This window comes from Mesorhizobium sp. M1A.F.Ca.ET.072.01.1.1 (genome assembly GCF_004023325.1).
Lineage (GTDB): Bacteria > Pseudomonadota > Alphaproteobacteria > Rhizobiales > Rhizobiaceae > Mesorhizobium.
The window spans coordinates 1-49,779 of record NZ_RZSF01000012.1; the positions used below are offsets into that span (position 1 = coordinate 1).

42 protein-coding genes and 3 pseudogenes are annotated in these 49,779 nt (G+C 60.1%); 20 read left to right on the forward strand and 25 right to left on the reverse strand.

Annotation, left to right across the window (positions count from 1 at the left end; genetic code table 11):
- Window positions 1-831: ABC transporter substrate-binding protein (locus EOA32_RS03390; protein WP_189406882.1), on the reverse strand; the 831-nt coding region annotated here is incomplete at its 3' end.
- Between the two features lie 480 nt (window positions 832-1,311).
- On the opposite strand from EOA32_RS03390, the gene EOA32_RS03395 reads away from it, so the two are divergent.
- Window positions 1,312-2,325 carry a Gfo/Idh/MocA family oxidoreductase gene (locus tag EOA32_RS03395; RefSeq protein ID WP_128370871.1) on the forward strand — a complete coding sequence of 338 codons (1,014 nt, stop codon included), beginning with the start codon at window positions 1,312-1,314 and terminating at the stop codon, window positions 2,323-2,325.
- A 160-nt stretch (window positions 2,326-2,485) separates the two neighbouring features.
- On the opposite strand, the gene alr is transcribed toward EOA32_RS03395, so the two are convergent.
- The 10 genes from alr to EOA32_RS03445 all read right to left on the reverse strand — a co-directional run bounded on the left by alr (window position 2,486) and on the right by EOA32_RS03445 (window position 13,749).
- A complete protein-coding gene (alr, locus tag EOA32_RS03400; RefSeq protein ID WP_128370872.1) occupies window positions 2,486-3,676 on the reverse strand; it encodes an alanine racemase in 1,191 nt (396 codons plus the stop codon).
- A 66-nt stretch (window positions 3,677-3,742) separates the two neighbouring features.
- Window positions 3,743-4,972: an amidohydrolase family protein gene (locus tag EOA32_RS03405; protein WP_189406884.1), complete on the reverse strand. Its 1,230-nt coding sequence runs from the start codon at window positions 4,970-4,972 to the stop codon at window positions 3,743-3,745.
- A gap of 33 nt (window positions 4,973-5,005) precedes the next feature.
- On the reverse strand, window positions 5,006-5,755 hold the full coding sequence (locus EOA32_RS03410) for an SDR family oxidoreductase (RefSeq protein ID WP_128370874.1): 750 nt from the start codon (window positions 5,753-5,755) through the stop codon (window positions 5,006-5,008).
- Window positions 5,752-6,903, reverse strand: coding sequence for a Xaa-Pro peptidase family protein (locus tag EOA32_RS03415; RefSeq protein ID WP_128370875.1), 1,152 nt, complete (start codon window positions 6,901-6,903; stop codon window positions 5,752-5,754). The genes EOA32_RS03410 and EOA32_RS03415 overlap by 4 nt, the downstream gene beginning before the upstream one ends.
- Window positions 6,900-8,159, reverse strand: coding sequence for an acyl-CoA dehydrogenase family protein (locus tag EOA32_RS03420; protein ID WP_128370876.1), 1,260 nt, complete (start codon window positions 8,157-8,159; stop codon window positions 6,900-6,902). The genes EOA32_RS03415 and EOA32_RS03420 overlap by 4 nt, the downstream gene beginning before the upstream one ends.
- Window positions 8,160-8,217: 58 nt before the next feature.
- On the reverse strand, window positions 8,218-8,760 hold the full coding sequence (locus EOA32_RS03425) for a heme-binding protein (protein WP_245499145.1): 543 nt from the start codon (window positions 8,758-8,760) through the stop codon (window positions 8,218-8,220).
- A gap of 115 nt (window positions 8,761-8,875) precedes the next feature.
- Window positions 8,876-10,486, reverse strand: a complete 1,611-nt coding sequence (locus EOA32_RS03430; RefSeq protein ID WP_348632184.1) for a GMC family oxidoreductase N-terminal domain-containing protein — start codon at window positions 10,484-10,486, stop codon at window positions 8,876-8,878.
- 67 nt (window positions 10,487-10,553) lie between these two features.
- Window positions 10,554-11,438, reverse strand: coding sequence for a carbohydrate ABC transporter permease (locus EOA32_RS03435; RefSeq protein WP_128370879.1), 885 nt, complete (start codon window positions 11,436-11,438; stop codon window positions 10,554-10,556).
- Entirely contained in the window at window positions 11,425-12,369 is a 945-nt protein-coding gene (locus tag EOA32_RS03440) for a sugar ABC transporter permease (protein ID WP_245499141.1), read from the reverse strand. Before EOA32_RS03440 ends, EOA32_RS03435 begins: the two co-directional genes overlap by 14 nt.
- A gap of 108 nt (window positions 12,370-12,477) precedes the next feature.
- Window positions 12,478-13,749, reverse strand: a complete 1,272-nt coding sequence (locus EOA32_RS03445; protein ID WP_189406890.1) for an ABC transporter substrate-binding protein — start codon at window positions 13,747-13,749, stop codon at window positions 12,478-12,480.
- 470 nt (window positions 13,750-14,219) lie between these two features.
- On the opposite strand from EOA32_RS03445, the pseudogene EOA32_RS03450 reads away from it, so the two are divergent.
- From EOA32_RS03450 to EOA32_RS03480, 7 genes and pseudogenes are all read left to right on the forward strand, one after another.
- A pseudogene (locus EOA32_RS03450) lies at window positions 14,220-14,621 on the forward strand (flavin reductase family protein); the annotation flags it as partial.
- Window positions 14,622-14,648: 27 nt separating this feature from the next.
- Window positions 14,649-16,136, forward strand: coding sequence for a M81 family metallopeptidase (locus EOA32_RS03455; RefSeq protein WP_189406894.1), 1,488 nt, complete (start codon window positions 14,649-14,651; stop codon window positions 16,134-16,136).
- Complete coding sequence (locus EOA32_RS03460) at window positions 16,133-17,287, forward strand: Xaa-Pro peptidase family protein (RefSeq protein ID WP_128370883.1); 1,155 nt, start codon at window positions 16,133-16,135, stop codon at window positions 17,285-17,287. The genes EOA32_RS03455 and EOA32_RS03460 overlap by 4 nt, the downstream gene beginning before the upstream one ends.
- Complete coding sequence (locus EOA32_RS03465) at window positions 17,287-18,231, forward strand: zinc-binding dehydrogenase (protein ID WP_128370884.1); 945 nt, start codon at window positions 17,287-17,289, stop codon at window positions 18,229-18,231. Before EOA32_RS03460 ends, EOA32_RS03465 begins: the two co-directional genes overlap by 1 nt.
- A gap of 40 nt (window positions 18,232-18,271) precedes the next feature.
- Window positions 18,272-19,180, forward strand: a complete 909-nt coding sequence (kdgD, locus tag EOA32_RS03470) for a 5-dehydro-4-deoxyglucarate dehydratase (RefSeq protein ID WP_128370885.1) — start codon at window positions 18,272-18,274, stop codon at window positions 19,178-19,180.
- Between the two features lie 154 nt (window positions 19,181-19,334).
- On the forward strand, window positions 19,335-20,447 hold the full coding sequence (locus tag EOA32_RS03475) for an ABC transporter ATP-binding protein (protein ID WP_245499142.1): 1,113 nt from the start codon (window positions 19,335-19,337) through the stop codon (window positions 20,445-20,447).
- Window positions 20,448-20,492: 45 nt separating this feature from the next.
- Window positions 20,493-21,551 carry a pyridoxal-phosphate dependent enzyme gene (locus tag EOA32_RS03480; protein WP_128370886.1) on the forward strand — a complete coding sequence of 353 codons (1,059 nt, stop codon included), beginning with the start codon at window positions 20,493-20,495 and terminating at the stop codon, window positions 21,549-21,551.
- A 298-nt stretch (window positions 21,552-21,849) separates the two neighbouring features.
- Here EOA32_RS03480 and EOA32_RS03485 read toward each other — a convergent pair whose 3' ends face one another.
- On the reverse strand, window positions 21,850-22,509 hold the full coding sequence (locus EOA32_RS03485; RefSeq protein WP_127875738.1) for a GntR family transcriptional regulator: 660 nt from the start codon (window positions 22,507-22,509) through the stop codon (window positions 21,850-21,852).
- Between the two features lie 532 nt (window positions 22,510-23,041).
- On the reverse strand, window positions 23,042-23,926 hold the full coding sequence (locus EOA32_RS03490) for a sugar phosphate isomerase/epimerase family protein (protein ID WP_128370887.1): 885 nt from the start codon (window positions 23,924-23,926) through the stop codon (window positions 23,042-23,044).
- Window positions 23,927-24,533: 607 nt separating this feature from the next.
- On the opposite strand from EOA32_RS03490, the gene EOA32_RS03495 reads away from it, so the two are divergent.
- On the forward strand, window positions 24,534-25,670 hold the full coding sequence (locus EOA32_RS03495; protein ID WP_128370888.1) for a Gfo/Idh/MocA family oxidoreductase: 1,137 nt from the start codon (window positions 24,534-24,536) through the stop codon (window positions 25,668-25,670).
- A gap of 193 nt (window positions 25,671-25,863) precedes the next feature.
- Here EOA32_RS03495 and EOA32_RS03500 read toward each other — a convergent pair whose 3' ends face one another.
- From EOA32_RS03500 to EOA32_RS03510, 3 genes are all read right to left on the reverse strand, one after another.
- The gene (locus tag EOA32_RS03500; protein ID WP_128370889.1) at window positions 25,864-26,544 is read right to left on the reverse strand and encodes a GntR family transcriptional regulator; all 681 of its coding nucleotides are present in this window, start codon (window positions 26,542-26,544) and stop codon (window positions 25,864-25,866) included.
- A gap of 123 nt (window positions 26,545-26,667) precedes the next feature.
- Complete coding sequence (locus EOA32_RS03505) at window positions 26,668-27,252, reverse strand: flavin reductase family protein (RefSeq protein WP_189406896.1); 585 nt, start codon at window positions 27,250-27,252, stop codon at window positions 26,668-26,670.
- Window positions 27,253-27,666: 414 nt separating this feature from the next.
- Window positions 27,667-28,662 carry a LysR substrate-binding domain-containing protein gene (locus EOA32_RS03510; RefSeq protein ID WP_128370891.1) on the reverse strand — a complete coding sequence of 332 codons (996 nt, stop codon included), beginning with the start codon at window positions 28,660-28,662 and terminating at the stop codon, window positions 27,667-27,669.
- Window positions 28,663-28,769: 107 nt separating this feature from the next.
- Between EOA32_RS03510 and EOA32_RS03515 the strand changes: the two genes are divergently transcribed.
- The 9 genes and pseudogenes from EOA32_RS03515 to EOA32_RS03550 all read left to right on the forward strand — a co-directional run.
- On the forward strand, window positions 28,770-30,110 hold the full coding sequence (locus tag EOA32_RS03515) for a sugar ABC transporter ATP-binding protein (protein WP_245499143.1): 1,341 nt from the start codon (window positions 28,770-28,772) through the stop codon (window positions 30,108-30,110).
- A 15-nt stretch (window positions 30,111-30,125) separates the two neighbouring features.
- Entirely contained in the window at window positions 30,126-30,296 is a 171-nt protein-coding gene (locus EOA32_RS39610) for a hypothetical protein (protein WP_245499144.1), read from the forward strand.
- Entirely contained in the window at window positions 30,293-31,297 is a 1,005-nt protein-coding gene (locus EOA32_RS03520) for an ABC transporter permease (protein ID WP_128370892.1), read from the forward strand. The genes EOA32_RS39610 and EOA32_RS03520 overlap by 4 nt, the downstream gene beginning before the upstream one ends.
- Window positions 31,298-31,319: 22 nt before the next feature.
- Complete coding sequence (locus EOA32_RS03525) at window positions 31,320-32,282, forward strand: substrate-binding domain-containing protein (protein WP_128370893.1); 963 nt, start codon at window positions 31,320-31,322, stop codon at window positions 32,280-32,282.
- 63 nt (window positions 32,283-32,345) lie between these two features.
- Window positions 32,346-33,239, forward strand: a complete 894-nt coding sequence (locus tag EOA32_RS03530) for an amidohydrolase (protein WP_128370894.1) — start codon at window positions 32,346-32,348, stop codon at window positions 33,237-33,239.
- Window positions 33,240-33,279: 40 nt separating this feature from the next.
- Window positions 33,280-34,032 carry an SDR family NAD(P)-dependent oxidoreductase gene (locus EOA32_RS03535; RefSeq protein WP_128370895.1) on the forward strand — a complete coding sequence of 251 codons (753 nt, stop codon included), beginning with the start codon at window positions 33,280-33,282 and terminating at the stop codon, window positions 34,030-34,032.
- A 19-nt stretch (window positions 34,033-34,051) separates the two neighbouring features.
- Window positions 34,052-34,891 (forward strand): transketolase, encoded by an 840-nt coding sequence (locus EOA32_RS03540; protein WP_128370904.1) that lies wholly within the window; start codon window positions 34,052-34,054, stop codon window positions 34,889-34,891.
- Between the two features lie 62 nt (window positions 34,892-34,953).
- Complete coding sequence (locus EOA32_RS03545) at window positions 34,954-35,913, forward strand: transketolase family protein (RefSeq protein ID WP_128370905.1); 960 nt, start codon at window positions 34,954-34,956, stop codon at window positions 35,911-35,913.
- A 24-nt stretch (window positions 35,914-35,937) separates the two neighbouring features.
- A pseudogene (locus tag EOA32_RS03550) lies at window positions 35,938-36,138 on the forward strand (dehydrogenase); the annotation flags it as partial.
- A 135-nt stretch (window positions 36,139-36,273) separates the two neighbouring features.
- On the opposite strand, the gene EOA32_RS03555 reads toward EOA32_RS03550, so the two are convergent.
- From EOA32_RS03555 to EOA32_RS03590, 8 genes are all read right to left on the reverse strand, one after another.
- The gene (locus tag EOA32_RS03555) at window positions 36,274-37,689 is read right to left on the reverse strand and encodes an aspartate ammonia-lyase (RefSeq protein ID WP_128370896.1); all 1,416 of its coding nucleotides are present in this window, start codon (window positions 37,687-37,689) and stop codon (window positions 36,274-36,276) included.
- A gap of 84 nt (window positions 37,690-37,773) precedes the next feature.
- Complete coding sequence (locus EOA32_RS03560; RefSeq protein WP_128370897.1) at window positions 37,774-39,270, reverse strand: GMC family oxidoreductase; 1,497 nt, start codon at window positions 39,268-39,270, stop codon at window positions 37,774-37,776.
- 9 nt (window positions 39,271-39,279) lie between these two features.
- On the reverse strand, window positions 39,280-40,380 hold the full coding sequence (gene ugpC / locus EOA32_RS03565; RefSeq protein WP_128370898.1) for a sn-glycerol-3-phosphate ABC transporter ATP-binding protein UgpC: 1,101 nt from the start codon (window positions 40,378-40,380) through the stop codon (window positions 39,280-39,282).
- 4 nt (window positions 40,381-40,384) lie between these two features.
- Entirely contained in the window at window positions 40,385-41,263 is an 879-nt protein-coding gene (locus EOA32_RS03570; RefSeq protein WP_067330598.1) for a carbohydrate ABC transporter permease, read from the reverse strand.
- Entirely contained in the window at window positions 41,253-42,137 is an 885-nt protein-coding gene (locus EOA32_RS03575; RefSeq protein WP_095799992.1) for a sugar ABC transporter permease, read from the reverse strand. Before EOA32_RS03575 ends, EOA32_RS03570 begins: the two co-directional genes overlap by 11 nt.
- 87 nt (window positions 42,138-42,224) lie before the next feature.
- Entirely contained in the window at window positions 42,225-43,475 is a 1,251-nt protein-coding gene (locus EOA32_RS03580; protein WP_127213911.1) for an ABC transporter substrate-binding protein, read from the reverse strand.
- A gap of 80 nt (window positions 43,476-43,555) precedes the next feature.
- The gene (gene hisD, locus EOA32_RS03585) at window positions 43,556-44,866 is read right to left on the reverse strand and encodes a histidinol dehydrogenase (protein WP_095832827.1); all 1,311 of its coding nucleotides are present in this window, start codon (window positions 44,864-44,866) and stop codon (window positions 43,556-43,558) included.
- 101 nt (window positions 44,867-44,967) lie between these two features.
- Window positions 44,968-46,770, reverse strand: a complete 1,803-nt coding sequence (locus EOA32_RS03590; protein ID WP_128370899.1) for a thiamine pyrophosphate-binding protein — start codon at window positions 46,768-46,770, stop codon at window positions 44,968-44,970.
- Between the two features lie 487 nt (window positions 46,771-47,257).
- Here EOA32_RS03590 and EOA32_RS03595 point away from each other — a divergent pair, with 487 nt between their 5' ends.
- On the forward strand, window positions 47,258-48,142 hold the full coding sequence (locus tag EOA32_RS03595; protein ID WP_128370900.1) for a sugar phosphate isomerase/epimerase family protein: 885 nt from the start codon (window positions 47,258-47,260) through the stop codon (window positions 48,140-48,142).
- Window positions 48,143-48,206: 64 nt separating this feature from the next.
- Here EOA32_RS03595 and EOA32_RS03600 read toward each other — a convergent pair whose 3' ends face one another.
- Window positions 48,207-48,965, reverse strand: a complete 759-nt coding sequence (locus EOA32_RS03600; RefSeq protein ID WP_128370901.1) for a DeoR/GlpR family DNA-binding transcription regulator — start codon at window positions 48,963-48,965, stop codon at window positions 48,207-48,209.
- 526 nt (window positions 48,966-49,491) lie between these two features.
- Here EOA32_RS03600 and EOA32_RS03605 point away from each other — a divergent pair.
- A pseudogene (locus EOA32_RS03605) lies at window positions 49,492-49,779 on the forward strand (Gfo/Idh/MocA family oxidoreductase); the annotation flags it as partial.

Genomic DNA, 49,779 nt, shown 5'->3' on the forward strand with positions numbered 1-49,779 from the left:
GTAACTTCCCTTGGTCCCCGGGGCGGGCACACAGCCGTAGTCGACGTTGGGCTGCAGGTTGGCAAGCGACAGCTCGCCTTTCGCCCAGTCTCCCATGATCTGCATTCCAGCTTCACCCTTGATCACCATCTGGGTCGCAAGGTTCCAGTCGCGGCCGGGATAATTGGAATCGATATATTTGTTCATCTTACGCAGCTGGTCGAAAACCTTGACCATCGTGTCGCTGCGAAGCGCGGCTTCGTCCTCATCGATGACAGCCTTACGATAGAAGTCGGCGCCGCCGATGCCAAGAACAGCATTCTCGAAGAGATCCAACTCCTGCCAGGGCTGACCTCCCAGGGCCAGCGGCGTCACGCCCTTGGCGAGAAGCTTTTCGGAAACTTCGTTGAATTCGTCCCAGGTTGTCGGCGGCTGCAGGCCGGCGGAATCGAAGACTTTCTTGTTGTACCAGAGCCAGTTCGAACGGTGCACGTTCACCGGAACCGCGACATACGAACCGTCATGAGAAATCAGAGGAACAAGTTCCGGAGCAATCACCTTGGCCCAGTCGTCCTTCTTGGCGAGGTCCGTCAGGTCGGTTAGCACACCCTCGGATGCCCAGGCCTGGACCTGCTGAGCGTGCATCTGCGCTGCGGCCGGCGCGGTATCGGATGCGATGCGGGCGCGCAGCACCTGCACCATGTTCATCCCGGTGCCACCGGCCACCGGCGAGTCGCTCCAGGTGACGCCACGCTCCTCCAGAAGTTTCTTGAGCACATTCAGTCCGGCTGCCTCGCTGCCACTGGTCCAGTAGTGCATAACCTCCACGTTCGGACCGCCCGCCAGCGCCATCGATGTCGAACCGGACAGCAACAAGGCCGTCGCAAGAACCAGATTCCGATCAAGCATTTCTCATTCCCCTTGGTGAAACTACGGTTGCGATACAAGGATGTTGGTTGCGGTTTTTTGGGCGTCTCTTTCGCCTCTTCTTGACAACACGCGCGCCGCCTTTCCCGACGCCGACACTGCCGTCGTGTGTTCAGAGTTGCCGTCTCAGGCCACCGGCTTCAGATGTCTGACTTATCGTTAGCTTTTATTACATATATGTCAATCTGAAATCAGAGAGGCCACCTAAGCCGGAGGTCAGACAGGCATTCAATACACGTAGAGAATGGAGCTAAGCCCGCATCAAATCACAGAAAAATCGGGAAATGATTGCCTTTGCCCGATCTTTTCCATTCGGCGGAACGTTGACAAATAATAATCCGGTCGGACAAATTATCGGGCAAACGAGGGTCCCGCAGCTCTGCGGGAGTGAAGGAGTACATCGCAATGAACGAGAAAGTGGTCTCTTGGGGCCTGATCGGCGCCAGCACCATCGCACGCGAGTGGATGGTCAACTCCATACGCAAGCATCCGCTGGGCAGGGTTAAAGCTATCGTCAGCAGCGAGTTGAGTCGCGCCCAAGCATTCTCGGACCAGATGGGTATTCCTGACGCCTATGACTCGATTGTGCCGATGTTAAGCGATCGAGAAATCGACGCGGTCTACATCAGCACCAAAAACGATCAGCACCTGTCGCAGGCGCTGGCCGCCATCGAAGCCGGCAAGCACGTGCTTTGTGAAAAACCGCTCGCTTTGGAGCCGAAAGACGCGCAATCGATCGTTGAGGCAGCTGAACGCAAAGGCGTCGTACTCGCTACGAACCATCATCTGCGCAACATGGAGAGCCACCGAGCGATAAAGCGGCTTCTGCGCGAGGGAGCTATAGGAAAAATCAACTCCATTCGTATCTTCCACGCAGGAGCGTTACCCCAGAGCCTAAAGACTTGGAGGCTTTTCGACAAAAGCGCGGGCGCGGGGGTTATTTACGACATCACCGTGCACAATGGAGATCTCCTTCGATTCTATCTGGACAGCAATCCCACCAGGATCACCGCGCTGGCGAGTGCATCTGGCGAAGGGGCGAACGGGATCGAGGATAGCGTCATGTCGGTATGGGAATTCCCAGGCGACATCTTGGTGCAATGCCATGACAGCTTTGTCGTCGGTCACGGCTCCCGCGGCGTCGAAGTCCATGGCTCGGCCGGCAGCATTCTTGGCATCGACGTCATGTCACAGGCCCCCGGCGGCAGCGTCGTTTTGCGAACATCCGACGGTGAGCAAGACATACCTCTTGAACTCAAGGTTACTTATGACCGCGGTGTTTCCGATTTCATGGCCGCTGTGCAAGGGAAGGGCCGGCCCTCCTCGACGGGCGAGGACGGTGTTTGGAGTGTGAAGTTGGCAAAGGCGGTGGCGCAATCGGCCGCCACAGGTCAGACCGTGTTGATCGAACAAGTGTGAAAGCCGGTTGCGCGACAATGTCGCAACTGGTCATGCGCCATACCGCCTCTCGAATGAACGAGAGCTACAAGGAAATCGCTTGGGCGGTCCAGCGCTCAATGTCGATGCATCGATCGCAGGATGCCGAGCAACTTCGCAGAGGTTTGGCGCTGCAGGTTCGCTAGGAACAAAGCCGATGTCGCCTGGTGCCGGCAACCTTGTTTGGCGGCACCTTGTGCCCAAGATAAATCCTCGGGCACGATCGGCCAAGCGAGATCAGCGCTTCGTGTTCGTTGGTCGCCATGGCCGCTGCCAGCTCACGGTACGATATGCTCGGCCCGACAATTTCTGCCACATCCCCCGGGGCTATCGTGGTCTCAGATAGTTCGGTGATGTCGACGGCGATCAGGTCCATGGACACCCGGCCCACAATAGGAGCCGACCTGCCGTCGAACGCAACGGAACCTCGATTGGACGCAACCCGACTATAGCCATTCGAATAACCGAACGCGATCACGGCAATGCGCCGATCCGTCGGCGCATGCCAGGTTGATGAATAGCCGACGGGATCGCCTGGCCGGAGGTGCCGGACCTGGACGACGGGGGCCAGGACTGTCGCGGGCTCCGACATTGGATTGTCGCCACGGGCCAGCGGATTGATGCCGAACATCGACTTTCCGGGCCGTGTGATATCGCCATAAAACGAGGGGTCCAGGAAGATACCGCACGAATTGGCGATCGAGAGCGGAGCAGCAGGCAACGGGCCAACTGCTGCCCTCATGGCCGCGACTTGTCGTTCACAAAAAGCGATGTTCATTTCATCGGCGGCCGCGAAGTGCGTCAGGTAGGCACGGACATCCAACAAATTGAGCGAGTTGACGATTTCGGGTATGCGGCCATGCGCAAATCCCAGCCGATTCATGCCGGTATCGATATGGATGAACACGCGCGGAGGCCGCATCGCCTTGTGAGCCACCGACACAGCGGCTGAAAGCTGTTCGTGATTGTTTATCACCGGCACGATCCCGGAAGCGACCGCTTCGGGCATCGTCGAACTGTTTGCACCGTCCAGCACCGAGACGACGCAATCGGGATCGAGGCGATCACGCAGCAAAAACGCGTCATCCAGGCGAGCGGTGAAAAAGATGCGCGCCCCTGCTTCTTGGACCGCAAGGGCGCTTTTCAGCATGCCGTGGCCATAGCCGTCGCCCTTCACTACGGCAGCCGTCGTTCCCCGGGTTTTGGATGCCAGAAGTCGATAATTTGCCCTGATTGCCTCCAGATCGACAATCATCACCGGGCCGCGTTGAAGGCGCAGCTTCGCTTCATCGGGAACAGACAGGGGCGCCGAAGAGGGAGGAGCAGTCTTCATGTCCTTGGGCTGATCCCCATGATGTGGCTGTTCGCCAGATCGACCTCGGGAGGCGTCGATGGCCGCTCAGATTTCACGTTTGTGGAGGCAGCCGTCCTTGATCGTGACGCGGATGCCGCTGCCGTCCTCCTGGAAGACGCCAATGTCTTCGAGCGGATTGCCGTCGACGATCAGGATATCGGCGAAGGCGCCCGGGATAAGTTCCCCAAGCTTGCCCGCGTGCCGCACGATCTCGGCATTGACGATTGTGGCCGAATGCAAGGTCTGGGCGGGCGTTTCGACCGCGGAGCGGATCTTGAACTCATGCAGTTGATAATGATGCATGACGCCTTCCAGGTCGGTACCAAACCCCAGTTTGACACCGGCGTCGCGGCAGATCTTCACCGCTTCGACGCCACGGCGCAGCATCATCTTCACCTGTTCGACGATGTGCGCGGGCGTGCCCAGTTGGTCGGCATAGAAGATGCTGGCTTCGAAGGTCGATAGTGTGGGCACGACGTAGGCGTTTTTCTCAGCCACCAGACGCGCCGTGTCCTCGTCTATCAGGTTCGCGTGCTCGATAGTGCGCACCCCAGCCTCGAGCGCGCGGCGGATAACCTCAACCCCGTAACAGTGCGCCATCACATAGGTGCCGAAATCGGCAGCCTCCTGCACGGCGACCCGTTGTTCTTCTAGTGAGAAATGCGGCGAGTAGATCGAGGATTTGCCGGAGTTGCCTCCTCCGGCCATCAACTTGATCTGATGAGCACCGGCCGCAATCTCCTCGCGCACTGCCCGGCGGACTGCATCCACGCCATCCACGACACGGCTGATGTTGCGCGTGCTGCGACAATGCGGGCAGCCTTGCTCATGTTCGGTCCGCACCCGGAAATCCCCCAGTCCGCCGGTGACCGCCAGCGCCAGCCCCGGCACGAAGAGGCGCGGACCAGGAAACAGATTAAGGCGAGTGGCATCGGCGAGTGCCGCATCCGCGCCGCCGGAATCGCGCACGGTGGTAAAACCCCGTCGCAAGTAGTCGGCAAGGATCTTCGAGGCGTGCGCCGCGACGAGATAAGGTGCTGTGTTGGCCAGCGTTACCTGGTTGTTGACATAGGCCATCGCGTGGACATGTGCATCGATAAGGCCGGGCATCACGACACGACCGCCGGCGTTAATTCTGGTCGCTCCCTGGGGCATGCCGACCGAGCCGGCAACCTCGACAATCTTTTGGCCCTCGATCCGGATCTGCTGGCCTGAACGCAACGTTGCGTCCCGCGGATCAAGCAGGCTGGCATTGGTGATGACGATATCGCTCATGGCTGTCCTATATGCGTAGCCGACCATCACCCATCAGCGGGTCGGGCCCTTTATCAACGACTCCCCGCCGTCGACGACGACCGCCTGGCCGGTCATGAAGCGTGCATCGGCCGAGAGAATGAAGCGAACGATGGCGCCAAATTCCTCGACGGTGCCCATGCGGTGCAGCGGTACAAGCTGCGGCACCTTCTGCAGGAAGGATTCCCGCCCGCCAAACATCTCCCAGGCCGGCGCGTTGAAGGGCGTGTCCACCCAGCCGGGGCAAAGCGCGTTCACCCGAATGTTATCGGGGGCATATTCCAATGCGAGTTGCCGGGTCATCGTCAGCAATGCCGACTTCGAGACGATGTATGGCAACGAACCCTTGGCCACCATGACCGATGCTGCCGATGCCGTGAAAAGCAAGCTGCCGCCTCCAGCCTCACGCAGCAGCGGAAGCGCCGCGCGTGCCAGCACGGCATTGGCGCGAACGTTCAGCGCGAAGCTGAAATCGAATGCATCCAAGTCCATACTCTCGAGCGTGCCGACATGGCAAACGCCGGCATTGTTCCATACAGCGTCGAGACCGCCGAGGATTTCGCCGGCCTCGCTCACGACGGAGGAAATACGCGCGTCGTCGCCAATGTCGATTTCGACAACCCGCTCAGCGCCCAGATCGTCCGGCGCGGCCTTCCTGTCGGCCATGACGACGCGAGCGCCGGAGGCGACAAGTGCGCGAACGCCTGCCTCGCCCATCCCGCTGGAACCGCCGACGACCAGAACGCGCTGTGCAGCTTGGCTCATCTGACGGCAATCTCCCTGGCGGTTTGAGTGAGACGGACCGGCCCGTTTTGCGTGACCAGAACCGTCTCGCTGAAGGGCATGCCTTCGGAATAGTGGATGACGTGGAAAACCATGTTCGGCTCGAGTGTCCAGGTCTCGTTGGGCATGAAGATGCGGGTATGATCGGACGTGCGGGGCACGGCGTGAAAGCCGAGCGTGTAGGCCGAAACCTGTGGGTAGGTCTTCTTCAGGCCTTCGCGAAGCATCGTCTCGCGGGCGACGCGGTCGATCTCACCTGAAATGGCGCCGGGAACCATGGCGGCGATGAATTCGTCCTGGATCTCGACGACACGCTGCGCGATCGCGCGTTGACGATCAGAGACGTATCCAATCGCCATCGGCCGGGCAATGCGCCCCGAATAGCCGCAAACCTGCGGCACAGCCTCAATGAAATAGAGCTCGCCCGCCTGCATGATCCGCTCGCCCAGCCGACCGTGCATATTGGCGACGGTGCTGCCATAGCCGAATACGGCGACACGACCGTTGTCCGCCCCCAGGCTGATTGCCTTGCGGTATGTTGCGATGGCGGGTTCGCGTTCTGATCGGCCCGCGGCGATCGCATCGGTTCCGGCCTGGAGCGCAGCGTCGGCTATCGCGCAGGCGCGGCGCAACGCCTCGATCTCGGCCGTCGACTTGATCAAGCGGTGTTCCCAGATCACCGTCCCGAAATCGATGAATCTTAGTCCGGGATTTCCCGCCTGGATGCGCTCATATCGCTCGATCGTGAGGAAATGGCTGTCCGTCTCGATGGCCAACATTTTCGCGCCGCTGTCGCGGATGAGCCCCACCAAGAGCGCGATTTCGTCCTCGTGGTCGTCATAGGTGACAAACGCGTCCACCGTGGCCTGCCGCTGGGCAACGAACCGATCGGCCGAGCGGATCAGGAGCGTCACCTCCCCCAAGGCTGAGATCAGCGCGCCTTGGTAGCGAGCACCGGAGTGGGAGTAGCCCGTCAGATAGGCCAGGTTGTCGATTTGATCGACAAGCAACAGGTCGGCGCCGCGATCAGCCATCTCCGCAAGGACACGGCCGACCCGTCGCCTAAGTTCCGCCCGGTTGAAGGGCAACACGGCCAGCGAGCTGTCAGCCTTGGCGATGCCGCCCGTCATGCTGCATCCCGGTTGAAATGGAAGCCCAGATCGGCCCAGGTCTTTCGCTCGCTCTCGGGAAGCCGACGGCCATATTTCGCTTTGGGGTGATAGTCGCGCGACAGTTCGGTCTTGGCGACGGTCTTCATGATCATGCTTTCACGCGTATGAAGCGTGGCGACGCGTGCATCGCGCATCAGCCGCGGGATGGAGCTCCACCGGAAGACCGCTCTCGTGCCGACGATTTCGAAGGCCTTGGTCGAAACCAAACCCACCGTCGTCTTGGCCATATGCAGGCCCATGAGAGTGGCGTGCGAGGCCTCCCCCCACATCTTCTGGTCGTAGAGATGTTGCGCGTACCACAGTTGCGAACGTGTCGCAGCGATCGCAGAGGCCATCTCGCCGAGCGAGTACATATTGGTGTCGTCCTGCTGCAGGAACGCTCTTGCCGCGACCGCATTGCGCACTTCCTCATAGATGCCCTGCGCCGAACCGAGCGAATGCGCGGCGTAGGCAAGTTCGAAGGTGTAGGGATGGCTCTGGTTGAAATCACCCGGCTCGCCAAGAACGTTCTTCCACGGAATGAAGACATTGGTGAACTTGGCGCCGCCCGATAGCGATGCGCGAATGCCGATCGCCTCTTCCCAGCCGGACACGAACTCGACGCCCGGATTGGGCAACTCGATCACGAAGACGCTCGCACCGACATCGGGATCATCTGTCCCGGGGGCCAAGGCCCAAAACAGAAGATACTTCGACGCCGCACCGCCGCTGGTGAATCCTTTGAAGCCGTTCGCGAGGAAACCGCCCTCGGTGGGCGTCAAATCCGAGGCGAAGGAGATCTTGCCGTCCTTGTGCGGCACCAACTGCGAGCGGCCCGGCTGGACCTCGCTGCCGACCGAGGCGACGCCCGCTCCGTTTTCGGCCACATCGGCCAGGATGCGACGCTTCTGCTCCTCATTGCCGAGCGCGGCCACCAGCCCAAAGCAGTGATACTGGTTCTGGATGATCCAGCCGGTGCTACCGCAGGCCGAGGCGAAGATCTCGACCACAGCGTGGCACACATTGCTGAAGCCGGCATCATCATTGGCATACCCGCCATATTCCTTCGGCACGCCAAGCTTCAGAAAGCCGCCGTCGATGATGTCTTGCCAGTTCTCCTGCGGCCAGCCACCAGCCTCGTCGACCTGCCTTGCGCGTTGGGCAAAGACCTCCTTGAGGGCTCTCGCCTTTTCGATCCATTGGGCGTCTTCGGGGTTTGACCTGAACGGATACATCCGATCCCTTTCCTTCCTGCCGGCCGCATTTCATATTGCATGCAGTATGCAGTTTCGCTCAGCTTCCGTCAATGGCCTTTCGATATGTTTCGATGGCGCGAATGACAAGCCGGTGGTCATCGATGGAGGCGAGGCCCGCGCAGCCAATTGCACCGACCATGGTGCTTCCCACGCAGATCGGCACCGCGCCCCCGCAAAGCACGTAGCGGCTGGGATCGAGGGCGCGCTCAGTGCCGAAGTCGGGCTCCAGCCTGGCCTGCAGCTCAAGCTGCATCGAAGCCTTGGCAAAGCGCCTTACTGTGGCGAATTTCCTTTCAATCCAATGCTGATAGTCAGCGCTGGTGCCAGGCAGCGCTGCACGGAAGCTCACCTGTTCGCCGAGGTCGACGCCGACAGCGACGCACAGCCCTTCGCCCTCCGCCAGACCGAGCAAGGTCTTACCAACGCGCAGCGCATCGGCCTGGCTGAACGACGAGAATGCATGCCTTTCCGTCTCTCTTTGAATTGCCTCGATCTGGTCTCGAATTTCGTCCATGCGTCCAATCTCCCAAGCTCTGAATTGCATACAGGCGGTTTGTTTGTCCGCGGCGCAAACGAGCATCACGCGCAAGCCTTTAGCGCCGTGATTTTTCTCACTATCCCAACGCTTTGAAGCCGTTTACGGCTTGCTATCTCAAGTTCCGGCACGCAACTGGCACAGTGCGGATCGCATGCAGTTAGGATTCGCCTAAAACCATTGCCGCGGCCTTTTCCCCAATCATGATCGTGGGAGCGTTGGTATTTCCCGAGGTCACCGCAGGCATCACCGAGGCATCGGCCACTCTCAGGCCTGCTATACCGCGCACACGCAACTCGGGGTCGACGACCGCCATATCGTCGGTCCCCATCCTGCAGGTGCCGGATGGATGGTACTCGTTCAACAGGTTGCGGCGGTTATAGGCCTGGATATCGCGGTCGGACTGGACGTGCATGCCCGGGTCGAGCTCTTCCCCGGTGAAGTCACGGAAGGCTTGCTGGGCATTGATTTCACGCGCCAGCCGCAGGCCTTCGGTCAGGACCTGGACGTCGGCCGGATCAGTGAGAAGGTTGTGCTGAATCCTTGGCGCGATGAAAGGGTCGCTTGATCTCAGCTGGAGCCGGCCCCGCGACTTCGGCCGCATAAGGCCAAACTGCAACGTGTAGGCGTTGAATGTTGCGATCTCGCCCTTGGAAGATTTCAGGTCGCGGCTCACGGGATAGAATTGGACCTGCAGGTTCGGTCGCTCCTCGGCAGGGTTGCTGCGCAGGAATGCCTGAACCGACATCGGGAAGACGGCTATCGGTCCTGAACGCCTGAAAGCGTATTCGGCCACCGCCTTGAGACCACGGACAGGATGCTTCAAGGAGTAGTATGTCAGGGGCTTCGTGCAGACGAACTGCGCAAGGCTCCCGCAATGGTCCTGAAGGTTCTCGCCCACGCCTGGAACGTCCAGGATCGGGGCGACGCCGGCAGACCGCAATTGTTCGGCGGGGCCGATTCCCGACAGCATCAGGAGATGGGGAGACATATAGGCACCGGCAGACAGTATCGTCTCAGCGGCGGCAGCCGAGTGCTCGACGCCCTTGATGGTGTAGCGCACGCCAGTGCAGCGCGGTCCTTGCAGAAGGAGGCCGACGACATGGGCATTCGTGACCACCGTCAGGTTCTTGCGGTGGCGGATCGGCCGCAAATAGCCTTGCGCGGCCGAACAGCGAACGCCGCGCTTCTTGTCGATGTTGTACTGGACCCAGTCAAACCCCTCGTGGTTTCCGGTGTTGTAGTCCTCGACCACCGGCATGCCCATCTGCCGCCCGGCCTCGAGGAAGGCTTCGAACAAAGGTGTGCGGTAGTTGCCGTAGCTGACGGTTATCGGCCCAAATGAGCCACGATCCTGGGAGGGCGGCCCTTGCCAGGTCTCCATGCGTTTGAAGTAGGGCAAGACACCGTTCCAGTCCCAGCCCGTGGCGCCTGCCCGCTGCCAGTCGTTGAAGTCCTCGGCATGTCCCCTGACAAAGATCATGCCGTTGATCGCCGACGATCCACCGAGGACCTTGCCGCGTGGAAGCTTGATGCGCCGGTTGTCAACGCCTGGCTCCGGCTCGCTCGTCAGCCGCCAATCCAAATGACCGCCCACGGTATAGTTCACGCCAATCGGTATGCGGATCAGGGGATTCCAGTCCCTCGGCCCGGCTTCCAGCAGCAGCACCTTGACTGCCGGATCGGCGCTCAGTCGGTTTGCCAGCACACAACCGGCCGATCCCGCACCGACGATGATAAAATCAAAAATTCCAGTCACGACATTTCTCACGGCAAGCAGATTTGGTGTCCGGCGGCTTCAAGTTCATGATGGTCGTTCTCGGATGATCGCGCCCGGCTCAACCCTTGACGGATCCCGCGACCAGCCCGCGCAGGAAATAACGGCCGGCAAAGACGTAGACCAAAAGGGTTGGCAGAGCGGTCAAGAACACCGCAGCCATGTTGACGTTGTATTCTTTCGTTCCGGTGGTTGACGCCACCATGTTGTAAAGCCCAACGGTTACAGGCGACGTCAGGCCGGAGGTGTAGGTGGTGGCCAAAAGATAGTCGTTCCAGATGTGGGTGAATTGCCAGATGACCGACACCACCACCGTTGGGATGGCGATGGGAAGCACGATGCGACGGAAAATCTGCAGGAACCTGGCGCCATCCATGCGGGCTGCATCGACGATCTCGTGCGGCACGGTGACGAAGAAGTTGCGAAAGAACAACGTCGTGAAGGCAATGCCATAGATCACATGGACCAGGATCAGACCCACGACGCTGTTGGCGATGCCAAGCGAACCCATCACATAGGCCAACGGGATGAGCACGATCTGCAGCGGAATGAAGACACCAAACAAGAGAAACGCGAAGACCCAATTGTGGCCCGGGAACTTGAAATGGGTGAGGGCGAAGCCGTTGACCGCGCCGATCGGGGTCGACAGCAGCACAGCCGGCACCACCATCATCACCGAGTTCACGAAATATGGTGCCAGTCCGTTGCAACTTGTTCCTATGCAGGCGCTGAACATGGCCTGGTACCATGGCTGCATCGTCGGGGCGGTGGGAAAGTCGATGATTGTGCCGACGCGCAATTCCTCCAGCGACTTCAGCGAAGTCAGCACCACGACAAGAAGCGGAAAGACATAGATGGCGGCCATGAACAGAAGCGCGCCGTAGATGATGACGCGGGTGACCCTGTGCGCCAGGCCGGTCCCCAGCACCACTTCATGCGTGCTCATCGGAAGCATTCCTGGTTGAGGTATAGAGATAGGGCACGACGATCGCCAGGATTGTCATGAAGATCATCACGGCACTCGCCGCCCCGACACCTAGCTGAGAGCGTTCGAAAGTCTGCTTGTACATGAAGGTCGCCGGCACCTGTGTGCTGTTGGCGGGCCCACCGTTGGTGAGGGCGACGACAAGGTCGAAGGTCCGCAGCGCCTGCTGGACCAGCACCACAGCAACGGTCACGAAGGTTGGGCCAAGAAGCGGGATGATTATGCGCCGATAGATCGAGGGGCCACCTGCCCCATCAAGTCGCGCGGCTTTCATCAAATCCTCGTCTATACCGCGCAACCCGGCAAGGAACAGAGCCATGACGAAGCCGGAGGCCTGCCAGACACCCGCCAGCACGACGGTGTAGAGAGCAAAGCGCGGGTTCACCAACCAGTCAAACCGAAAATCCTCCCAACCCCAATTGCGCAAGACACGTTCTATGCCAAGGCCGGGGTTGAGGATCCACTTCCACGCCGTTCCGGTGACGACGAATGAAAGTGCCATCGGGTAGAGGTAGATGAGCCGCAAGGCCCCTTCCGCTCTTATTCTCTGGTCAAGAAGTATAGCAAGAAACAGACCGACCACGGTCGTCAGCAGAATGTACAAAAATGTGAAAACAAAGATATTCTTGGCCGATTGCATCCAGATCGGGTTGGACCACAAATTGTAGTATTGCCGTAGCCCGACCCAATGGTAGTCCGGCAACATCCCTGAAGCACTGAACGATATGTAGGCCGTCCAGAGCATGAAGCCATAGACGAATATCGAGGCTATCGCGACCGAAGGCGCGAGGGCGAGCTGCGATGCGTATCTGCCGACGAACGTCCGCAAACGCCCGGTCTCCAAAGACGGTCGCACTGCCGAAATTTCGGACTTCAGCGATAGCATTTCCATGCGCTTTGCTGCCAACCGATGAGGAAGTTTTGCCCGTGGTCGATAGCCATGCCGCGGCTGGTCCCGTCAGGCGACCAGCCGCGGCACGACCGCTTGGGAGCGTGTCAATTATTCGGAGATCGTCTTCAGTCCGTTCACGAGCTGATCAACTGCAGCCTTCGAGGTCATCGAAGGCTGCTCGAAGAAGGTCGATACCACATCCATGAAAATGCCGCTCTTGGCCGGGCTCCATGCCTCGAAATGCGAAATGGCCGGGAATGCCTGGCCGTGAGAGGCTGCGTCCACTTGGGCCTTGTAGGAGGCCTGCGCACAAAAATCGAGCACGGCGGCGTCGACGTCGGTGCGTGCCGGCGTGGCCCCCTTCTTGAGGTTGAACCCGAGTTGGACCTTGGGATCGAACGTGGTCTCGGCCAACGCATCCTGCGCGGCCTCGACGGAGGCATCCTTGCTTTTGAAGAAGACGAACGCGGTGGAGACGCTGAGATAGGTCTGGGCATTGCCAGGAGGCGGCGCGCAGCCATAGTCGACGTTCGGCTTCAGATTTGCCAGCACCATCTCGCCTTTGACGTAGTCGCCAAGGACCTGCATGCCGGCCTCACCGGTCATGACCATCTTGGCGGCTATGTTCCAGTCGCGGCCCGGATAGTTCGGGTCGACATACTTGTTCATATTGCGGAATTCATCGAAGACCTTGATCATGATGTCGCTTTTCAGCGCTTCTTCGTTCTGCTCCACGATCGCCTTGCGGTAGAAGTCGGGACCGCCGACAGCTACTAGAACCGTTTCGAAAAGGGTGGCCTCCTGCCAGTTAACGCCGCCGATCGCCAACGGGATCACGCCGGCAGCTTTGAGCTTGTCGGCTACCATGTGGAACTCGTCGAGGGTGGTCGGCGGCTGGAGGCCCAGCTTGTCGAACACCTTCTTGTTGTACCAAAGCCAGTTTGTGCGCTCGACGGTGGTCGGCACGCCATAGAATGCGCCGTTGAGCTTCAGGTGAGGAATGAGGCCCTTTGACATCACCTTGTCCCAGTTGCCCCTGGTGGCGACTAGCGACAAATCGACGAGCGCGCCCTGGTCTACCCACTGCTTAACCTCGTTTGAATGCATCAGGACCGCGTTGGGCGGTGAGCCGGCCGTAACACGCGAGCGCAGTACCTGGTTGAGTGTGTCGGTTCCCGTCGCAGGCAAGTCGACCCAGCTATATCCCTTGGCCGTGAAGTCATCCTTGATGACGCCGATGGCCGCAGCCTCCGAGCCTGCCGTGAAGAAATGCAGCACCTCCAGCTTCTTTTCCTGCGCCACGCTTGCTGTCGCGGCGGTGAACAACACCGTTGCGGCCAGAAGCGCACGCACCATGTAACCCCGCTTATTTTTGGTCATTAGCATTCCCCTTTTTGCCTTGGCTTGAGTGATGCTGCGCGATGTCTCCTCAAAGTGGCGACAGCGTTCAGGCGACACTTTGTGGAGCTAGCCGCGACCTTGTCAAGCCCCATTCTTCCTCGTTCTCGAACCGGCAAGACTCGATTTTGCGCAGATGTGCGGCTTTTGGGCAGAATCGCGGCCCTTTCCTGGCAACGGTCCTCTTTTTCGCGTCTCCGCGCTGAAAAGCTATTGGCAACTTTTGGGCTTTGATCTATTGAATGCAGCATTCACTTAGGAAACGATCTGCAACCCTGCAGCTTTCAGATGAACGCGCCTATGACGAACGAGCCCTTGCAGCAGCCATCCCTGGATCCGGCCGTGTTCCGGAGCATATTTTCCGGGCTTCCAAGCGGCGTCACGGTGGTGACGACGCTCGATGAAGCGGGCTCCCCGGTCGGCATGACCGTGAGCTCGATGAAGCGGGCTCCCCGGTGGGCATGACCGTGAGCGCGGTGATGTCGGTTTCGCTCGCGCCACCCCTGTTGGCGGTATGCCCTCAGAACTCGAAGTACACACTGCAGGCAATTCGATCTCGCGGCGGCTTCGCAGTGAACTTTCTAGCAAGCAGCCAGTCTGACGTTTCCAACAAATTCGCATTCGGCAATCAGGACAAGTTTGCTGGCGTTGCCTGGAGCAGAAGCCCGCACATCGAAGCAACTGTGCTTGAAGATGTTCGTGCCTATGCCGAATGCAGCGTCTTTCGCATCATCGAGGCGGAAGATCACACGATTATCGTCGGCCGCATCTTGTCAGGCGCCGTAACTGACAATCGTCCGCTGACCTACTGCAGTCGGCGGTACGTCGACCTTGTTTACAAACTCGCCAGTTGATGGGTCGCAACGAAGGGTATGGCAAGCATGGCTCGGATCGGCATCGGCGGGATTTTTCATGAAACGAATACATTTGCTGCCCCGACGGGGCTTGCTGATTTTCAGATCCTGCGCGGGGTTGAGATCACTTCGTTCAGCCACGGCGCGCGCACCTATCTTGGTGGTCTGATTGATGAGACCGGCGCGCTCGGGTTTGATGCCGTTCCGTTGGTCTACGCTGAAGCCACACCATCCGGCACGATTCGGCGGGAGATTTATTTCGCGTTGCGCGACGAGCTGATCGAGCAGGCAGCGGCTTCGGATCTGGATGCGCTTCTTTTGTCAATTCATGGCGCGGGCGTCGTGGAGGACATTGACAGCCTCGAGGAGGACTTGTGTTCCGCGTTGCGCCAGCGTCTCGGCAACAAAGTCCCGATCGTGGCAACCTTGGATCTTCATGGAAACATCCGCCAGCGTCTGGGTGACCTTTGCTCGGCACTGTTCCCCGTGAGGCTCAACCCCCACGTCGACCAGCACGAGCGTGGAGTGGAAGCCGCCCGATGTCTTAGCGAAATTGTGCTGTCGAGAGCGGACTTCGAAACGGCTATCGAACAGGTCCCGATGCTGTTCCCTCCCGTTCCTACCAGCTTGCCGGTGTTTGTCGAGCTCGACCGTCTCTGCACTGAAATCGAAAGGCAGGAGGGCGTCGCCTGTGCCCGCATCATGCACGGCTTTCCCTATGTAGACATGCCTAACATTGGAGCATCTGTGGTTGTGGTGGCCCGCCGCGATGGAGCCAATGGAGCTCGGCGACTGGCGCAGCGGATCGCCGGCGCCCTTTGGGAGCGACGAGATCAGATCAAGGTGGACAGCCTGCAGCCTGAAGCAGCGATCCAAGAGGCAATGCGGGATGGACGCACCGTCGTCGTCAACGAGTTTTCCGACAATACCGGCGCCGGTAGTCCGGGGGATGGTACCCATCTTTTGTCGGCTCTCATCGCGGCGGGCGCACGGTCCTGCTTTTCACATATCTTCGATCCCGGCACGGTGGCGCAGGCGGCCGCTGCCGGTGTCGGCGCGCGCATCAAAGTGGCGCTAGGTGGACACACCAATGCCCTTCTCGGCCTCCCCATCAAAGCCGAGGCAGAGGTTCTCGGCCTCAACAATGGACTCTTCCGGGTAAAGAGCCCGATGGGAACCGGCGAGACGATCGACCTTGGCTTGCTGGCGACATTGCGCATCGGCGGCGTTGACGTCGTCGTGTCCAGTGGGCGCCGCCAGACACTTGATGACGGCCCCTTCATCAAGGCCGGAGTCGATGTCGCTCAATTTCCAATCCTGGCGCTAAAATCGAGCCAGCATTTCAAGGCCTGGTTCGAGCCGCGCTTCGCCCGCATCGTCACCGCAGACCCACCGGGGCTCTCGCCCGTCGACGTGAGCAAGTTGCATCGGCATCGTTTGCAACGGCCAATGTGGCCCCTCAGTGCGGATGTTGACTATCGAGCTGAGCCTCAAGCTAGACAGGAGCCCGTATGAACAATCAGGCGGCCGGGGCGGCCCATCCGACGCGTGGACACCTGGATTTTGATCAGGCTGAGTATCAGGCTCGCATTCGCGCTGTTAAGTCCGTGTTGGAACTACGCGGGGCAGAGATGCTCCTAGTCGACCAGATCGATCATCTGGCCTACCTTTTCGGCTATCTTGCGACCGCGGCCCGCTACCAGGCTGCCCTGATTCCCGTGAAGGGAGAGCCCTGGCTGATCGTTCGGGAACTCGATCTTGGCACCTTTCTCGACCAGTCCTGGTCCAGGTCCTACGAGACATTCGCCGACGACGAGGATTCCCACGCTCGGGTTACCAGGGCCATCGCTCGAATGGCCCCAAAAAACTTGGCGATAGAGAAAGACAGCAACATCTTGACGATCGCGCGGCTGAATCAGATCCGTGCCGGCAATCCCGGCATGGAGATAGTCGACTTCTCAGGCGTGATCTGGAAACACCGACTGATCAAGTCGCCCGTCGAATTGGCATATATCCGCCGCGCAGCCGAGATCGCCGACCACATTGTGACCGCCGGCGCCGGTGCGATCAAAGCGGGAGTGAGCGACCGCGACAGCCTTGCCGCTATGTATGAGGCCTCCATCCGTCACGGGGCGGACAATACCCGGGCCGCCATCTTGGGGCGCCTGACCGGAGTGGACGCCTTGATTGGTGGCGTGACGGGAGCGCAGTGGGCGCAAGGCGAACGGGTGTTTGTGGAGGCCACGCCACAATATCGTGGCTATGGCGCACGCCTGGTTCGGCCAGTACGCGTTGGCGGGACAACCATGGTAGACGCGGAACTCGCCCGGCAGATGGTCGCGATTCAGGACCGACAGATTGCCGCGATGGTTCCAGGCGCCAAGGGGGGCGACGTCGACGCCATCTGCCGCGACGAGGTGCTGCACCAAGGGCTGAAGGCGGTCTTTACCCAGATCACGGGCTATACGCTTGGTTATCAGGCTGTGCCCCGCGTCAGCGACCACACCCGGATCATGGCGCCGGGCCAAACCTGGTCGTTCGAGCCCAACATGGTCTTTCATGTCGTCCTGCATACGCCGCAGTTAGCCTTCAGCGAGACAGTCGTTGTGACCGAAACCGGCCCCGAGCGCCTCTCCCGACTACCCCGGGCCATCCTGTCGGAGTGATGGCGCTCATGCTCGCCCATGAAGCTACCCCAGCCGGGTTGAGATTGTCGGAACGAAACCGTCCTAGTCCGGGTCCGGTCGAGGTTGCCATCGATGTTGGCGCAATCGCCCTCAATCGCGGTGAATCGCGTCGCGCGGTCCATGGGCAATTTACCGAAGGCTTTGTGCCAGGGTGGGATACGGCAGGCGTGATCAGCCAGGCCGGAGTTGGGGCAGAGGCACTGCCGATTGGAACGCCTGTCGTTGCACGTGCTCTTGCCGGCGGCTGGGCGCAATGTCGCATTGCCGATTGCAGGGATGTCGCCGTCATTCCCGCGAACGTCGATATCGGTCGTGCCGTAACGCTGGCCACTGCTGCGACCGCTCTGGCCGTTCTCACGCGCGGCGGCCCCCTCTTGGGGCGAACAGTAGTGATCGCTGGCGCATCAGGCAGCGTCGGACAGTTTGCGATTCAACTGGCCCGCTTGGGAGGCGCCAGGGTCAGCGCCGTAACGCGCGCTGAAGTCGATCGCGAGCTTCTTGTCTCGCTAGGCGCTCACGATGTTTTCACCGACCTTGGCGACGTCAAGCGCGCAGATCTCGTCATCGAAACCTTGGGCGGCCCGTCCCTCGTGCAGGCAGCGGGCCTGCTCAATGCTGGCGGCAGTTTGCAGTCCCTCGGCTGGAGCGCAGGTCAAGACGCGGTCTTCGCCAATTTCGACCATCTGATGAGGACCGGGGGCACCATTCAGGGTTTCGCCATCGGCGAACACCGTGTCGGGGTGCTGCTCACACAATTGGTAGGACTTCTGCAGCACGGCGCGCTTAAGACGTCCATCCAGATGCGTCAACCATGGGAGACCTTGCCTGCTGCTGCCGCGGCCGTTTTGCAGCCCGGGTTCCACGGCAAGGCCGTGCTCGACGTGACCGGGTTCCAAAATGCAGCGCAATGGCCGCTCCCCTGACCACCTTCATCGAACGCGCGCCAAATAAAAGAGGAATGCAATGACGCCAACCGATATCAAAGCTGCTCTGGGATCAGGTCTGCTGTCTTTTCCAGTAACGCACTTCGACGCTAACGGCCGGTTCGCTCCCGAAAGCTACAAATCGCATGTTTCCTGGCTCTCGAGCTTTAAGGCGCCAGTGCTTTTCGCAGCAGGCGGCACCGGCGAGTTCTTCTCGTTGACGCCTGACGAGCTCCCCAAGGTCGTCCAAGCAGCCAAGGAGGCAGCGGGCGACACCGCCATCGTTTCAGGATGCGGCTATGGGACGGAGATCGCCGTCACCATCGCCAAGGCCGCGCAGAAGGCGGGCGCGGATGGAATCCTGCTATTGCCGCACTACCTGATCGATGCACCGCAGCAAGGACTGTACGAGCACGTTCGCAGGGTCTGTCAGTCGATCGATATCGGTGTCATGGTCTATAACCGTGACAACTCCGTTATCCAGGCCGACACGCTGGCGCGGCTTTGCGATGCGTGTCCCAACCTAATCGGCTTCAAGGACGGCACCGGCGATATCGGCGCAATCCGGCAGATCACGGCAAAGCTGGGGAACCGGCTCACTTACCTCGGTGGGATGCCCACGGCAGAGCTTTTTGCGGAAGCCTATCTTGGCGCGGGCTTCACGACATACTCGTCGGCGGTGTTCAATTTCGTTCCGACCCTCGCGCAAGAGTTCTACCGGGCCCTTCGAGCCGGCGAACGCGCCCGCTGCGAAGCCCTGCTCAACGACTTCTTCTATCCGTTCATGGCAATCCGCAATCGCGCAAAGGGCTACGCGGTTGCGGCTATCAAGGCCGGGGTCCGGTTGAAAGGTTTTGATGCAGGCGCGGTTCGCCCGCCACTGACGGACTTGTCCGCCGAAGAGCAGGACATGCTGGCATTGCTCATCGCCAGACAGACCCTGCAGTAGCGACACGGCAAAGGAGACGTCGCCAGCAACGATCCACGGCTGGCGCCGTCCCTGCGAATGTCGACGTATTGCAGCCCGTAGAAGGAATGGCGCTCGCCTGAGGGCCGCTGCCCTGCTTCAGGCTGAAGCCCGGCGTTCTCGTACGATCATCGTTATGGCCCAACTCAAGGAACGGCCGATGTCTTCGCTCACTCTCGACAAGGTAAACAAGCACTATGGCGCTCAGTTGCATGTCCTGCGGGACATCAACATCGAGGTAGCCTCCGGCGAGTTTCTGGTCCTGCTCGGACCGTCAGGCTGCGGCAAGTCGACTTTGCTGCATGCAATCGCTGGACTCCATAGAATCAACTCCGGCGAGATCAGGCTTGGCTCTCGCGTCCTCAATGACGTGCCGTGTCAGAGCCGTGACATCGCGATGGTGTTTCAGTCCTACGCGCTCTATCCGTCGATGACGGTGCGCCAGAACATCGCCTTCCCCTTGGAAATGCGAAAGATGCCTAGGTCCGGGCGGGACAAGGCCGTCGAGGATGTCGGCCGCCTTTTGCAGCTCGGGCACCTGCTTGATCGAAAGCCTGGTCAACTGTCGGGCGGTCAGCGCCAGCGCGTTGCCATAGGGCGTGCTTTGGTACGAGAACCGGCGCTCTTCCTCTTCGACGAGCCCTTGTCGAACCTCGATGCACTGCTGAGGGTGGAAATGCGCACCGAATTGAAAAAGCTGCACCAGCGCATGGGTCGAACCACTGTCTATGTAACGCACGACCAGATCGAGGCGATGACGCTGGCCACTCGGATTGCCATACTTGATAAAGGGGCTGTGCAGCAGCTTGGCACTCCCAGCGAGGTTTACAACAAACCCACAAACCTTTTCGTTGCCAACTTTATTGGAAGTCCAAAGATCAACCTGATACCAGCTGTGATGCGCGGCGGATGGCTTCTGCTCGACGGCGCCAATTCCCAGCTTCCCGTTCCCGAAGAGTTTCGAGTTGCAGCAAAGGGCCAAGAACGTCAGGTGACCATCGGTTTCCGGCCAGAGCACATTGCACTCGCGGTGGGTGACGTCGGGAACGCAGAGGTGGACATAGAAGTCGATGTCACTCTGATCGAGCCTACCGGTGCCCATGATGTTGTGATCTTCCACTATGGTGGCGTCGAGCAGTCAGCACTGCTCAGCGCAGGCTCGATATCGCAACCTGGTCCGACGCGCCTTCGCATTGATGCATCGCGCTTGAGCCTTTTTGACCGCGCAACCGGAGTTCGGCTTTCATAACCAGCTGAAAGCCGCTGATTTTCTTTTTCGATTGGGCTTCAACCGATGCCGCATCCCATCTCACCTGTTTCAAGAGCCGATATCGCCCAAGCGCTTGCGCAACTGCCGCGCGCCAGCCTCGCGCATCTCCCCACACCTCTTGATCCGTGCCCCAGACTGACGGCCGAACTGGGCGGCCCGAAAATCTGGTTCAAGCGCGACGACTGCACGGGCCTGGCCTTTGGCGGTAACAAGGTCCGTCAGCACGAATACATTCTGGGCGATGCGCTGAGCCGCGGCGTTGACGTCGTGATCCAGGGGGCAGCCTCACAATCGAACCAATCGCGCCAATTGGCTGCCGCCGCGGCCCGACTTGGAATTGAATGCGTCTTGATGCCGCGAAAGGACGCGCAATTCGAGCATGTGCAGGGCAATCAATTGATCGCCCGTCGGTTCGGAGCAACGATTATCCCGATCGAAGCCAGCGTGTCGACAAAGCAGGCTAAGCAGGACATGGCCGCACGGCTTGAGGCCAGCGGCCGCAGGCCGATGATCCTTGGCATGGGTGCCGAGCGCGCACTGACCCTTGCGGCTGTCGCATACATCGGAGCCTATCTTGAACTCGTGGAGCAGTTCGAAACTCTGGGCGAACCTCTACCCACCCACATTTACGTCACTTCTCAAGTCAGTACCCAGGCTGGCCTTCAGGCCGGAGCCGAATTGCTGGGTCATGGTGTAAAGATCTGCGGCATCAATCCGATGGATGCACGTAACGAGGCCTACGAGACTCCTGGTGAAATCGCCAAGAGATGCCGCGCGGCTGCCGAACTCCTCGGCTTCAAACTGGACCTCGGAGCCGAGCGCATAAGAAACTCTACAGAATTCGTCGGAGAAGACTACGGCAAACCCGCGGCAGCGGCGCAGGAGGCTGCCGCGTTGCTTGCCCGAACCGAGAGTGTTCTCGTCGACCCGGTCTATTCGGCAAAGGGCTTTTCAGGTCTGGTTGGCGACATTCAAAGCGGGCGCCTCAACGAAACTGACCGGGCCGTTTTCTTGCACACAGGCGGATTGCCGGCAATATTTTCGTATGCTTCGAGTTATCACGATATTGGGCACGGTGAGTAGAGCTGAACTCACGTACTGATAGCGCGCCCCGAACAACCGGGCCGTTGCCAAGCCGTGGCGGGATCGGCGGAAGCGAGCCTAGCCCTGGCGGTCAGCGCACGGCACGCCGGCTCATTCTGTCGGGCTGTGCTGCCGCCGCATGAGCTCGCAAGCCAAAGCCGTTTCTGACCGCGCTCAAGGCCCGGTGCCCTGTCTTTAACGGCGAATTCGACGCAGTGAAGGGCCAATCAGGGGCGGCGCAGCCGCCACAGAGATGTCGGACGATATTGCCACGCCAACCGATCGCCAGAGACCTCTTCTAGAGGCTCCAATTTTTAAAAAGCCACCGTACGAATTGATCGTGCTGATTGTTCAAGGCTGCTACGAGACGAGCGGAATCTCGAGATCTCAATGCCTCGAGTTGATCCTTCAGCATCCAGTACTCAATCTTCAGCCATTCGCCGTCATTCGTGGAATGGATAATCGTCCGGATGCGAGTCAGATGATCATTCAACTTGCCCTGCATGCTTCGGAGCAAATCGTTGTCGCAGTATTCACGCAACATACTTTGAAGAAAGAAAAACGCGTTCCTCACTGGCGAAGGATCGTCGGTATCCAATGATTGCTGCGCCTTGTCGAGCAAAACTCCGAATTCTTCGATCCGTGCGGCCGGAATGTTTCCAATAGCCTGAATCGCGCACTGCGAATCCAAAGCCTTACGGACCTGATACGCGTTGCTGACATATTTCGCGTCAAGCGGAGCGACGTAGGGTACCTTCCATGCTTCTCCTACAACCAGCCCGTCTTCCTGCAGGCGGGTAAGTGCTGCCTTGACGGGGGAGCGACTCACTCCGAGTTGCTTGGCCAAAACACTCTCAGGCACCACCTGGTTGGGGGGTAGTTCGCCATCGGTGATCATCTTCTTGATGATGTCATAGACCCGCTCGCCCAAGGGTATGTTGCGCTCAACCTCCTGCATGATTTTCCTTTTCGGTCGGAGCCTCGAATCGCTTGAAGAATAATGGAGAGGCTGCTGAATACTGGCAAGGGTGCTAGTGGATGCACTTGTTGACCGTTGGCTTGGCAGGTGCAATCCGCGAGCAGTTCAGAGGTGGCCGTTCAACAAGTCGGCTTGGATGTCGCTTTGGGTCTTCCACGGAAATGTCGGAACAACACGAAAAACGCTGCTGAGGTCGCCTTCCATCGCTCAGGAACTTCATCCCACAGCCGCTCGTGACCGTAAGTCCCAAAATCGCATGAGCTTGGGACGAAGGTCATTGCCACCATAAGCCTCGACATTTCCCGACCTCCAACGCTAAATCGAGTTCATATTAGCACCGAGATCAGATTGCATCCAGCCGACAGGATACAGAATTTGGCTTGCACGCGCCACCTTACGGGTGAGGAGTCGCGATGCCAAACTAAGCTAGGCAACGTGCCTGGTCGCAAGCCGATGCGTCTTCCTGAGCCCAGGCGGGCTAGAGCCACCGGCGCGGATATCTGCTACAGCGCTAGCCCTGCACCAGTTGCTTCATCTGCCTGTGCACTTCTCGTCCGATCTCGTAGGCATTTTCCTGATGCCATTTCCGACTGAAGGACTCGCAACCCCACCAGCCGTCATATCCGGTGGCCTTGACAGCGTCCGTCCACAATTTCAGATCGATGACACCAGATCCCATTTCGATGTCGCGCAAATCATCCTCGATCGGGATGCCGGCGGCAAAAGGACGCGAGTCGCTTATGTGAACGCCGTAGAGCAGATCCTTGCTCAGACGGGCAACCACATCAGGGGTGTCACCGGCTGTGAAACAATGCCAATAGTCGACAATCAATCGGATATTGTCGCGGCCGGATCGCTCGATAATCTCCACATTGTCGGCAATCTTGTTCAGCGGCGTCCACGACATCGGCTCAAGATAGAGAAGCAGATCGAACTGCGCGGCAAGGTCAGCGATGCGAGAGAGGTTCTTGACGGTGGCCGCGATCTGCTCCTGGCGAGGAAAGCCGAGCATCCCTTTGTAGAGATCAGTGTGCTCACCCTTGGCATGCGCAACAACTGCCCGGACATCCACTGGGCCCGTCATCACCTGTATGCCCTTTGCCCCGACGAGGTGTGCCAGTCTGAAGGTAGACTCCGCCTCCATCATCAAATCGGCTTCTGACGCGCCTCCCCTCTCAATATCGAAGACGGCGCCGAAACCCGGTATGTCGATGCCGTCGAGCCTGGCGAGCAGTTCCTGTTCGGTGAACCCTGCATCGAGGAAGCCCCGCAGTTTCCTGGTTGATGGATCTATGCCGTCGAAACCGACCGCTCGCGCCACATCGATGTCCATGATCAGGGGCACGTGCCAAGCCACTGACGAATGCAGGATCAGCCTGTTCTTCTTTTCCGTCATTTCGCGTTCATCAACTCAAGGAACCGCCAAGCCAGCCCTCACGAACTCGCAACTCGCAACTCGCAACTCGCAACTCGCAAGGATCAGTCCAATAGCATTCAGTATGCAATTTGCGATTCAGGTTGTCAACGTTCGTCTCCCCGATCATCAAGTGGAGATAAATGCCTTTAAGAATCGCTCCCGGAGGCGCAGAGGTCACGAATGTTTCCTCTTGACAGGAGGCTCACTCCAGATTGAATACTGGATACACAAACGCTGGCACGCAGGGTTGGAAATAATCAATGTTCACACCGGCCTTCAGGCTATGGCGCAGGCCAGTTGAGAGAGCTCGGCTCGGAAGCCGGCGCATCCCCGGCCACCGATGCGGCCTGGGAGCTGAAATCCGGCTCTCCGACAGGGCCTTTCGACATGGGCATGGCTGTCGAAACATCGCCTTGGCCGCGCATTTCGCCAGCATTCCAAAAGCTTCTGGGCAGACCTCAGAAATCAGACTTGATAGATGCTGAGGCCCCTGTTTCCAAGTTGTTAAAGCGCTCGGGGAGCTGCGCACGTAACGGGGCCTGTTTCTCGATCGATCGCGATTGCAAGTTCAACTGGAGAGGCTCCGATGACGGAGACAGATGCATTCGGCCGAAGGCTGCGGCTGGGCATGGTGGGTGGAGGCGGCAGCAGTTCGATCGGGCCCAGCCACGCCTCGGCAGCGCGCCTGGACGGTCGTTGGGAGCTGGTTGCGGGCGTCTTCTCCCGCAACCCGGAGCGGACCAGACAGGTCGCGCGAGACCTCTTCATCGACCCGCAAAGAGCCTATGCAGACCACACTGAAATGGCTGCGCGCGAGGCTGAGCGCCCGGACGGCATCGACGCCGTCACGATCTGTACGTTCAACGAAACCCACTATGAAATCGCCGATGCGTTTCTTGCCAAGGGCATACACGTAATTTGCGACAAGCCGCTAGTAGTGAACCGCGAGCATGCCCGCGCCCTGAGCGCAAGGGTGGCCGAGACTGGTCGATTGCTTGCAGTAACATACACCTATTCGGGCTATCCCATGGTGCGAATGGCAAGGGACATGATTGCCGGGGGCAGGCTGGGCCAGGTCCTATCCGTCCAGGTGGAATATTCGCATCAGTACCAGACGCAGGCCTTCGGCAAGAAGGAATGGCAGCACGACCAGACCAAGGCAGGAGCACTCGGTGTCGTGGCGTCGCTTGGGACGCATGCATTCCATCTGGCCGAATATGTCAGCGGGCTACGTGTAGAAGCGCTGGCTGCGGATTTGGCCAGCTTGCGCAATCCGCTCGACGACCATGTCAACATGTTGCTGCGCTTCGAAGGTGGAGCCCGTGGAGCCCTTTGGACCACCTCGATAGCTCACGGCTGTCCAAATGGCCTTGCACTGCGTGTGTTCGGATCCGATGCCGCGATCACCTGGCACCAAGAGCATCCCGAACAACTCACCTTTACGGCATCTGGGCAGCAGCCGGTTGTCTTTGCCCGCGGCGGCGCGGGCGTCAGCGCCGGAGCGAAAGCAGCCTCCAGAATTCCTGCCGGCCATCCCGAAGGTTATCTCGAGGCGTTCGCCAACATTTATTCAGCGGTGGCGCGGGCAATTTCGGAAGGTCGAAACACGGCCGACAATGGAGACTTCCCCACCGTTCACGACGGGGCAAGGGGCGTTGGCTTCATGTTCACTGCGCTGCGGTCGGCCGGGGCCGGAAGCATGTTCGTTCCATTCGAGTTGTGAGCGTTTCCCCAAGAGACCGCCTGTGGATCGGATGGCGTCGAGACTTGGCTCCGAGGCTTCGATGAAGATCCCTTACAGCTCGACCATGTGAACCAGGAAGGAAACGACGCCGAGGATATCTTAAGCGATGAGGGAGGATTCGTGACTGGCCGGACCTGTGGGTTGACGGCGGTTTTGCCCTGCGAAAAAACCGTCAGCCTTTCTCGGCTTGATCGGGTGAGATCCAGCTTTGGAGTATCCAGCGCCGGAACATGTCCATGTGCGCGGAAAGCGTTGTGGTCAGCCTGTTGACGTCGCGCGCACGAAGCGCATCGAGCTCGTCCTTCATGACCCAATATTCTATGTGCAGCCATTGGCGGTCATCGGTAGCGCGACTGGCCAGCCTTACGCGGGTCAGATGATCCTGTAGCCGTCCAAGTATCAAGCAGATAAGATCGTTCTCGCAGTACGTCAGGAACATGCGCTGCAGATGCTCATAGGCCTCGCGAACCGGATATGGATTGCCCGCTTCCACGTCCGGTCGGATATTTTCGAGCACCATCGCGAACTCCTCGATCGCGTCTGCCGGTATGTGGTCTATCGACTGCACCGCGACTTGTATCTCGAGGGCCTTGCTAACCTGGTAGACATCGTCGATGTATTTTCTATCGAGCGCAGCCACCTGCAGGAACGTCGCGTCTACATGATTGACCAGACCATCTTCTACCAATCGCTCCATCGCCGCCCTGATTAGCGGTTCGCCGATGTCTAGACGCTCTGCAAGGTCCCTTTCGGAGATCAGTTCACCCGGTCGCAAATTGCTGTCAACGATCAGCTTCTTGACCATCGCGTAAGCCGGCACGCCAACCGCTGCACTCTTTTCAAGTTCCTGCACGGTAATCAGCTCCCTACCTAAGCGACGGCGGCGCCATGCTCGTCATGAAAGCCGACGTTCGTTCAAATCCGTGGTTTGGCAAAACCTGTGCCTCAGCTTCGATGCAATGCGGCGATTGTGCGCTTACTTGTTGTTTGGCCGGTCCGGAGGTGCCCTGCGAGAGCTTCCAGGATGGGCCGAAAGCAAAGCGTAATTGCGAGCGTGATAAACCAAAGGAGAAGCATCGGCTGTGCCGCCGGCGACCAGGCGTCCAACGACAATCGTATGGTCGCCAGATTCAATCAGGGAATCCACCTGACATTCCGCATATGCACGCACGTCCTTGATCACGGGAGCACCCGTGGTTTCGCCAAAAGCCCAATCTATGCCGCCGAACTTATCGCCTTGACCGAACGCGAACTGATCTGAGATCCACGATTGATCACTGGCCAGAAAATTGACCGCGAAACGCTTCTGGGCCCGGATGACCTGAAGCGTGTATTTTGACGATTGCAGACATATGACCAGCTGCGGGGGGCTCAGCGACAGGGACATCACTGCACTAACGGTCAACCCGACCGGTGCTCCACCGGAGTCGGTTGCCGACACGATGGTTACGCCACTGGGAAACCCGCCGAATATGCCACGAAAGGTGTCGGAGTCCACACCTGCCCGGTCTCCTGGCTTTTGCTCATCTTTCGAAGTTGAGGCGACCGTCTGAGATGTCATGCCCGTGTGCCTTCGATTGCGTACTGAATTCTGCATACACTAACGCGCATGAATGCGATTTGCAACCCAGGTCGCTAGCCAAATCCACCTCGCAGGGCCTTGGGAGGCCTGTTTGCGTTGTCAAGGAACTCCGCAGTGTGCAACGGGAATCTGTAGGCGTCGTTGGAGGTGTTCAGGTCCGGGCGTTAGGCCTGAGCCGCCAGGAGGGTCTCAAGGCCACAGTTTGCAACGGGGCACGGTTGCACTGAGCCGAGCAGCGCACGACATTGGAAGAAATGGATCGCCCACATAGTCTGGTCGAAAACAAAACAAGCGAGATCGGCGCTTCCAATCCCTAGGTAACTTTATTCTATCTATGTCGCGAACCGGCTTATTTGGAGCGTGGAATCCAGCAAGAGCGCCAGATATTCTTGTTCAAGCCATAGCGGCGGGCTTGTCATCCCGCAATCCGAAATGAGGCCGTCGTTCAAACGATATGCGCAGCCCTAACTCGGACATAAAATCCCGAGCGCGGTCTGTGTCGCGCCTGCCGACCCGCGACACCCATTCCGAAAACAGGCGCACCGCGCGCCGGTTCATATGCCGCGAAGGACAGACAAGCCAGTATCCGGGGAACTCTATCACGTCGAACTGGGTCGAGACGGGCACCAAAGCGCCCGAAACAAGGTCCTCGAACGCAATTGACGTGCTTTCCAGAACCACGCCCGCTCCATCCTTCGCCAGCTGAACCGACATCGAGGAGCGGTCGAAACGATAGGGATAGGTCATGCGCGCGCCCTGGACACCGTTACGCGGCAGCCAGTAATCCCAGCGGAAATAGGCCTTCACGCTGTCGATCAGTCTTGCCTGGCGCAGCTGCTCGCGCGGATCGGATGAAAGCCTCTGCAGTTCGTTGAGATAAGAAGGCGAGCACATCGGCAGGATCAGGTCGTTGACCACGCAATCCGAATAAAGGCCGGCCCAGCCCCCGTCGCCGTAGCGAAGATCGAGATCAATGACCTCGGTTTCGAAATCCGAAAAATTGGGTGTCGCGTCGACCCGCAGATTCCAGGTCGGATAGTCCTTGCTGAATTCAGCCAACCGCGGCGCCAGCCATTTCTCGCCAAAGGACGGGCTGACCCGGAGGCTGAGTTGAAAGCTCTCGCGCTGCCGAACGATGGCGTTTCGAACCTCGCGGATGGATTCGAAGGCTTGCGTGGTGGTCTGGTAGAGCCGCTCCCCGTCGATCGTCAGGGAAAGGTGGCGCTTTTCGCGCTGGAACAGCCGCACGCCCAACTGGTGCTCGAGCAAGCGCAGTTGCTGGCTGACGGCCGAAGGCGTCACCTGCAATTCCTGCGCCGCTTTCGCCACGCCGCCGAGGCGCGCAACGGCTTCGAAATGCGCCATCGACTTGAACTTGATGTCCGACATATCGTAGATCGTCAGTTAAGTTCAGCTACACAGAATGTTAAGAAACGAGAATTGAGCCGAATGTCAATCGGTCGCATCATCCCTGCGATCTCGGGAGGAGATGCAGGATGGAAACGGCCCAGGGCCTGGGCGTCGCCGGCAATGTGAGCGCGGCCGCACAGTCATCGACCAGGACGCCTCTGATCGACGCTGCCAATGTCGAGAAGAGCTACGGCGCAACCCGCGTCCTGCGCGGCGTGAGCTTTCAGGTCCGGGCAGGCGAAATACATGCGCTGCTGGGCGGCAACGGCGCCGGCAAGAGTACCCTCATCCGCATCATCACAGGCCTTACCTCCCGCGATGCCGGCGAGGTCGCCTTCACGTCGGCGAAGCTCGGCCGGGGCGGCCCGATCATAGCGGTGGTGCATCAGGAGCTGGCGCTGCTGCCCAAACTGTCGGTCGCGGAAAACATCGGTATCGTGCATGCGAAGTCCGGCCTGTCGCAGAGCAGCCGCCGCCGCATGCGCGACATCGCGCTCAATGCGCTGCGCCTGATAGATGCGGCGGTCGGCGAGGAGATCGTGGACCTCCCGGCGGCCAAATTGTCCCTGCATGAAGGGCAAATCGTGGAGATCGCTCGCGCGCTTTCAACGGGCGCCGAAGTGCTGCTTCTCGACGAGCCCACCGCCAACCTGACCGCAGGCGAGACGGCCAAGCTTTTCTCCGTGCTGAAGCGTTTGGCGCGCGACGAGGGTATCGGAATCGTATTCGTCTCGCACAGGATGCGGGAAATCCGCGAGCTCTGCGATGTTTGCACCATCCTGCGGGACGGCACCACTGTGGCGAATGGGACGCCGCTTGCCTCGCTGAGCGACGCCGAGATCATCCAACAGATGGGGCAATCGACCCACCGTTCCGGCGCGCAGCTCAAGCGGCGGGAGCGCAGCCGAGAGGGTACGCCGGTGGAGTTGCTGGGGCCCGACGGCGCCATTTTGGAAATCTGGCCCGGCACCATCTTGGGGCTGGCCGGCGCACCGGCGGGTCCGACGGGCCTGATCGATCCCCTCGTCGGCGCGGGAAAGGGCGCCGGCTGGCGCCTCTCCGGCGAGGGTCTCGCAGATGGCTTCCCCTCCCCGGCCGCGGCGGCGCGCGCGGGCATCGGCTTCGTCTCGGGTGACCGGGCAGCGAAGGGAATCCTTTCGCAGCTTCCGATCGTCGACAACGTGCTTGCCGCGCGCAGGGTTCGCGACAACCGGCGGATCGTCGGCGCCGCCGAACGGCAGGAATGTTCCGATCTGGTTTCGGCGCTCAAGTTGAAGGCGGGCTCGATCTGGGACCTTCCGGCGTCGCTATCCGGCGGCAACCAGCAGAAGCTAATCGTTGCGCGCTGGCTCGGATTGCCGCTGCGCATCGTGGTGCTGGAAGAGCCGACGCGCGGCGTCGACATCGGCACCAAGCACGATATCTAAGCGCTGATCCGCGAGATGGCGGATACGGGAGCAATCATTGTCTGGTGGTCGACCGAGAACGTCGAGCTGCTCGAGCTGTGCGATGTGATCTTCGCCTTCGACACCGAGGGGCGCCCGAAGGGGTTTCTGCCGGACAAGCGCTTCACCGAAGACGGGCTCGCCGAGCTGACGGGGATGGCAGCATGACCGACGCAACCAACGGCGCCGCGACGGCCAAGAAGGCTCGGGCCGCCGGGACCCGCGCTCCCGGGATTCTTCTGTCCTACCGCACCGAGGCTGCAATCGCCGGCGCGATTGTCGTCCTGTTGCTGGCGGTGGGCATATTCGTCCCCGCGGCGCTCAGCATGGGCAACGTCCAAAACATCATCCAGGCTGCGGCGCCGCTCATCATCATGTCGCTCGGCGTCTTCTTGGTCGTGGTCACCGGCGGCATCGATCTTTCGGTCGGCTCGGTGTTCTCGCTGACTGGAATGGTCACGGCGCTGGCAATGGCCAATGGAGCGGACGATCTTACCGCCAGCCTGGCAGGCTTGGCCGTAGGGCTGGTATTCGGAGCGATCAACGGGTTTCTCGTCACTGTCGTCAGGCTTGCTCCTTTCGTCGTCACCCTCATCACTTACGCGGTAGCGGGCAGCCTGGCCTTCATCGTCACCAACGGTCGCTCGATGCCGATCAGTGCGCCGGATTTCTGGCTGCTGAATTCCGGCGAGATCGTCCCCGGCATCCCAAATCATCTTCTGTTCTGCATCGTCCTGATGGCCGTGCTGGAATATGTGCTGCGCAAGGTCGTGCTGGGCCGCTGGTTCTATGCCGTCGGGTCGTCGGCGACTGCAGCCCGGCTGCTCGGCATTCCCGTCCTTCGCATCAAATTCGCCGCCTATGTCACTTCCGGCCTGCTCGCCTCGTTCGCCGGGCTGCTGACGGCGAGCTACATCCTCAATGCCGAGGCAACGGCCGGCGCAAGCCTGATGCTGCAGGCGATCGCCGCGGTCGTCATCGGCGGCGCCAGCCTCTTCGGCGGAACCGGCAGCGCGATCGGCGCGGTGCTCGGCGCGCTGATGATCACCTGCATCCAGAACGGCGTGAACCTCATCGGCGTCAACAGCTTCTGGCAAGGCTCCGTCACCGGCGCCGCGATCCTGCTTGCGGTCCTGATCGACCGCTTCAGCAACAAGAACCGACTCTAGATCATCAACGGGAGGAACCAAGATGAAGTTGAAGACCATCCTGATTGCAGCACTGGCGGCGTCCGCCTTGTCAAGCGCATCATATGCCGAGGACAAGAAGACCGTCGCCTATATCGCGCCCTCGCTGGACATCTCCTACTGGCAATGGGTCGGCTACGGCGTGAAGGAGAAGGCGAAGGAGCTCGGCATGGACTATGTCGAGTACACCTCTGAGAACTCACCCGCCAAGCAGATGGACAATGCGCGGACAGCCGTGACAAAGGGGGTCGCGGCAATCGTGATCGGCCCGGTCAGCTCGACATCGACGCCGCCGCTGCTCGATTATCTGGAAAAGCAAAAGGTCCCGATCGCCTTCGCCGGCATCGGTCCGCAGCCGGGACTGACCAACTACACATCCTCTGTCACCGCAAACAATTATGAGACCGGTAAGGCGCAAGGGAAATTCACCTGCGATCTCGCCAAGGAGCGCGGCGGCAACAAGGTAGGCATGCTGTCGCTGCCGCAGGACCGGGAGAATGCGCAGAAGTATCTCAAGGGCGCCAAGGAGGCGTTCGCGGCAGACGGCTGCGACCTCGTCCAGATACTTGAAACCCGGGGCCTCACCATCAATGAGGCCGTCACTCAGGCAAACGACCTGCTGACTGCACATCCCGACATCAAGGCTATCTACGGCATGTATGATGAGGCCGGCAGCGGGGCCGCAAAGGTGGTCGAGACCCGAGGCCTCACCGGCAAAGTCGGCATCACTGTGGCTGATGGCTCGCCGACCACCATTGCGCTGCTGAAGAACGGAGCGATCCAGGGCATCTTCTTCCAGGAAGCGGTCGGCCAAGGCATCGACGGAACCCAACAAGTCTATAACGCCCTGACGGGAGGCAAGGTGACCCAGGATCTGGCCCTGGTGATGCCGCTGGTCACCGCCGACAAGGTCGACAGCCCCGAAGCGAAGAAGGTTATCGCCCGCGTTTTCCCCCCGAGCAACTGACCGCCTTCGAACGGACCCGCCGGCGAGGCCGGCGGGTCCACCCGCAAGCGAGGTATTCCGACCGTGGCAGAGCTGCCTTTCATCGATCCGCATCATCACCTTTGGGATCTGGAGACCCACTATTATCCGTGGCTGACCGACGGGGTTAAGCCGGCGGCCTTCGGCGATTATGAGGCGATCCGCAAGAGCTATCTGATCGACGACTATCTGGAAGACGCCAGGAACCAGAACCTGGTGAAATCGGTGCACCTGGACGTCGGGTTCAATCCCGCCGATCCGGTCGGGGAGACGCGCTGGCTACAAGGCATCGCCGACAAGCGGGGCTTTCCTCATGGCATCGTCGGCTACGCCGACCTGTCCAAACCCGATGTCGGCGACCTTCTCGACCGGCACATGGAGTATCGGAACTTCCGCGGCATCCGGCAGTCGATGAATTATCATGGCGACCCCGCAAAGACCTATCTGGCGCGGTCGGAGGTCAGCCGGACACCCGAATGGAGGCGTGGCTTCCGAGAGCTGGCGAAGCGCGGGCTGAGTTTTGACCTGCAGCTCTATTATCCGCAGATGGGCGAATTTCTTGAATTGGCGCGCGCCTTTCCCGACGTGCAGATCATTCTCAACCATACCGGCATGCAGGTCGACGGACCCGAGCATTTCGACGCCTGGAAGAAGGGCATGCGCCAGCTGGCGCAGGCGCCGAACGTCGCCTGCAAGATCTCGGGTCTCGGCATGGGCGACTGGACATGGACGACGGCGTCGATCCGTCCCTATGTCGAGGAGGCGATCGCCGCCTTCGGCATCGACCGATCGATGTTTGCGACGAACTTCCCGGTCGACAAGCTGTTCTCGAGCTTCGACGCCATCGTGAACGCCTTCAAGGAGATCACGCGACACTATCCGCGTGAAGAGCGGCTCGCGCTGTTCCACGACAACGCCGCCCGGTTCTACCGGCTCTAGATCATCCGCCAAGAGATTGGAAAAAGCAGGAGAGTTCGACATGTTGCTGAAGGGCAAGGCTGTGGTCATTTCAGGCGCCGCGAGCCCACGCGGGATCGGCCGCTCCACGGCAACGCTGATGGCCGAGCATGGGGCGCGCGTCGCGATTCTTGACCTCGATGAGGGGCAAGCGCGTGACGCCGCCGCTTCGCTCGGAGGCGACCATATCGGCCTTGCATGCAATGTCGCCGACCGCGACGCTTGCAAGAGGGCGGCTGTGCAAGTCACCGAAGCCTTGGGCAAGATCGATGTGCTTTGCAACAATGCGGGCATTACCCAGCCGGTCAAGACACTGGAGATCAGCCCGGCCGACTGGGATCGCATCCTCAACGTCAATCTGCGCGGCGTGCTCTATCTCAGCCAGGCCTTCATTCCACACATGCGCGAAAATGGCGGCGGCTCGATCATCTGCATGTCATCGGTTTCCGCGCAACGCGGCGGCGGCATCTTCGGCGGCCCGCATTACTCCGCCGCCAAGGCGGGCGTGCTCGGCTTGGCAAAGGCGATGGCGCGCGAATTCGGACCCGACCGCATCCGCGTCAACTGCGTAACGCCAGGCCTGATCCAGACCGACATCACCGGCGGCAAGCTGACCGAGGCCATGCGCGCCGACATCATCAAGGGGATTCCGCTCAGTCGGCTGGGCGACGCGCGCGACGTGGCCGGCGCCTATCTGTTTCTCGCGTCGGATCTGGCCAGCTACATCACCGGCGCCGTGATCGACGTCAATGGCGGGATGCTGATCCATGGCTGACGGAACCACGGAATTCGAGATGCCGCGCTCGGGCAGCAATGTCAGCCTAGCCGAACGGGCCTATCGCATCCGGCGGCATGCCGTGCGCATGGGCGAAGTCCAGGGCCAGGGCTATGTGGGCCAGGCGCTCGGCATCGCCGACGTGCTCGCGGTCGCCTATTTCCATGCGCTTCGCTATCGGCCAGATGAGACGCTATGGGAGAAGCGCGATCGCTTTCTTCTGTCGATCGGACATTATGCGATCGCGCTCTACGCGGCATTGATCGAAGCAGGCGTGCTGCCGGAGGAAGAACTCGAAACCTATGGCACGGACGACAGCCGCATGCCGATGTCCGGCATGGCCGCCTACACGCCTGGAATGGAGATCACCGGCGGCTCGCTCGGCCATGGGCTCGGCATCGCCGTCGGCATGTGCCTGGGCCTGAAGCGCAAGCGGAGCGACAGTTTCGTATACAATCTCTTGTCGGACGGCGAGCTCGGCGAGGGCTCGACCTGGGAAGCGGCGATGTCAGCCGCCCACCACAAGCTCGACAATCTCATCGCCATCGTCGACTTCAACAACCAGCAGGCCGACGGGCCATCGACGGCGACGCTGTCTTCCGAGCCGGTGACCGGCAAGTTTGAGGCCTTCGGCTGGCACGCACAGCGTGTCGACGGCAACGACATCGAGGCGGTCCGCGCGGCATTCGACATTGCCCGGGACCTCAAGGGGCCGCGTCCGCGCATCATCGTCTGCGACACGCGCATGGCAAAGGGTGTGCCTTTCCTGGAGGCCCGCGAAATCACGCATTTCATCCGCGTCGAGCCGCATGAATGGACGCTGGCGCTTGAGGCTCTGGAGAAGGGACGTCCGCAGTGAGGTTGTCAAAATTCGAGCCGCGCCTCCCCGTCAACGCAGGCGAGCGCAAGACCACATCGGCGATGATCGCCTCGATCGCCCCGGACGGCGTTCCGACTCGCAGCGCCCCTTTCGGCCACACGCTCGCTAGGCTGGCACGTCACCGGAGCGGGATCGTCGGGCTCACTGCCGATCTTGCGAAATACACTGACCTTCATGTCTTTGCGCAGGAGCATCCGGACCGCTTCTACCAGATGGGGATGGCCGAGCAGGTGTTGATGAGCGCTGCCGCCGGCCTGGCGCGTGAAGGCTTCACGCCTTTCGCCACGACCTACGCCGTCTTCGCCTCACGGCGGGCCTATGATTTCATCAGTATGGCAATTGCGGAGGAAAGGCTGGACGTCAAGATTGTTTGCGCCCTCCCGGGACTGACGACCGGCTACGGCCCGAGCCACCAAGCAACGGAAGACATCGCCATCTTCCGCGGCATGCCGAACCTGACCATCATCGACCCGTGCGACGCGATCGATATCGAGCAGGCTACCGAGGCAATCGCGGGTCACAGAGGACCGGTCTATATGCGGCTCCTGCGCGGCAAGGTGCCGGCCGTGCTCGACCAGTACGATTACAGGTTCGAGATCGGCAAAGCACGGCTGCTGCGTGAAGGCACGGACGTGCTGTTCATTTCGAGCGGCCTGATGACCATGCGTGTGCTTGAGGCGGCAACGGCTCTCGAAGCGGACCGCATAAGTAGCGCAGTGCTACATGTGCCGACGATCAAGCCGCTGGACAATGAGAGAATTCTTGCGGCCGCGCGCCAAGCTGGCCGGCTGGTGGTGGTGGCGGAAAACCACACCGTCATAGGCGGACTGGGTGAAAGTGTCGCCGCATTGCTTATGCGCGAGGGCGTGACACCCGCCTTTCGGCAGATCGCCCTTCCCGACGAGTTTCTGGACGCCGGTGCTCTGCCGACACTTCACGATCGGTACGGCATCTCGACAACTGAGGTCGTGCGCCGTATTCGCGAATGGACGGGTAAGTGAGGCACGATCTCGGCTCTGCTCTTGATGACGGTGATCGGCAGCCGTAACGCCACCAGGAGCGATTTCGATCAGGTCGCCGCATCGATCCGGGACGGCGAAATACCGATTACCATGCTCGTGACCCACCGGACCACTCTGGCCAAGAGCCCTCACGACATTGCGCGCTGGTCACGCGAGAAGGCTGGGCTGATCAAGGCTGTCATCGCCGTCCACGACAGGTCCTAACCAGCTGACGTAAGGGCCAGCAGTCTCTTGCGAGCGGCGCCTTACCCATTTGGCGCTGTGCGAACGGCATCCGCTGCCGCCAAGCCCGACGACCGGGATGTCCCGGTCATCACTTCCGAGACAGTCTTCCAATCTTCAAGCCGGGGAGGCGTCGGGGAGACCAGCGAACTCAGCGCTGTTGCCAAAAATATGCTCAACCTGGTCGGGAAGCAGAACCCCCGCTTCTTCAACGACTTGGCGTAAGGTCCTCTTCCCTGCCAAAGCGCGCTTGGACAATTCGGCTGCTTTGCCGTAGCCGATCAGTTTTGCTAAGGGCGTTGCCAGAACGAGGGATTGATCAAGCAGCGCTCTGCAACGATCAACATCGACTTCGATCCCGTCCACGCAGCGCTCTTTGAAAATCCGCATTCCTCTCGTCAACAACCGCATGGATTGCAGGATGTTCAAGACGATCACCGGCTCCATTGCATTCAACTGAAGCTGGCCCGCGCTTGCGGCCAGTGTCACGGTAAGATCGTTGCCAATCACCTGGAAGCTGAGTTGGTTCACCATCTCAGGAATGACGGGATTGATTTTACCCGGCATGATCGAAGAGCCGGCCTGCACGGGTGGCAATCGAATCTCGCCCAGTCCGCCAAGCGGCCCACTGCTAAGCAGGCGCAAATCGTTGCAGATCTTGGTCAGCTTGACTGCGATGCGCTTCAGCACGCCCGAAAAGGAAACGAAGCCGCCGGTGTCCGACGTTGCCTCGATGAAATTACGGGCAGCAACAAGCTGAATGCCTGATATTCGCGACAGATGACCGCAAACGATGCCTGGGAACTCGCGGGGCACGTTAATCGAGGTGCCGATCGCCGAGCCCCCAAGGTTGATTTCCAACAACAATCTCGCGACCGACTGAAGTTGGACGATATCTTCGTCGATGAGTTCAGCAAAGGCTCCGAACTCCTGCCCAACTGTCATGGGCACCGCGTCCTGAAGCTGAGTTCGGCCAACCTTGAGCTCATTCGCGTGCTGGAGCGCCTTGGCGCGAAACGCATCACGCAAATTGACTTGTGCCGATACGAGCCCGTCGCAGGCCCGCAAAACCGTCAGACGGATTGCGGTAGGATACACGTCGTTTGTCGACTGGGAGAGGTTTACGTCGTCGTTGGGGTGCAGCCTTGCGAAATCGCCAATTTTGGCGCCGAGTTTGATCAGGGCCAGGTTGGTAACAACCTCGTTGACGTTCATGTTTGTCGACGTACCGGCCCCTCCCTGCATCATGTCAACCGGGAAGTTTTCTTCGATCCCCTTCAGTTCGATGATATCGTCGCACGCATCTGAGATAGCCTGGGCCTTTTCGGGCGAGAGCAGTCCGAGTTCCATGTTTGCAAGACAAGCAGCCTTTTTCACCATCGCCATCGACTGGATGAACTCGGGAAAATCCTTCAGCCGCAGCCCGGACACATCGAAGTTCTGTTCTGCTCGACGGGTGTGCACGCCATAGAGCACGTGGCCCGGTACAGCGAGCGGTCCGATCAGATCCGTTTCGATACGGTCGGCAATCATGGTTGCTAACTCCGCTCAGCCAAGACCTCGGGCGTCACCCACGCAGGTGCAAGATTCACAAGTCTGGATACTAAGATGAGGTCCTCACGACCGGCTGATGACGGCGCCAGTCTTGATGGCGAGCGCCGCGATAGTCAGTGCCGGGTTGACGGCCGCGGATGTCGGAAGCACAGAAGCGTCGGTTACATAGAGGTTTGCAATTTCGTGGGAACGGCAATCAGGCGACACAACCGACGTCTCCGGATCGCTTCCAAGCCTGGCAGTGCCACACTGGTGCGAAGTCGTCTTTCTGCCGAAGGTTCGAGTAAGAACGATGGGGAAGCCCGCCCTTCGCATCACACCTCGCGTCCTGCGGATCAGCAGCTCGTGCGCTCGCATGTTGCTGCGAACCCAATGCATGACGATGCGGCCATTCTGAACCGTGACCCGGCTCTCTGGATTGGGCAGGTCCTCGCTGGTCAAGAACCAGCCATAGCAATTGCGGGCTATCAGCCCCGCCAGCCACCGTGGCAGCAAGGGCGCGTTCGCCTTGAGGATGTTACCCGTGATATGTCCAAGCAATTGCACGTTGCCAAGCGGGAAACCTGTTTCCGGATCGGCGTTATAGAAGTCGTTGAATGCCAGGGTCTTCTGGTAGACCGACGTATTGGCCGACCGCGGATCGATCGCCAGCATGGCGGTGGTGTTGTGGTTCATGAAGTTGCGGCCGAGTTGGTCGGAGCCGTTGGCCAGCCCGCGCGGATGCGCGGCATTCGCCGACCGCAGCAAGAGTGCCGCGCTTTGGACCGCACCAGCCGCAACGGCGAAGACGCCAGCGCTGATCCGCCGCTCAACTCCATCCTTGAAAAACACCGCGGCAGTCACCTTGCGACCCGTCGGATCGGTTTCCAGCCGTACGACACTGGCCCCGGTCACGAGACTGACGTTGCTGCTGTTCAACGCGGCAGTCAGCGGTCCAACTTCGGCGTCGATCTTGCCGGAACCCGTGTTGGGAAACGCATCCCAACCGGTCTTTGCGCGGCGAAGCCACTCATTGATGTCGATAGCCAGGGGAAGGCTGGCTGGATGGATCCCCGCCTCTTTCAAGCGAGCGCGCACGGCCGCTATGGGCGGCTCGTCGGGTACCGGCGGAAAACGGTAAGGACCGGTGTGCGGCGGCTCGGTGGGATCCTGCGTGGGGTCACCCCGCACCTTGAAAATCGCCTCGGCTCGCTCGTACCAGGGCTCGAGCTCCTCGTAGGTGATCGGCCATCCAGGCGAGGCGCCGTCCATGTGCGGGCGGGGCGAGAAATCCTCAAGCCTGTAGCGGTACATCACCGCGCCGAAGAATTTGGAATTGCCTCCAACATAGTAATAGTTGCCGGGCAGGAAAGCCTGCCCATCGTCGCCGAGCCACTCTTCGGTCGAACGGTAGAAGCCCTTGAGAAATATCGCCCGGTCGTCGCGCGCCTGGGGCGCGTCGCGCAGGTGCTCGCCACGTTCCAGAATCACGATGCGCCTGCCGGTGCCGGCCAGGCTATGGGCCAGGGAAGCGCCTCCTATGCCTGACCCGATAATGACGATATCAGCTGTTTGATCCACGTCGATGCCTCAGTCTATGCGTTGCTCATTGTCGGCATCGAACAGCACGATCTTGCCAGTATGGACCGCGAGGGTCGCCGAAGTGCGGGCTGCCACGGCCCTTGGCGGCACACGAGCTGTGACTTCGACCCCGCCTGCCTGGAAAAGAGCAAGCGTATCGGGGCCCGTAGGCTCGACAACGTCGATGTTTACCGTGACCGCTTGCGCGGCATGCTCGCCGGCGACGCTGAACAACTCCGGACGAACGCCCAGCAGAATACTGCGCCCAGCGTATTTGGCTGCGGCTTGTGAAGACAAAGGGATGCCTGAGAGGCGAGCAGCCGCCCCACCTGGGACGTCGATCACCGCGACTGGCCGACCGTCTTCCACGTCAAGTCTCGCCGGAATGATGTTCATGGAGGGCGAGCCCACGAACTTGGCCACGTATACGTTCGCCGGCCGGTCGTAGACCGACTGCGGATCGTCAAGGTGCTGGACCACGCCGTCCTTCATCACGGCAACGCGCGTGGCGAGCGTCATGGCTTCGATCTGGTCATGCGTGACGTATACGATTGTGGTTCCCAATCGTGCATGAAGACGCTTGATCTCGGTTCGCATGTCGACGCGCAACTTGGCGTCCAGATTGGATAAAGGTTCGTCGAACAGGAACAGCTTGGGTTGGCGCACGATCGCGCGCCCCATTGCCACGCGCTGGCGCTGGCCTCCCGAGAGTTGCGAGGGCTTCCTGTCCAGAAGATGCGTCATCTGGAGCAGGTCGGCCGCCGTCTTGACCGCCTTGTCCCGCTCGGCTTGCGGCACGCCGCGGATCTTCATGCCGAACTCGATGTTCTGGCGCACGGTCATCGTGGGATAGAGGGCGTAGGACTGGAACACCATGGCGATGTCCCTGTCTTTCGGCGACAGGTCGTTGACAACCCTGCCGGCGATGCGGATTTCGCCACCTGAGATGTTCTCGAGGCCGGCGATCATGTTGAGCAGTGTGGACTTGCCACAACCCGAAGGGCCGAGCAGCACCAGGAAGTCGCCGGTGCCGATGGAGATACTGACCTCCTTCAGGACTTCGAGGTCACCGTAGAGCTTGCGGGCCCGATCGATTTCAAGCGTTGACATAGCACTAGCCTTTCACGGCGCCGGCGGTCAGACCGCGCACGAAGTAGCGTCCAGCGACGACGTAAACGAGAAGGGTGGGGATGGCGGCAATCATGGCGGCCGCCATGTCGACATTGTATTGCTTGCGCCCCATCGTCACGTTGACGATGTTGTTCAGCGCCACGGTGATCGGCGATGATTGCCCTGCGGTGAACGACACGCCGAAAAGAAAGTCGTTCCAGATCTGCGTGAATTGCCAGATGCAAGAGACCACGATGATGGGGAGCGCGGTCGGCAACATCACTGAAAAGAAGATCCGGAAGAACCCAGCTCCGTCGATCTGCGCCGCGCGGGTCAGTTCGTCCGGGATGGTGATGAAATAGTTCCGGAAGAACAGGGTCGTGAAGCTGATGCCGTATACCGTGTGAACCAGCACGAGACCGGGAATGGTACCCGAAAGGTGCAGGCGACCCAGCAGTTGCGCCATGGGCAGGATAACGGCCTGGAACGGCAGGAAGCAGCCGAACAGCAACAATCCGAATATCGCGTTCGCGCCGGCGAAACGCCACTTCGTGAGAATATAGCCGTTTATCGCGCCTATCCCCGTGGACAGGATGACGGCGGGCACAACCATCAGGATGGAATTGATGAAGTATGGCCGCAGTCCCGTGCAGGCCGTGCCAATGCAGGCCTCCTGCCATGCCTTGTTCCAGGCTTCGAAGGTGATCGCCTGGGGCACCCCGATGAAGGAGCCGCCATAGATTTCATCCAGCGACTTGAGCGAGGTGACGATCATCACCCAAAGCGGCATCAGGTAGAAGGCGGCGAGCGCGATCAGCGAGCCATAGATGAACAGGCGGCCGATCTGGTGTGAACGACGCGCCGAGCGTGCTTCAGTGCGCATTGCGGTCCTCCCTCAATTCCGAATAGAGGTAGGGAACGATGATGGCTGCGACCGTCATCAGCATCATGATGGCGCTGGCGGCACCTACGCCCATCTGGTTGCGCCTGAAGGTTGCGGCGAACATGAAGGTGGAGGGCATTTCGGTGGCGCTGCCGGGCCCGGCATTTGTGAGGGCGAGCACCAGGTCGAAGCTCTTGATCGAGATATAGCTCAGGAGGACGATGACGCTCAGGAATGCCGGGCGCAGCATCGGCACGATGACGCTGAGGTAGATTCGCGGCAGGCTGGCTCCCTCGATCTGCGCGGCCTTGATGATCGAAGTATCGATCGCTCGCAGCCCGGCCAGGAAAATGGCCATCGCGAACCCCGTCGATTGCCAGACCGCTGCGATCACCACGCAGTAGATTGCAAAGCTTGGTTGTGTGATCCAGTCGAAGACAAAACCGGTCCAGCCGAGCTCGTTGACGACCTTCTGCAGGCCGAGGTCCGGGTTCAGGATCCATTTCCAGGCTGTGCCCGTGACAATGAATGACAAGGCCATGGGATAGAGGTAGACGGCTCGCAGGAAGCCCTCCGCCCTCACCTTCTGGTCGAGCAGAATCGCGAGGAACAAGCCCAGCGCGATGGTGATCGCCAGGAACAACGCCGTAAAGATGAAGAGATTGGCGACTGCAGTGTGCCAGCGCGGGGTCGACCACAAACGGACATATTGCTCGAGCCCGACGAAGTCGAACTTCGGGACCATCTGGGACGAAGATAGCGAGATCCAGGCCGTCCAGACTATGAAGAGATAGACGGCAATCAGAACGGCCAGAAGGCTGGGCGACAGGACGAGCCGCGGCAGCCATAGGTCCAATTTGTTTTTGAGCGACATGGGACTGACCAACCTCGCTATTGCCGAGCATTGTTGCGGACGGTGTCCCCGCCGGCACGATTGCCGGCAGGGCTTTGATGGCTTGGACTAGCGGGCGTTGTTGATCCCGTCGACCAGGGCCTGAACAGCATCCTTGGACGACATGTCGGTGACGAAGAATTTGCCGACGACGTCGGTGAAGACGCCGGCGAATTGAGGCTGGGCAGCAAAGCCTTCCGTGAGGCCGCCGAGCATCGCGCCGTTCTTCACCGCCGCCTCGCGGTCAGCATAGCTACGCTTCGCGCAGTCATCGAAACTGTCGACCGGAACGTCGGAGCGAGCCGGGATCGAACCCTTGATCAGGTTGAACTGCTTCTGCACCTCGGGATCCATGATCGATTCTGCCCAGGCGTCCTGGCCTGCTGTGGTCACGGCATCATCGACCTTGAACATGCCAAATGCGTCGATCACGAACTTGAAGTTGGGCTTGTCGGTCGGCGTTGGGAAGCAGAGGAAATCGACGCCGGGCTTGAGGCCCTTGGCAAGGAACTCGCCTTTGGCCCAGTCGCCCATGACCTGCATGGCGGCCTTGCCATCCGCGACCATGCCCGTTGCGACGGCCCAATCACGCCCGGTGAAGCCGTCATCGACAAGTCCGCGGACCTTCCTAAGCTTGTCGAACGTCGCGATCATTTCGGGGCTCGAAAGAGCGCCCTCGTCGAGGTCGATGACTGCCTTCTTGTAGAATTCGGGCCCGTTCACGTCGACAAGGATTGCCTCGAAGACCTCGAGGATCTGCCAGCTCTCGTCACCCATGGCGAGCGGGACCACACCGGCGGCCCGGAGCTTGTCTCCGTCGGCGATCAGCTCATCCCAAGACTTCGGTTCCTTGACGCCGGCCTTGTCGAAAACGGCCTTGTTCGCCCAAAGCCAGTTCTGCCTGTGCATGTTGATCGGCACGGAAATGAAGTCGTCTCCGTTTTTGACGAATGCAAGCAGCTGCGGGGCGAGCGCCTTGTCCCAACCGTTCTTGGTGTAGAGATCGTTGAGAGAGCGCAGGACGCCCTGCTTGCCCCAGTCGAGCCCTTCATAGCCAAGGAACTGCATCGTTGCCGGGGGGTTCCCGGCGGCAAGACGCGTGCGCAATGCCTGCAGCGCGTTGGCGCCGCTGAGACCGCCGACCGCGCTATCTTCCCAGGTGTAACCCTTCGAGGCGAGCTTATCGGTGATGACCTTGAGCGCTTTGACCTCGCTTTCGGACACCCAGTGATGAATGCCTTCGACCTTGCCCTTGCTTTCTGCCATTGCCGCAACCGGCATGAAGGCGATCGAGGCGGCTAGGATGGTGGTGAGCTTCATTGTAGTTCCCCTTGTTGCTTGCGTTGGTGGCTCGATGATCCGGCTCGATCCTGTGGGGCGCGTGCCGGGCGTGTTGCGCATCAGAGCGGTTCGGCTGCCGATGCGTATGGAACGTTGCGCCGGCCATAGCGGCGGACGCGGATGTTGGACTGCTCGGCGTGGCCGGCGAAACCTTCCATGATGCAGAGGCGCGAGCTGTACTGGCCGACCAAGGCGGACGCCTCATCGGTCTCGATCCGCTGGTAGGTGCAGGTTTTAAGGAACTTGCCGACCCACAGACCGCCTGTGTATCGGGCTGCCTTGTTCGTAGGCAGCGTGTGGTTGGTTCCGATCACCTTGTCGCCGAAAGAGACGTTGGTGCGAGCGCCCAGAAACAGAGCGCCATAGTTCTTCATCCTCTCAAGGAAATAGTCCGGATCACGTGTCATCACCTGCACGTGCTCGGAGGCAATGCGATCCGCTTCCGCCACCATCTCATCCAGCGTGTCGCACAGGATGATCTCCCCGTAGTCTTCCCAGGCTTTGCCGGCGACAGCCGCAGTCGGCAGGATTTTGAGCAAACGCTCGATCTCATCGAGGGTATCGCGGGCAAGTTTCTCAGAATTGGTGATCAGAACGGCGGGAGAGTTGACGCCGTGCTCCGCCTGGCCAAGCAGGTCGGTCGCCACGATCTCACCGTCGACACTGTCGTCAGCAATCACCAAGGTCTCGGTCGGACCGGCGAACAGATCGATGCCAACTTCGCCGAACAGCAGCCGTTTCGCTTCGGCGACGTAGGCATTGCCGGGGCCGGCCAGGATATCCACGGGAGCGATCGTCTCAGTGCCATAGGCCATGGCCGCGATCGCCTGGACACCGCCAAGGCAATAGATTTCGTCCGCGCCCGCAAGGGCCTGGGCGGCGACGATCTTGTCGGCGATCTTGCCTCGAAACGGCGGAGCGCAAGTGATGACGCGTTCGCAGCCTGCCACGCGAGCGGTCAAGACCGTCATGTGAGCAGAGGCAAGCAGCGGATATTTGCCGCCCGGTACATAACATCCAACATTCTGGATCGGTATGTTCTTATGCCCCAAAATTACGCCTGGTAGCGTCTCGATCTCCAGATCGCGAAGTGTGGCCCGCTGGGCTTCGGCGAATTTGCGTATCTGGTCCTGGGCGAAATCGAGATCCTCGCGCTCGCGTTTGCTCAACGCGTTGATGCATCCGTCAATCTCAGCCTTGGTCAGGCGATAGCTGTCGCGGTCGAACTTGTCGAAGCGGATGGACAATTCGCGCACTGCCGCGTCGCCCCCTTTCTCGACTTGCGCCAGCAATGCCTGGACTGTCGCGGTGACTGCGGGCTGGCCATCGTCTGCGACACTGCCTTTGGCGGGCTTGACCGTGCGTATCATGGCAATAACTCTTGGTTTGCGGGCGCTTGCGCGCCGCATCATCAATGTGGTGGATGGCGAAATGCGAGGGCGGCGCATGACCAACCCTCGCGTCAATTTTGCTAGAGGTGCTGTTCGCGTGCACGCATCTGGGCGTAAGCAGCCTGCTCTTTTTCGTAGTAGGCTGGCGAGGGGAAATCCCACCAGCCGGTGGCGAACGGCCCCGCAGCGTCACGCGACACGATGACTTCGACGAGAGCGGGCCCGCCGCATTCCAAGGCTGCCTTCAGGCTGCTTTCGAGATCTTCATCCTTCTCGACTTTCCAGGCCTCGAGCCCGAACGCGCGCGCTGAAGCCGTGATATCGGCCGAATAAGGCTGACCATTGCCCGAGTGATGGTTGAATTCGGAAGCAATGTGACGGCCCATGAACTTGCGCTGACCGCCTCGGATCGACATATATCCCGAATTGTTCAGCACGAGGAAGACCACATTGATGCCGTTCATCGCGGCAGTACCCATTTCGGGCAGCGACATCATGAAGTCACCGTCGCCAACGATCGCCACGACTTGGCGGTCCGGGCATGCGAGCTTTGCCCCCAACGCCGCCGGCACCGCCCAGCCCATTGGCGAATAGGAGCCCGAGGTCAGGTGGGTGCGAGGCTCGTAGACAGGGAAGCTTTGCTTCACCGAGCCCTGGGTATTGCCCGAACCGACAACCACAATACCGTTGCGAGCGAGTACCTTGCGCAAAGCGACCAGCGGGCGCTGGGAGGTGAAAGGCGTTTCGCGGCTGTTTTCGCGCGGCGACACCTGAGCGATCCAGTCCGCCTTGGCCTTCTGAACGTCGGCCAGGAACTGCTCGCGTTTGCCCAGAGCCTTTTTAGCATCGCCCTCCGAGATGAGGGCCAGGATCGCCTCCAAGGCCACCTTTGCGTCTGATACGATCCCCACCTCGGTCGGATAGGTCTTGCCGATCTCGCGCGGGTCGAGGTCAATATGGATCAGCTTACCTGGAGGGATCGAGAACGAGACGCCCTTGGCGAAGGAAGATGCCGACCAGTCGGTGAAGCGGCAGCCGACCGAAACGACCACATCTGCGGAAGCAGTGATCTTGTTGCCGCAGGTCGTGCCGGTCTGGCCGACTGCTCCAATGAAGAGCTCGTGATCTTCCGAGATGGCGCCCTTGCCGTTCCAGGTGATCGAAACGGCGGCGCCGACGCGCTCGGCCAGACGCGTCAGTTCGCTCGACGCGTTGGCCGTGATCGCACCGCCACCGGCGACGATGACCGGGCGTTCGGCACTCAACAGGACCTTGACCGCGGCCTCGATCGCGCTCGGATCGGGATAGGCCACGCCAATGGGAAGGCGCTTTTCCAGCGGATGAATGGTGACATCGGCCGCTTCGACCTGAACGTCCATCGGCACCTCGACATGCACGGGACCCGGGCGGCCGGTGAGCATGGCGTTGAAGGCGCGATGCATAATGCTCGGCAGGACCTGCACGGACTGGGCTTGCCATGCCCGTTTTGTCACCTGCTCGGTGATGCGCGGGAAAGCATTGTCCTGTTGGCGCTCGATCTCCTGCATGGTGCCATGGCCGTGCATGTAGGTCTGTGGCGAGCCGGAGACGTAGAACAGCGAGGTGGAATCGCAATAGGCTGTGGCGAGGCCAATAATTGTGTTGGTCGCACCTGGCCCGACCGATGTCGAACATGCCATTGGCCGGCCGCTTGCACGGAAATAACCGTCCGCCATGTGAACGGCGCTTTGTTCGTGCATGACCTGGATGAAGGGCAATTGCGAGCCTTCCTCCAGGAAGGCATCGAATAGAGACCAGATGCCATGGCCGGGAACACCAGCCACGTATTCGACGCCATATTCCTTGAGCGCTTTCGCGACGATCTGCCCGCCGGTCAGTTTCATTGTTCGACCCTCTTGTCTTTGTTGGCGAGGCGATTGTGAATATGCTCCTCGTCCATGCGCCTAGTAAGCAGTCATCTGTGGCTGCGCGACAAGTTCGCAGGGTAGCTTTAATAGACGCGATGTGACGCGCTGAGAAAGAAGCATTGCGACATATGGGATCGGTCAGTTCTCGTGGGCTGCGAACTCGGCCGCATAGCGGGCTCGTTTTTAATCGGAAGCCATTTTGCCCCCTTAGCAGCGAATTTGGCGCAATGTGACGCGACCGGAACCTTAGGTCGCGCACGAATTCGGGCTGCCGCGCAGTTCCCCCTCGGCATGCGATATGTCTTGATTGCGCGGGTAATCGGCTCGCGATGGTGAAAGCCATGAGCAACCAGAGTGGTTATCGGCCTGGCGCCGCAGAGCCAGCGAGGCTCTATGCCACCGTCATGATCCGGCAGGGACCTGGCATTGGACATAATCCGGTAGTCAATCGACGGGCACAGCAATGACGACGAAGCGCAACCAGCTAATTCTGCATGCTCTCGTGGCGCGACACGGCACGCTGGCCCTAGATGTGGATATTGCGCGCGAGCTCGGCTTCGACGGACTGGAAGCCTCTGGGGCCAAGATCCGCGCTTTTCTGGATGCCGGGTTCACTTTCCAGGAGCTGCGCCGCTTGATCGATGACATGTTCATTCCAGGCATCGGATTTCTTCTCGATGTGGAGCGCCACGGCAATGCCCGCAAAGCATTGCTGAAGGACGCGGAAGAGTTGATAGAACTCGCCGTCTCGGTTGGAGCGAAGGGCATTCAGGTCATCACCGGTCCAATCAGTCTCGCGGCTCTCGATCCCGAGGCCAGCAAGAGGCACCCGGATCTTTACCGAGGCGTCGTCGGGCTGCCGATCGAGGAGCAGATCGACATCACGGCGTCCGGGCTGGCAGCCGTCGCCGACCTCGCTGCTCAATGCAACCTGGTCACCTACCATGAGGCGCTGTCCTGGACCCCACTCAATACGATTGACAGGCAGCTTCTGACCATAAGGAAAGCGGCACGCGACAACATACGCGTCGTCGTCGATTTCTGGCACTGTTACACCTCCGGCGACGGCCCGGAACGCATTTCGCAATTGGACAAAGACCTCATCTACGGAGTTCACATTTGTGACTCTCTTGCGTTCAGCGGTGGCATCCCTAACGAGCCTGTTCTTCGCGACGTCGAAACCGGCAAGGGCGTATTGAACCTGAGAGAGTGGGTGGCTGCAGTGAAATCCACCGGCTACGACAGCTGGTGGAGTTGCGAGTTGTTCTGCAAAAAGCAGCACCAGATGGACAGCTACGATGTGGCGCGCGAGTTGAAAATCCTGATGCAGGATCTTGTCGGCTCCTAGTCTTGAGCGATCCGTCATCCGGCAACATCGGATCGACGGCTTGCGAAAGATTTTGTCGCAGTCCTCAGGCTATTCGGTGGATAACTGTGCCTTGGCGTCGAAACGGTTCGAGGGTCTCGGCATCAAGCTGGCGCCCAGCGAGCATATGGTCGATCGCGTCAGGTCCCGAAACCTGAAAGGGGGCGGTTTTCGCGATGCTCTCGGCCGTAGCGACAACTACTCTCGCGGCGCTTCGGCGGCACATAACGCGCTTGATTTCGGCGTCGGGAAGGTCAAAGGCGGTCAATCCGACGGAAGCATGGACCGCGCAATCGGCGACAAAGAACATGTCGGCGTTGAACTGCTCCAATTGCGAAAGGGCGGTAGTTCCAACAGAGCATCCCTTGTCCTGGTCGTACAAGCCGCCCAAAAGAACGACGCTCGCTTGACGATGCCCTTCCAGCGCAGTCGCGACAAGTAGGGAATTCGTCACAATCGTTAAAGACATGTCGCGGGGTAAGGCGCCGGCGAAGGCAACACTGAGGACTCCATGGTGCATCATGATCGTTGCGCCGGATTGTACGAGTTTCGCTCCGGCAGCAGCCAGCGGTGCGAGATCCATGGTCGAGGACCTCGACCGCTCGGGCCCGGTCTTGGCCTCCGATGCCCTTGCCAGCGCTCCGCCATAGACCCTGCGGCAAAGTCCGGCTCTGGCAAGATCGCGTAGATCGCGGCGCACAGTGTCTTCAGAGACACGAAATTCAAGAGCCAGCGCGTTGGCCAGGACCTTGCCATGCTCCGACAGTCTGTCGCGAATGATCGCTTGGCGTTCTTCAGCAAGCATTTCCAAACATCCTTAGGACCCGGGCAACTTTCAATTCGGTTCCAGCCCAGCGGATATAAATCCCAAGCGCCTCATGCCGCAATGTCGTCGTGAACAGACATCACGCTTGGCCTACGACAGGGGCGCGCGCTGCGGGCGACGACGGGAGTCGATCCTGCCGGCGAGCTTTGGAATGCACTTCAGGATCGGTAGAACCGGCTCGCGACCAATCCGCAGCTCATCGTGCCTGACGCCCCCGCTGCATGCAGGAGATGCTGCGCTTTTGGCGTGGCGCCGGCGCGTCTTGTGGAGCGACTATGATGTCGGTGCGGCTATCGCGATAGAGCGCTCGGCCCTCATTCCGATCGAACGGCATCAACGGTCGCATCACTGTGCGTCACTGATTGGAGCCGTGCGAAATTGTCGCTCGATTGAGCGAGTGGGAGGATGCCTTCAATCGTGACGCGGGCGCTGCCGGATTGAGCGACGCGCGACGCCTGTCTTTCCAGACCCGATGAGAGCCGGGCCAAATGCGCAAGAGTACCCCATGAACCTCCTGACAGATGACATCCCCCGCAAACGTCGCCTTCGCGCGGGTATGGTTGGAGGAGGACGAGGTTCCTTTTTTGCAAGCCGGCATCGAACTGCCATGCGGCTAACCAATCGTTTCGAACTGGTGGCAGGCGCGTTCTCGTCTAACCGTCACGCCTGCATTGAAGCCGGCAAGGCCCTAGGAGTGGCTTGGGACCGCACCTACTTCAGCTTCAGTGACATGGCAGCGGCGGAAGCGGCGCGCGATGATGCCATTGAAGTCGCGATTATCGTTACGCCCAAC

Excerpts from the sequence above, each read along its gene's own strand:
- EOA32_RS03395 (WP_128370871.1), top strand. The coding sequence starts at position 1,312 with ATGAACGAGAAAGTGGTCTCTTGGGGCCTGATCGGCGCCAGCACCATC.
- alr (WP_128370872.1), bottom strand. The coding sequence starts at position 3,676 with ATGAAGACTGCTCCTCCCTCTTCGGCGCCCCTGTCTGTTCCCGATGAA.
- EOA32_RS03405 (WP_189406884.1), bottom strand. The coding sequence starts at position 4,972 with ATGAGCGATATCGTCATCACCAATGCCAGCCTGCTTGATCCGCGGGAC.
- EOA32_RS03410 (WP_128370874.1), bottom strand. The coding sequence starts at position 5,755 with ATGAGCCAAGCTGCACAGCGCGTTCTGGTCGTCGGCGGTTCCAGCGGG.
- EOA32_RS03415 (WP_128370875.1), bottom strand. The coding sequence starts at position 6,903 with ATGACGGGCGGCATCGCCAAGGCTGACAGCTCGCTGGCCGTGTTGCCC.
- EOA32_RS03420 (WP_128370876.1), bottom strand. The coding sequence starts at position 8,159 with ATGTATCCGTTCAGGTCAAACCCCGAAGACGCCCAATGGATCGAAAAG.
- EOA32_RS03425 (WP_245499145.1), bottom strand. The coding sequence starts at position 8,760 with ATGCTCGTTTGCGCCGCGGACAAACAAACCGCCTGTATGCAATTCAGA.
- EOA32_RS03435 (WP_128370879.1), bottom strand. The coding sequence starts at position 11,438 with ATGAGCACGCATGAAGTGGTGCTGGGGACCGGCCTGGCGCACAGGGTC.
- EOA32_RS03440 (WP_245499141.1), bottom strand. The coding sequence starts at position 12,369 with ATGGAAATGCTATCGCTGAAGTCCGAAATTTCGGCAGTGCGACCGTCT.
- EOA32_RS03445 (WP_189406890.1), bottom strand. The coding sequence starts at position 13,749 with ATGACCAAAAATAAGCGGGGTTACATGGTGCGTGCGCTTCTGGCCGCA.
- EOA32_RS03455 (WP_189406894.1), top strand. The coding sequence starts at position 14,649 with ATGGCTCGGATCGGCATCGGCGGGATTTTTCATGAAACGAATACATTT.
- EOA32_RS03460 (WP_128370883.1), top strand. The coding sequence starts at position 16,133 with ATGAACAATCAGGCGGCCGGGGCGGCCCATCCGACGCGTGGACACCTG.
- EOA32_RS03465 (WP_128370884.1), top strand. The coding sequence starts at position 17,287 with ATGGCGCTCATGCTCGCCCATGAAGCTACCCCAGCCGGGTTGAGATTG.
- kdgD (WP_128370885.1), top strand. The coding sequence starts at position 18,272 with ATGACGCCAACCGATATCAAAGCTGCTCTGGGATCAGGTCTGCTGTCT.
- EOA32_RS03475 (WP_245499142.1), top strand. The coding sequence starts at position 19,335 with ATGGCCCAACTCAAGGAACGGCCGATGTCTTCGCTCACTCTCGACAAG.
- EOA32_RS03480 (WP_128370886.1), top strand. The coding sequence starts at position 20,493 with ATGCCGCATCCCATCTCACCTGTTTCAAGAGCCGATATCGCCCAAGCG.
- EOA32_RS03485 (WP_127875738.1), bottom strand. The coding sequence starts at position 22,509 with ATGCAGGAGGTTGAGCGCAACATACCCTTGGGCGAGCGGGTCTATGAC.
- EOA32_RS03490 (WP_128370887.1), bottom strand. The coding sequence starts at position 23,926 with ATGACGGAAAAGAAGAACAGGCTGATCCTGCATTCGTCAGTGGCTTGG.
- EOA32_RS03495 (WP_128370888.1), top strand. The coding sequence starts at position 24,534 with ATGACGGAGACAGATGCATTCGGCCGAAGGCTGCGGCTGGGCATGGTG.
- EOA32_RS03505 (WP_189406896.1), bottom strand. The coding sequence starts at position 27,252 with ATGACATCTCAGACGGTCGCCTCAACTTCGAAAGATGAGCAAAAGCCA.
- EOA32_RS03510 (WP_128370891.1), bottom strand. The coding sequence starts at position 28,662 with ATGTCGGACATCAAGTTCAAGTCGATGGCGCATTTCGAAGCCGTTGCG.
- EOA32_RS03515 (WP_245499143.1), top strand. The coding sequence starts at position 28,770 with ATGGAAACGGCCCAGGGCCTGGGCGTCGCCGGCAATGTGAGCGCGGCC.
- EOA32_RS39610 (WP_245499144.1), top strand. The coding sequence starts at position 30,126 with ATGGCGGATACGGGAGCAATCATTGTCTGGTGGTCGACCGAGAACGTC.
- EOA32_RS03520 (WP_128370892.1), top strand. The coding sequence starts at position 30,293 with ATGACCGACGCAACCAACGGCGCCGCGACGGCCAAGAAGGCTCGGGCC.
- EOA32_RS03525 (WP_128370893.1), top strand. The coding sequence starts at position 31,320 with ATGAAGTTGAAGACCATCCTGATTGCAGCACTGGCGGCGTCCGCCTTG.
- EOA32_RS03535 (WP_128370895.1), top strand. The coding sequence starts at position 33,280 with ATGTTGCTGAAGGGCAAGGCTGTGGTCATTTCAGGCGCCGCGAGCCCA.
- EOA32_RS03540 (WP_128370904.1), top strand. The coding sequence starts at position 34,052 with ATGCCGCGCTCGGGCAGCAATGTCAGCCTAGCCGAACGGGCCTATCGC.
- EOA32_RS03545 (WP_128370905.1), top strand. The coding sequence starts at position 34,954 with ATGATCGCCTCGATCGCCCCGGACGGCGTTCCGACTCGCAGCGCCCCT.
- EOA32_RS03555 (WP_128370896.1), bottom strand. The coding sequence starts at position 37,689 with ATGATTGCCGACCGTATCGAAACGGATCTGATCGGACCGCTCGCTGTA.
- ugpC (WP_128370898.1), bottom strand. The coding sequence starts at position 40,380 with ATGTCAACGCTTGAAATCGATCGGGCCCGCAAGCTCTACGGTGACCTC.
- EOA32_RS03570 (WP_067330598.1), bottom strand. The coding sequence starts at position 41,263 with ATGCGCACTGAAGCACGCTCGGCGCGTCGTTCACACCAGATCGGCCGC.
- EOA32_RS03575 (WP_095799992.1), bottom strand. The coding sequence starts at position 42,137 with ATGTCGCTCAAAAACAAATTGGACCTATGGCTGCCGCGGCTCGTCCTG.
- EOA32_RS03580 (WP_127213911.1), bottom strand. The coding sequence starts at position 43,475 with ATGAAGCTCACCACCATCCTAGCCGCCTCGATCGCCTTCATGCCGGTT.
- hisD (WP_095832827.1), bottom strand. The coding sequence starts at position 44,866 with ATGATACGCACGGTCAAGCCCGCCAAAGGCAGTGTCGCAGACGATGGC.
- EOA32_RS03590 (WP_128370899.1), bottom strand. The coding sequence starts at position 46,770 with ATGAAACTGACCGGCGGGCAGATCGTCGCGAAAGCGCTCAAGGAATAT.
- EOA32_RS03595 (WP_128370900.1), top strand. The coding sequence starts at position 47,258 with ATGACGACGAAGCGCAACCAGCTAATTCTGCATGCTCTCGTGGCGCGA.
- EOA32_RS03600 (WP_128370901.1), bottom strand. The coding sequence starts at position 48,965 with ATGCTTGCTGAAGAACGCCAAGCGATCATTCGCGACAGACTGTCGGAG.